Annotated in this window: 53 protein-coding genes and 1 tRNA gene; 28 read left to right on the forward strand and 26 right to left on the reverse strand. The window is 29.6% G+C overall.

Going from position 1 to position 51906, the window contains the following annotated elements:
* Positions 1-114: 114 nt before the first annotated feature.
* From PLW95_00945 to PLW95_00980, 8 genes are read right to left on the reverse strand one after another with little or no spacing between them, the layout of a single operon-like run.
* Entirely contained in the window at positions 115-300 is a 186-nt protein-coding gene (locus tag PLW95_00945) for a hypothetical protein (protein HOV21236.1), read from the reverse strand.
* A 24-nt stretch (positions 301-324) separates the two neighbouring features.
* A complete protein-coding gene (locus tag PLW95_00950; GenBank protein ID HOV21237.1) occupies positions 325-534 on the reverse strand; it encodes a hypothetical protein in 210 nt (69 codons plus the stop codon).
* Positions 515-1420, reverse strand: a complete 906-nt coding sequence (locus PLW95_00955; protein HOV21238.1) for a V-type ATPase subunit — start codon at positions 1418-1420, stop codon at positions 515-517. Before PLW95_00955 ends, PLW95_00950 begins: the two co-directional genes overlap by 20 nt.
* Positions 1404-2021, reverse strand: coding sequence for a uracil-DNA glycosylase (locus PLW95_00960; GenBank protein ID HOV21239.1), 618 nt, complete (start codon positions 2019-2021; stop codon positions 1404-1406). The genes PLW95_00955 and PLW95_00960 overlap by 17 nt, the downstream gene beginning before the upstream one ends.
* Positions 1999-2547, reverse strand: a complete 549-nt coding sequence (locus PLW95_00965; GenBank protein ID HOV21240.1) for a hypothetical protein — start codon at positions 2545-2547, stop codon at positions 1999-2001. Before PLW95_00965 ends, PLW95_00960 begins: the two co-directional genes overlap by 23 nt.
* 1 nt (position 2548) lies before the next feature.
* Positions 2549-3022: a V-type ATP synthase subunit K gene (locus tag PLW95_00970; protein HOV21241.1), complete on the reverse strand. Its 474-nt coding sequence runs from the start codon at positions 3020-3022 to the stop codon at positions 2549-2551.
* Positions 3023-3024: 2 nt separating this feature from the next.
* Positions 3025-4206 (reverse strand): FAD-binding protein, encoded by a 1182-nt coding sequence (locus PLW95_00975; protein HOV21242.1) that lies wholly within the window; start codon positions 4204-4206, stop codon positions 3025-3027.
* Positions 4206-4991 carry an electron transfer flavoprotein subunit beta/FixA family protein gene (locus tag PLW95_00980; GenBank protein ID HOV21243.1) on the reverse strand — a complete coding sequence of 262 codons (786 nt, stop codon included), beginning with the start codon at positions 4989-4991 and terminating at the stop codon, positions 4206-4208. The genes PLW95_00975 and PLW95_00980 overlap by 1 nt, the downstream gene beginning before the upstream one ends.
* Before the next feature lie 124 nt (positions 4992-5115).
* Here PLW95_00980 and PLW95_00985 point away from each other — a divergent pair, with 124 nt between their 5' ends.
* On the forward strand, positions 5116-5667 hold the full coding sequence (locus PLW95_00985; protein ID HOV21244.1) for a hypothetical protein: 552 nt from the start codon (positions 5116-5118) through the stop codon (positions 5665-5667).
* Positions 5668-5736: 69 nt separating this feature from the next.
* Here the strand turns inward: PLW95_00985 and PLW95_00990 are convergent.
* Positions 5737-5809 (reverse strand) — tRNA-Glu (locus PLW95_00990).
* Positions 5810-5854: 45 nt separating this feature from the next.
* Between PLW95_00990 and PLW95_00995 the strand changes: the two genes are divergently transcribed.
* The 7 genes from PLW95_00995 to rlmD all read left to right on the forward strand — a co-directional run bounded on the left by PLW95_00995 (position 5855) and on the right by rlmD (position 13855).
* Positions 5855-6898, forward strand: coding sequence for a hypothetical protein (locus PLW95_00995; protein HOV21245.1), 1044 nt, complete (start codon positions 5855-5857; stop codon positions 6896-6898).
* A gap of 76 nt (positions 6899-6974) precedes the next feature.
* Complete coding sequence (gene gltX / locus PLW95_01000; GenBank protein HOV21246.1) at positions 6975-8411, forward strand: glutamate--tRNA ligase; 1437 nt, start codon at positions 6975-6977, stop codon at positions 8409-8411.
* Positions 8408-8962, forward strand: a complete 555-nt coding sequence (locus PLW95_01005) for a D-lyxose/D-mannose family sugar isomerase (GenBank protein ID HOV21247.1) — start codon at positions 8408-8410, stop codon at positions 8960-8962. Before gltX ends, PLW95_01005 begins: the two co-directional genes overlap by 4 nt.
* Entirely contained in the window at positions 8955-10340 is a 1386-nt protein-coding gene (cysS, locus tag PLW95_01010) for a cysteine--tRNA ligase (protein ID HOV21248.1), read from the forward strand. The genes PLW95_01005 and cysS overlap by 8 nt, the downstream gene beginning before the upstream one ends.
* The gene (locus PLW95_01015; protein ID HOV21249.1) at positions 10337-10774 is read left to right on the forward strand and encodes a type II secretion system protein GspG; all 438 of its coding nucleotides are present in this window, start codon (positions 10337-10339) and stop codon (positions 10772-10774) included. The genes cysS and PLW95_01015 overlap by 4 nt, the downstream gene beginning before the upstream one ends.
* A 31-nt stretch (positions 10775-10805) precedes the next feature.
* Positions 10806-11933, forward strand: a complete 1128-nt coding sequence (locus PLW95_01020; GenBank protein ID HOV21250.1) for a radical SAM protein — start codon at positions 10806-10808, stop codon at positions 11931-11933.
* Positions 11930-13855: a 23S rRNA (uracil(1939)-C(5))-methyltransferase RlmD gene (rlmD, locus tag PLW95_01025; GenBank protein ID HOV21251.1), complete on the forward strand. Its 1926-nt coding sequence runs from the start codon at positions 11930-11932 to the stop codon at positions 13853-13855. Before PLW95_01020 ends, rlmD begins: the two co-directional genes overlap by 4 nt.
* Before the next feature lie 27 nt (positions 13856-13882).
* On the opposite strand, the gene PLW95_01030 is transcribed toward rlmD, so the two are convergent.
* The 3 genes from PLW95_01030 to PLW95_01040 all read right to left on the reverse strand — a co-directional run bounded on the left by PLW95_01030 (position 13883) and on the right by PLW95_01040 (position 16720).
* Positions 13883-14008: a hypothetical protein gene (locus tag PLW95_01030; GenBank protein HOV21252.1), complete on the reverse strand. Its 126-nt coding sequence runs from the start codon at positions 14006-14008 to the stop codon at positions 13883-13885.
* Positions 14001-15677: an N-6 DNA methylase gene (locus tag PLW95_01035; GenBank protein HOV21253.1), complete on the reverse strand. Its 1677-nt coding sequence runs from the start codon at positions 15675-15677 to the stop codon at positions 14001-14003. Before PLW95_01035 ends, PLW95_01030 begins: the two co-directional genes overlap by 8 nt.
* A 95-nt stretch (positions 15678-15772) precedes the next feature.
* Positions 15773-16720, reverse strand: coding sequence for a hypothetical protein (locus PLW95_01040; GenBank protein ID HOV21254.1), 948 nt, complete (start codon positions 16718-16720; stop codon positions 15773-15775).
* Positions 16721-16848: 128 nt separating this feature from the next.
* Here PLW95_01040 and gyrB point away from each other — a divergent pair, with 128 nt between their 5' ends.
* The 7 genes from gyrB to PLW95_01075 all read left to right on the forward strand — a co-directional run bounded on the left by gyrB (position 16849) and on the right by PLW95_01075 (position 24324).
* Positions 16849-19218, forward strand: coding sequence for a DNA topoisomerase (ATP-hydrolyzing) subunit B (gene gyrB, locus PLW95_01045; protein HOV21255.1), 2370 nt, complete (start codon positions 16849-16851; stop codon positions 19216-19218).
* Positions 19219-19227: 9 nt separating this feature from the next.
* The gene (gyrA, locus tag PLW95_01050; protein ID HOV21256.1) at positions 19228-21666 is read left to right on the forward strand and encodes a DNA gyrase subunit A; all 2439 of its coding nucleotides are present in this window, start codon (positions 19228-19230) and stop codon (positions 21664-21666) included.
* Positions 21653-22060: an archease gene (locus tag PLW95_01055; protein ID HOV21257.1), complete on the forward strand. Its 408-nt coding sequence runs from the start codon at positions 21653-21655 to the stop codon at positions 22058-22060. Before gyrA ends, PLW95_01055 begins: the two co-directional genes overlap by 14 nt.
* 355 nt (positions 22061-22415) lie before the next feature.
* Entirely contained in the window at positions 22416-22766 is a 351-nt protein-coding gene (locus PLW95_01060; protein HOV21258.1) for a TraR/DksA C4-type zinc finger protein, read from the forward strand.
* Positions 22759-23226, forward strand: coding sequence for a signal peptidase II (gene lspA, locus PLW95_01065; GenBank protein HOV21259.1), 468 nt, complete (start codon positions 22759-22761; stop codon positions 23224-23226). The genes PLW95_01060 and lspA overlap by 8 nt, the downstream gene beginning before the upstream one ends.
* Complete coding sequence (gene lgt, locus PLW95_01070) at positions 23208-23969, forward strand: prolipoprotein diacylglyceryl transferase (GenBank protein ID HOV21260.1); 762 nt, start codon at positions 23208-23210, stop codon at positions 23967-23969. Before lspA ends, lgt begins: the two co-directional genes overlap by 19 nt.
* Complete coding sequence (locus PLW95_01075) at positions 23950-24324, forward strand: FHA domain-containing protein (protein ID HOV21261.1); 375 nt, start codon at positions 23950-23952, stop codon at positions 24322-24324. Before lgt ends, PLW95_01075 begins: the two co-directional genes overlap by 20 nt.
* A 30-nt stretch (positions 24325-24354) precedes the next feature.
* Here the strand turns inward: PLW95_01075 and PLW95_01080 are convergent, their stop codons facing one another.
* Positions 24355-24642, reverse strand: coding sequence for a hypothetical protein (locus tag PLW95_01080; GenBank protein HOV21262.1), 288 nt, complete (start codon positions 24640-24642; stop codon positions 24355-24357).
* Positions 24643-25070: 428 nt separating this feature from the next.
* Here PLW95_01080 and PLW95_01085 point away from each other — a divergent pair, with 428 nt between their 5' ends.
* The 12 genes from PLW95_01085 to PLW95_01140 all read left to right on the forward strand — a co-directional run bounded on the left by PLW95_01085 (position 25071) and on the right by PLW95_01140 (position 36995).
* On the forward strand, positions 25071-25757 hold the full coding sequence (locus PLW95_01085; protein ID HOV21263.1) for a HEAT repeat domain-containing protein: 687 nt from the start codon (positions 25071-25073) through the stop codon (positions 25755-25757).
* Positions 25754-26428 (forward strand): type II secretion system protein, encoded by a 675-nt coding sequence (locus PLW95_01090; protein HOV21264.1) that lies wholly within the window; start codon positions 25754-25756, stop codon positions 26426-26428. The genes PLW95_01085 and PLW95_01090 overlap by 4 nt, the downstream gene beginning before the upstream one ends.
* Before the next feature lie 33 nt (positions 26429-26461).
* A complete protein-coding gene (locus PLW95_01095) occupies positions 26462-28138 on the forward strand; it encodes a glutamine--tRNA ligase/YqeY domain fusion protein (protein HOV21265.1) in 1677 nt (558 codons plus the stop codon).
* Between the two features lies 1 nt (position 28139).
* On the forward strand, positions 28140-28583 hold the full coding sequence (locus PLW95_01100) for a hypothetical protein (protein HOV21266.1): 444 nt from the start codon (positions 28140-28142) through the stop codon (positions 28581-28583).
* A complete protein-coding gene (locus PLW95_01105) occupies positions 28580-30574 on the forward strand; it encodes an N-6 DNA methylase (protein ID HOV21267.1) in 1995 nt (664 codons plus the stop codon). Before PLW95_01100 ends, PLW95_01105 begins: the two co-directional genes overlap by 4 nt.
* Before the next feature lies 1 nt (position 30575).
* Positions 30576-31925 (forward strand): restriction endonuclease subunit S, encoded by a 1350-nt coding sequence (locus PLW95_01110; GenBank protein ID HOV21268.1) that lies wholly within the window; start codon positions 30576-30578, stop codon positions 31923-31925.
* Positions 31926-32043: 118 nt separating this feature from the next.
* Positions 32044-32205, forward strand: a complete 162-nt coding sequence (locus PLW95_01115) for a YHS domain-containing protein (GenBank protein ID HOV21269.1) — start codon at positions 32044-32046, stop codon at positions 32203-32205.
* Positions 32206-32766 (forward strand): 3'-5' exonuclease, encoded by a 561-nt coding sequence (locus PLW95_01120; protein HOV21270.1) that lies wholly within the window; start codon positions 32206-32208, stop codon positions 32764-32766. It begins immediately after the preceding gene.
* 260 nt (positions 32767-33026) lie between these two features.
* Positions 33027-33233, forward strand: a complete 207-nt coding sequence (locus tag PLW95_01125) for a cold-shock protein (protein HOV21271.1) — start codon at positions 33027-33029, stop codon at positions 33231-33233.
* Between the two features lie 80 nt (positions 33234-33313).
* A complete protein-coding gene (locus PLW95_01130; protein HOV21272.1) occupies positions 33314-34930 on the forward strand; it encodes a tetratricopeptide repeat protein in 1617 nt (538 codons plus the stop codon).
* Positions 34927-36351, forward strand: a complete 1425-nt coding sequence (locus PLW95_01135) for a hypothetical protein (protein ID HOV21273.1) — start codon at positions 34927-34929, stop codon at positions 36349-36351. The genes PLW95_01130 and PLW95_01135 overlap by 4 nt, the downstream gene beginning before the upstream one ends.
* An 8-nt stretch (positions 36352-36359) precedes the next feature.
* Positions 36360-36995 (forward strand): MotA/TolQ/ExbB proton channel family protein, encoded by a 636-nt coding sequence (locus PLW95_01140; protein ID HOV21274.1) that lies wholly within the window; start codon positions 36360-36362, stop codon positions 36993-36995.
* 160 nt (positions 36996-37155) lie between these two features.
* Here PLW95_01140 and PLW95_01145 read toward each other — a convergent pair whose 3' ends face one another.
* The 13 genes from PLW95_01145 to PLW95_01205 all read right to left on the reverse strand — a co-directional run bounded on the left by PLW95_01145 (position 37156) and on the right by PLW95_01205 (position 50983).
* Positions 37156-39093, reverse strand: a complete 1938-nt coding sequence (locus PLW95_01145; protein ID HOV21275.1) for a DUF5107 domain-containing protein — start codon at positions 39091-39093, stop codon at positions 37156-37158.
* Positions 39094-39115: 22 nt separating this feature from the next.
* Complete coding sequence (gene radA / locus PLW95_01150) at positions 39116-40465, reverse strand: DNA repair protein RadA (GenBank protein HOV21276.1); 1350 nt, start codon at positions 40463-40465, stop codon at positions 39116-39118.
* A gap of 242 nt (positions 40466-40707) precedes the next feature.
* Complete coding sequence (locus tag PLW95_01155; GenBank protein ID HOV21277.1) at positions 40708-41805, reverse strand: MlaD family protein; 1098 nt, start codon at positions 41803-41805, stop codon at positions 40708-40710.
* Positions 41798-42541, reverse strand: a complete 744-nt coding sequence (locus PLW95_01160; protein HOV21278.1) for an ATP-binding cassette domain-containing protein — start codon at positions 42539-42541, stop codon at positions 41798-41800. The genes PLW95_01155 and PLW95_01160 overlap by 8 nt, the downstream gene beginning before the upstream one ends.
* Positions 42541-43314: an ABC transporter permease gene (locus tag PLW95_01165; GenBank protein HOV21279.1), complete on the reverse strand. Its 774-nt coding sequence runs from the start codon at positions 43312-43314 to the stop codon at positions 42541-42543. The genes PLW95_01160 and PLW95_01165 overlap by 1 nt, the downstream gene beginning before the upstream one ends.
* Positions 43315-44667 (reverse strand): replicative DNA helicase, encoded by a 1353-nt coding sequence (gene dnaB / locus PLW95_01170; protein HOV21280.1) that lies wholly within the window; start codon positions 44665-44667, stop codon positions 43315-43317.
* Position 44668: 1 nt separating this feature from the next.
* The gene (gene rplI, locus PLW95_01175) at positions 44669-45115 is read right to left on the reverse strand and encodes a 50S ribosomal protein L9 (GenBank protein HOV21281.1); all 447 of its coding nucleotides are present in this window, start codon (positions 45113-45115) and stop codon (positions 44669-44671) included.
* An 11-nt stretch (positions 45116-45126) separates the two neighbouring features.
* Positions 45127-45342, reverse strand: coding sequence for a 30S ribosomal protein S18 (gene rpsR / locus PLW95_01180; protein HOV21282.1), 216 nt, complete (start codon positions 45340-45342; stop codon positions 45127-45129).
* Positions 45323-45715 (reverse strand): single-stranded DNA-binding protein, encoded by a 393-nt coding sequence (gene ssb, locus PLW95_01185; GenBank protein HOV21283.1) that lies wholly within the window; start codon positions 45713-45715, stop codon positions 45323-45325. Before ssb ends, rpsR begins: the two co-directional genes overlap by 20 nt.
* Positions 45696-46022, reverse strand: a complete 327-nt coding sequence (rpsF, locus tag PLW95_01190) for a 30S ribosomal protein S6 (GenBank protein ID HOV21284.1) — start codon at positions 46020-46022, stop codon at positions 45696-45698. Before rpsF ends, ssb begins: the two co-directional genes overlap by 20 nt.
* A gap of 134 nt (positions 46023-46156) precedes the next feature.
* Entirely contained in the window at positions 46157-49129 is a 2973-nt protein-coding gene (locus PLW95_01195) for a beta-galactosidase (protein HOV21285.1), read from the reverse strand.
* Between the two features lie 505 nt (positions 49130-49634).
* On the reverse strand, positions 49635-50603 hold the full coding sequence (locus PLW95_01200) for a 50S ribosome-binding GTPase (protein HOV21286.1): 969 nt from the start codon (positions 50601-50603) through the stop codon (positions 49635-49637).
* Between the two features lie 2 nt (positions 50604-50605).
* Positions 50606-50983 carry a response regulator gene (locus tag PLW95_01205; GenBank protein HOV21287.1) on the reverse strand — a complete coding sequence of 126 codons (378 nt, stop codon included), beginning with the start codon at positions 50981-50983 and terminating at the stop codon, positions 50606-50608.
* Positions 50984-51142: 159 nt separating this feature from the next.
* Here PLW95_01205 and PLW95_01210 point away from each other — a divergent pair, with 159 nt between their 5' ends.
* Positions 51143-51787, forward strand: a complete 645-nt coding sequence (locus PLW95_01210) for a hypothetical protein (GenBank protein HOV21288.1) — start codon at positions 51143-51145, stop codon at positions 51785-51787.
* Positions 51788-51906 lie beyond the last annotated feature (119 nt).

Consider the following 51906-nt stretch of genomic DNA (forward strand, 5'->3'; position numbering starts at 1 on the left):
CCCCCTATTTCCCTCCTTCCTTCCTTTCTTCCCTCTCCCCTGCGGGGAGAGGCTCGCCCGTAGGGCTACGCCTGAGGGGTATAGGTGAGGGACGATTTCATCTTTTTTTTGACACTACCTATAAAATGAACTTCCATATTTAATAAATGTTTTTACCATAACTTTTATTTTTTCCCAACTATGGCCAATTGCTTGTGGAGATGGATACCATTTTGCAATAAATCCACCATTAAATTTTCCAAAATAATAAATTAGTTTTTTTGCATAATTTCTAACATCATCCAATGTTCCATTTATCATAACACTTTGAATATCAACAGGACATCAGAAACATATATGCCCTCCAAACCTATTACTTAAATTTTCCACATCCATATTTTCCTGTTGGTCCATCTGTATAACATTCAATTTACTTTCAATTAAACCATCAAGTATGTCAACAATATAGCCACAACTATGAAGATTTGGGGATTGAAATAATATTGCTTTTTTACTATCTCTTTTGAAATTATTTTTATTTCCACTGATAGACAATAACTGGCTGTTTTTTTAATATATTCTCATCTATGTTATAAAATTTACTGATAAGTAATTTTTGTATTATGTCTGCCTCAATTTCTCTTGCGATAAAATAAGAGAAAATTACTTCAATTCCATAGGGAATAATTTTGCCTTCTTTTATATAGTTCATTATTGCTTTGTATCTTATAATTTCAAAATTTTCTTCATTTATAAAAGTATCTGTAATTTTATATTCTTTTGTAAGGGATTTTAAAATTGCCTCTTCATTTAAAAATTTTTCTGCCCTTGTATTTCCGTTTCTAATAAAAAAGGATGATACTATTTTTTCTCCTTTTTTCTTTTTTAAAATAAAAGTAGAAAGGTTAGCAAAGTCAATTTCAATTTTCCCATATTTTTCAATAAAGGAAGAATTAAATGCAGTTAATAAATTATATAGTTGAATATAATACTCATTTTTCAGGTCAAGTAATTTTTCTTCTATATTTTTTTCTGATTTTACTATTTTAACCCCTTTCTTTAAAAAATCAGGTATATTCCCTTTATTTCCTTCAATATATCCTTTCAAAATCTGACCGGGTAAATTACATGGTAAAACATAATTACTTTTATTTTCTAAAATAATCCTCAAATTAAAAAAATCATTTTTTAGGAGAAAAATTCTCAAAATATCAGGAGAAATTTTTTCTATTTCTTCATAAATAAAATTTCTCTCTTTATCAAGTAATTCAATAATTTCTTCTGTATTTAAAATTGGTGAAGGAAATTTATAAAATGACTTTTCTAATATTGAAATAACCTCTCCTATATTTTTTGCCTCTATTATACTTTGTACCTGTTTGGATGTTAGAAATTTTTTTTCAAGTGCCTTAATTCTTCCACTTTCAGAATAAATATCCATTTTCTTCACCTTCTTTATTATAGTACTTTTTTCTTTCTATCAACTCTCTTATTTTTTCAAAGTCCTTTTTAAGAAGTAAATATCTGTCTGGATTATAAACAGCAACAGCAGGATGATAAAGTGGCAATATAAAGACACCTTTTTTTTCATAAATATTTCCATGCACCTTACTTATTGCTCCTGTCTCATCTATTGAAAATCTGTTAAAAATTTCTCTCATTGAATGTCTTCCAAGAGGGACAATAATTTCTGGTTTTATTAGTTCAATTTGTTTTGATAAGAAATAAGAACAACTTTTTATTTCTTCATCCTCTGGGTCTCTATTGTTAGGGGGCCTACATTTAACTATATTTGTTATATAAACATCATCTCTTTTTAAGTTAATTGACGAAAGAAGTAAGTCAAGAATTTCTCCTGCTTTTCCACAAAAAGGAATGCCTTTTTTATCTTCATTAAAACCAGGACCTTCCCCTATAAATAAAATTCTGGTATCAATACTTCCTTTTCCAAAAACAACATTTGTCCTACCTTTATATAATTTACATCTTTGACAATTTCTACTTTCTTCTTCTAATTCCTCAAATTCCTTTTTCTTTTCCATTAAATAATTTTTCTGCAACTTCTTTTCTTAGTTCCTGACCAATTGTCTTTTTAATATTTTCCCAGGAAAACTCAATATCACTATTCTCTCCTTCAATTAAAAATTTATCTTCTAAATGTTTTTCTTTTATAACTTCATATCCATCAATTTTTAAATTTACATTTTCAGGAACTAAAATTTTTACTTTTTTATCATTTATTGTTTGTAATATTTGAAATATAATTTCTCCAATATTTTTGTTAAGATATTCATTAAATTTATTTTTTATTTTTTCTTCACATTTATCTATCAATTGATTTTTAAAGGAAAGAATTTCTTTATTTTTTTCAATTTTAAAGTTAATAATTTCATTTTCTATCTCTTTATCAATTGTTTCTTTCATTTTTTTTAATTTTTCTTCATATTCTTTTTCAATAAGAAATTTTTTCTTTTCCCATTCAGAATTCAAAACACTTTGTGCCTCGTCAATTATTTTTTTCCTTTTTTCTTCTGCTTCTTCCATCAATTTTTTAATAAGGTTTTCCATTTTATATTTTTACTACAAAAAGTAAAAAAATTGAAGCAACAAGTCCTAAAACAGCATATGTTTCAACCATTGCTGCATAAACCATTGCCCTCATACTTGCTTCTGGATGTTTTGAAGCAACAGATATTCCAGCAGCACATACCCTTCCCTGATATATTGCAGAAGTAAGTCCTGAAATTGCTATTGGCAAACATGAAAGAAGAATTTGTAGACCAGCAGATGGAGAAACTGTTACTATTTGCCCTCCAAGGATTCCGACTTTCATCATTATAAGAAATCCAGTCAAAAACCCATAAATTCCCTGTGTCCCTGGAAGAGCAACAAGCAATAACATTGTTCCAAATTTTTCCGGCTCTTCTGAAAGAACACCATTTGCTGCACTACCTGAATAACCAATTCCAATACTTGAACCAGTACCACACAAAAATATAGCAAGTCCTGCTCCAATTAAAGCATACAAAAGTCCGAGGTTCATTTTTATCCTCCTTTTATTTGTTTTAATTTTTTAATAAGTAAAGGTAAAATTTCAAAAACATCTCCAACAATTCCTAAATTTGCAACTTTAAATATAGGTGCATCAGGGTCTTTATTTATTGCAATAATATAGTCAGATGTTTGCATACCTGCAAGATGTTGAATTGCTCCTGAAATTCCACATGCAATATAAATTTTGGGTTTTACAGTTTTTCCAGTTTGCCCAACCTGGTGAGGATAGGGTATCCAACCAGAATCAACAGCAGCACGAGAAGAACCAACTGCTGCCCCTAAAAGTCCTGCAAGTTCCCTTATAAGGGAAAAATTTTCTGCTGCTTTTATTCCTCTTCCACCAGAAATAATTATTTCTGCTTCCTGTAAGTCAACAACATTTTCAACTCTTTCTCTACCAATAACTTCAACATTTTCTTCTATATCAATCTCAATATTTTCTTTAATTATTTTCCCTTCTTTCCCATCAATTACTTCTGCAGGAGAGAAAATTTTTGGTCTTATTGTTGCCATTTGAGGACGATGATTTTTACATATAATTCTTGCCATTAAATTTCCACCAAAAGTTGGTCTTGTCTGAACTAATAGCCCTGTTTCTTCATCAATATCAATATCTGTACAGTCAGCAGTAAGTCCTGTTTTTATTCTTGCAGCAGTAAAAGGTATAAATGACCTTCCAATCATTGTAGCAGCAGCAATGACAATACTTGGCTTGTATTTTTTAATAAGTTTAGAAAATGCATCAGCAAAAGTTTGTTCTTTGAATGTCTGTAGTTTTTCATTTTCCACAATATAAACATTATCACATCCCCTTTCTATTAGTTGAGAAGCAAAAGAGGACACATCTCCGCCTAAAAGAACTCCTGATATTTCTTCATTTAATTTTTCTTTTAGTTTCAAACAGGCAGAAAGCATTTCATAAGAAACAGAAGAAATTCCTTTTTCTCTTGTTTCAGCAAAAAACCATATTCCTTTATAATCAGATGTATCAATTTTTATTTCTTTTTCTTCTTTATAAAGTGCCTGTTCAGGACAGTTCTTTATACATAATCCACAAAGGGTACATTTTTCATTTATATTGATTTTATTTTCTTTTATTTCAAGTGCACCAAATGGGCAACTTTCAATACAATTTTTACATAAATTACATTTTTCATAAATTATTTTTATCATTATACTACTCCCAATGTTTTAAGTTGTTTTATTATTTCATCAGTTAAATATTCTGGCTCACCCTCAATTTTTTTACCTTCTTTTTTTATTTCAGGTGTCCATACATCAATAACTCTTGTTGGAGAACCATCCTGTCCAAAAAATCTCTCATCTTCGCCTAACTGGTCAGCAGTTATTCTTTTAATTTCTGCCTTTTTTGCTTTTAATAGTCCTTTTAATGAGGGAATTCTTGGTTCATTTATTTCCTTTACAACTGTTATTAAAACAGGGAGTTTTGCCATTACCTTTTCATAGTGGTCTTCCATTAATCTTGTGCAATAAATAATATTATCAGAAATATTCTCAATTTTACTTACAAAAGTTATATAAGGGATTTTAAGAAATTCAGCAATTTCAGGTCCAACCTGTCCGGTACTTCCATCAAGGGTTTCTCTTCCGCATATTATTATATCAAAATTACCAGTTTTTTTTATTCCACAACTTAAAGTAAAAGATGTCGCTAATGTATCACTTCCACCAAATTTTTTATCAGTAAGCAAAAAACCATCATCAACTCCCATCGCAATTGCTTCTTTTAATGCTTCTTCTGCCTGAAAAGGGCCCATAGAAATTGCCAATACTTCTCCCCCAAACCTCTCTTTCAATCGTATTCCTTCTTCAATAGCATAGGTGTCATAAGGGTTTATAATACTTTTTACTCCTTCTCTAACAATTCTTTTTGTTTCGGGATCTATTTTTACATCAAGTGACTCTGGAACCTGTTTTATGCATACGACTATTCTCATCCTCTCTCCTTTTCCTGTTTAATGTGAAGAATAAAATATGGTATAATTATACCACTGATTTTGCTTTTGTAAATTTTTTTGTGGGAATTCTACCGACTTTAATAATAAAATTTTAGGAGATTAAATGGAGAAAAAGAGAAAATCGTTTTACAATAAGTTTGAAATTAAAAAAAAGGGGTCAATTGATGAAAATATCAATAAACTTCAAAACGAATTAGATATTTATCTAAAAGGAGCAGAAGAGATAGTAGAGGAAGATGAAATTTTAGAAAAAAAAGATATTAAAAAACCTGAAAAAAAGGCATCTTTTAAAAAAGAAGAATCTAATGAAAAATATAAAGAAAGTACTTATAAACATAAAGATATTACTGCAAATGTAAATGCTAAATTTAATAAAAAAATATTGTTTATTCCACTTTTTCTTTTTATACTTTTTATTGGATTTATAAAATTTCCTCTTTTTAAATATACAACAACTCCAAAGAAAGACAGGGACATACCAGGTATTGAAATAAAGACAATTTTTTATTACAATGTTTTAGGAACAAAATTAAAAGAAAAGACAATTCTTAATGTAGGAAATAAAGAAATAATAGTCCCGATTTCTATTGAAAAATGGTTTGGCCTATCAAAAGAGGAGAAAATAAAATATATTAAGGTTTTTCAGAGTGAATGAATTTTAATCCTCTTTTATATTTCCCTTCTAATTTCTGCTAACTTTTTTATACCCAGTTTATTATAAAAATAGCCCCAACGGGATTTGAACCCGTGTCTGATGGCTGAGAACCACCTGTCCTTGGCCTCTAGACGATGGGGCCTGTACTTATCAATTTGTGTTAAAATAATACTTAAAGGATAAAATAATGTCAAGATATTATAAAATTGCAGGATGTATTCATATACATTTTCCTATTAAATTTTTTGAGAAAGGAATAAAGTTAGTCGCAGAGAATGCAAACCGTGCAGGTCTTGATTTTGCCATTCTAACAAGTCATGTGCCAGAAAAAGAAAATAAGTATAAAGAAATTCTAAATTTTAATTCTTATTATGGGAAAACACTTATTATTTCTGGACAGGAGACAAATGATATAAGAAAAAAGAATCATCTAATAATTGTCGGGGAAAAAGAGTGGTATAGGAAGAAAGAGAATATCCAGGAGATAATATATAAGGTAAAAAATAAAAATGCTTTTACAATAGTTGCCCATCCTTTTGGTGAGCATAGATTATCTTTAAAAAAGAAAAATTATGAATGGGAAAATTGGGAAAACGAATTTGATTGTGTTGAGGTATGGTCATTGCTTTTTGATTGGGCAACTTTTACAAATCCATTTAATTTACCTTTCAGGTATTTTACCTTTCCTGATAACTTAAATGGTCCTGATAAGAGGGCAGTTTTAATGTGGGATAGCATTTCAAACAAAAGAAAAATTCCTGCTATTGCTGGTCTTGATATCCATTTACTTCCACCAATTTTAAGATTTTTTGATATAAAAAAGAATTTTCTTTATGAAACAACATTTAAAATTTTAAGAAATCATCTTTTTTTAAAAGAAAACTTGTCAGGAAATTCATTGGATGATGTTAAGAGGATATTTGAGTGTTTAAAAAGAGGAAATTTATATTTTTCCAATGATTACTTAAAAAATAGTGATGGATTTTATTTTGGTGAAGAAAATGGGGACTTTTTAATGGGGGATGAAGGGCAATTTGGGAAGAAAATAATTATAGAAACGCCTTTTAAAGGTGAAATAAAACTTATAAAAAATGGGAAAGTAATAGTTAGAAAAAATGATAAATTTCTTGAATATTTTGTTGAGGAAAAGGGAAATTATAGGGTTGAAGTTTATTTCAATAATAAACCATGGATTTTTTCAAATTTTCTCTATTTTGGTAGTTTTTGTTAAATAAAATCTACTAAAACGCATACACATACTTTACTTATCTTATTTATTCTGTTAAAATCACTATGAAAGGAGAAAAATGGTAAGAGTAAGATTTGCCCCAAGTCCAACAGGTTATCTCCATATTGGAAATGCAAGAACTGCCCTTTTTAATTATCTTTTTGCAAGAAAAAATAAAGGGAAATTTGTATTGAGAATTGAAGATACTGATAAAGAGAGGTCAAAAAGAGAATATGAAGAAGGAATAATTGAAGACCTTAAATGGGTTGGAATTGATTGGGATGAAGGTCCTGATATTGGTGGTCCATTTGGACCATACAGGCAATCAGAAAGATTATCTATTTACAGAGATATTGCAGAAAAACTATTGAAAGAGGGAAAAGCATATAAGTGTTTTTGCACAAAAGAAGAAGTTGAAGGAAGAACAAAAGAAACTGGATATGATGGAAAATGCAGAAATTTAACAAAAGAAGAAATTGAAAAATTAGAGAAAGAAAGAAAAGAATATGTTTTAAGATTTAAAGTACCTGAAAAGAAAAAGGTTAAGGTAAATGACCTTATAAGAGGAGAAGTTGAATTTGAAACGGATTTTATAACTGATTTTATTATAATGAAACCAGATAATACTCCTACTTTTCATTTTGCAGTTGTCGTTGATGATGTTCTGATGGAAATAACTCATGTAATTAGAGGAGAAGACCATCTTTCAAATACTCCAAAACATATAATGTTATTTGAAGCAGTAGGCGGAAAAATTCCTCAATTTGCTCATATGTCAATGACACTTGGAAGTGATAGAACCCGTTTAAGTAAAAGACATGGTGCAACTTCTGTAAGGTTTTATAAACAGGAGGGCTATTTACCAGAGGCATTTTTTAACTATATCACTTTACTCGGATTTGGAATAACAGAGGGAAAAGAAATTTTTACAAAAGAAGAATTAATATCAGAATTTTCTATTGAAAGATGTAATAAATCTAATGCTGTATTTGACCCTGAAAAATTATTATGGATGAATGGTTATTATATCAGGAATTCAACACCAGAAAGATTATTCCAACTTTCTTTACCATTTTTAAAAAAAGCATGCCTTGTAAAAGAACCATTATCAGAGGAAAAGAAAGAAGAAATTAAAAAACTTATATATCTGCATAGAGAAAAGGTAAAAACATTAAAAGAAATTCCTTTATGGATTGATTATTTTTTGACTGATGAGATAAATTACGAAGAACAATGTATAAAAGAATACCTTGGCGAAAATAGTAAAAAAATTCTTTCTGAACTTTTACCTTATTTAGAAGAATGTTCTGACTTTAACAAGGACTTATTAGAAAGTCAATTAAAAAAATTCTTTGATGAAAAAAAATATAAAACAAAAGATGTTTTTCATCCATTAAGAGTTGCATTAAGTGGCAGAATGAGAGGTCCTGGAATTTTTGAACTTCTTGAATTTCTTGGGAAAGAAAAAGTAATAAAGAGGTTAAAAAGAATAACTAATAAGGAGACAAGAAAATGATTACAAGAAAAAAGGCAGAAGAATTAAAAGAGAGAGCATATAAAATGCTTCAAAAAGCAGGAATTGTTATAACGGAAGAAGAATATAAAAATATGGAAGTTGTTGACCATGGATTAAATGAACCAGAGAAATACGGAGTGCAAATTATTGTTTATGTAAACAATGAGAGGTATTGTGCAAAAGAAATGGTTTTAATTCCTGGACAGACAGTTTGTGAACATAAACATCCTCCAATATCCAGAACAAATCCCGGTAAACAGGAAACATTTAGATGTAGATATGGAGAAGTTTATCTTTATGTACCTGGTATTCCTGCTAAAAATCCAAAAGCAAAATTACCAGAAGATAGAGAAAAATATTTTACAGTATGGAATGAGATTATTTTGAAACCAGGTCAACAATATACAATTGTCCCGAATACATTACATTGGTTTCAGGCAGGAAAAGAAGGAGCAATTGTTTCTGAATTTTCTTCCCAAAGTTTAGATGAGACAGATATTTTTACAGACCCGGATGTTAAAAGAATAACAGAGATAGCGGAAAATGATTAAATTTTTTAATACCCTGACAAAGAAAAAAGAGGAATTTGTACCTATTGAACAAAATATAGTAAAAATGTACACCTGTGGTCCAACTGTTTATGATTTTGCTCATATTGGTAATTTTCGTGCTTATATTTTTGAGGACTTACTCCATAGATATTTAGAATACAGAAATTATAAGGTAATAAGAGTAATGAATATAACAGATGTAGATGATAAGACAATAAAAGGAGCAAAAAAAGAAGGAATATCTTTGAAAGAATATACTGATAGGTATTTGAATTATTTTTTAGAAGATATGGAGACATTGAGAATTAAAAAGCCAGATTTCTTACCGAGAGCAACTGAACATATTGAAGAGATGGTATCTCTTATAAAAAAGTTATTGGAAAAAGGATATGCATATAGGAAAAATGGGTCTATTTATTATGATATTTCAAAATTTCATAACTATGGAAAACTTTCAGGGATTGAATTAGAAAGTGTAAAACCAGGGGCAAGAGTAGAAACAGATGAATATAGCAAAGAAGATGTAAGGGACTTTGCATTATGGAAAGGTGTAAAAGAGGATGAAGATGTATGGTGGGAAACAGAACTAGGGAAAGGTAGACCTGGATGGCATATTGAGTGTTCAGCAATGAGTATGAAATATTTAGGAGAGACATTTGATATTCATACAGGGGGTGTTGATAATATTTTCCCTCACCATGAAAATGAAATTGCACAGAGCGAAGGAGCAACAGGTAAAAAATTTGTGAATTACTGGTTACATTGCGCTCATTTACTTGTAAATAATGAAAAAATGTCAAAATCAAAAGGGAATTTTTGGACATTAAGGGACTTGTTGAATAAAAATTATGAGCCAGTTGCCATTAGATACTTGCTTTTAACAACTCATTATAGAGACCCTTTAAACTTTACTGAAAAATCATTAGAAGGTGCAGAAAACACAATTAAAAATTATAATGATTTTTATAATTCCTTAAATTTCTGTCAGGGTAAAGAAGACGAAGATATTGAAAAGGAAATAGAAAAAGCAAGAAACGGATTTATTGAAAATTTAGATGATGACCTGAATATTTCTCCTGCAATTGCATCAATTTTTAATTTTATAAAATATGTGAATAAAAAAGTAGCAGAATATAAGGTATCTAATCAACAAGCAGAAAAAATTAAAAAATTTCTTGAAGAAATTGATTATATTCTATGTATTCTTAATTATAAAGAAAAGCAACTTCCAGAAGAATATACTGAATTGATAAAAGAAAGAGAAAAGGCAAGAAAAGAGAAAAATTATAAAAGGGCTGATGAAATAAGAGATTATCTAAAAAGTAAAGGAATAATAATTGAAGATACCCCTTATGGAACAAGGTGGAAAAAAGAATGAAAAAAGGAATATCTTTGATTGAAATTCTTGTTGTTCTTGTAATTATCTCAATTATTGCATCTCTTTCGTTGCCAGCAATACATAAAGCGAGATTAAAAGGACTGATTACAAAAACAAAGACAACGATTGATTCTCTTGAAGCAGCACTTTCAATGTATGAAACCGATTTTGGAGATTATCCTGAATCAGATGGGACTGGAAGCAAAGTTCTTTACCAATTTCTTGTTGGACCTATTGATGATGAAAATTGGAAAGGACCATACATAAGATTAAGAAAACAGGATATAGATGAAGAAGGCAATATTGTTGATGCATGGAATAATCCAATTATCTATAAATATCCACAGGAAGAATATGAAAATACTCCATATATAATTTTTTCATTTGGACCTGATGGTAAAAAAAATACAAAAGATGATATTGGCAACTGGTAATTGTAATAAGGACGCATCCTGAATATCAATAATGGAATATATAGAAGTTGTCTCTGATAAAAAAATACATGGCTGGTGGAAAGGTAAAAGAGAATGTTCCTCTGAAAGAGTCCTTTTAAACCCTTATGTTGGATGTGAGATTGGTTGTTTTTTCTGTTATACCTGTGGATACCCTGGAAAGTTTCAGTTATCAAAAAAAGAAAGCAAGGTATTTGTTTATATAAATTTTGTTGATAATTTAAAGAAGCAGATAGAAAAATTAAATTATATTTCTACCTGTTATTTATCTCCTGTTTCAGACCCATTTCAACCAGCAGAAAAAATATTTAAAATAACTGAAAAAACAATTGAATTTCTAATTTCAAAAAATATACCTGTCAATATAACAACAAAAGAAACAATACCTGAAAATATAATTGAAATGATAAAAGGACATCCTCATTGCTATGGGCAGGTATCAATTTTAACAATAGATGAGAATTTAAGAAAGAAATTGATGGAAAAAGGGGCAGAAACAGACAAACTTTTTGAGAATATAAGGAATTTATCAAAAAATAATATTTTTTCGATTTGTAGAATTGACCCTATTATCCCTTTTATAAATGATAGCCAGGATACCCTTGAAGAAATAATTAAAAGAAGTAAAGATTGTGGAGCAAAACATATAATTGCCAGTATTATAGATATAAACATTTCTAAAAAAGAAGAAATTTTTACAGAAATTGAGAAGAAATTTGGCAGGTCAATAAAAAGAAAATTAGAGGAATTATATATTGAAAAAATTGGTTCGTCCTTACACTCAAAAATTGATTATAGAAAAAATGTCTTTTCATTATTAAGAAATTTATGTGATAAATACAATCTTACTTTTGCTTTATGTATGGAATTTGAGAAAAAAGATGGTAAAATTTATGGACTTAATAAGGAATTTGGTAGTTCAGTTAATTGTGAAGGCATAAATATCCCTATTTACAAAAGAGATGGAGAGAAATTTTCCCCTGCCTGTGATTGTAATGGGAATTGTATTAGTTGTAATTTTCCTTCATGTGGTATTGAAGAAATTGCCCAGGGAAAGGTAAAAAATAACAATTATAAAGGTTTTGATTTCTATGACTATTTGAGATGGAGTAAAAAACAAAAAGGACTTTTTGAAAAATGAAATATATACTATCTTCAAGTTCGCCAAGAAGGAAAGAACTATTAAAAAGAGTGATTGATGATTTTGAAATTGTTGAACCAGATGTTGATGAAGAAAAAATAAAGGAAAACGACCCAATAAAATATGCAGTAACAGCAGCAACCTTAAAGGCAAAAAGCGTTGGAGAAAAAAGAAGTGGTTGTATTGTCCTTGCTGCTGATACAATTGTCTCATATAAAGGGAAAATTATTGGCAAACCCCAAAATTATCAAGAAGCGATGAATATACTGAAAGAACTTTCAGGGACAGAACATAAAGTTATAACAGGAATTGCAATTTATAATAAAGATAAAAATAAACTTTTAACGGGTTATGATATAAGTTATGTTAAGTTTAAAAATATTTCTGAAGAAGATATAAAAGAATATTTAGAAAAAAATGAGTTCAAAGATAAAGCAGGAGGATATGCAATTCAGGAAATAGGAGATAAGTTTGTAGAGAAAATAAAAGGAAGTTATGAAAATGTTGTGGGACTGCCTATTCAAAAACTAAAAAAAATGATTGAGGAATTTGAAATGCCAGAGATAGAAATTGAAATTTCAGATATTGCTTTTCCTAACAATTGGGGTGTCGGGAAAAAAGAAAATTTTGTTGTTTTTGTTCCTGGTGCTACTTATAAAGATGTTGTAAAAGTAAGAATAAAAAAAGGAGAGAAAAGTTTTTCTTATGGAGAGGTGGTAGAAATTTTAAGTCCCTCTCCATATAGAAAACAAGCAGAATGTCCTCATTTTGGTATTTGTGGTGGATGTTCTTTTCAAAATTTACAATATCAAATACAACTTTCTTTAAAATTTAATTATATAAAGAAAACACTTGAAAAAATAGGAGGTATAGATATAGGAAAAGGAGAAATTTCAGAAATAGTCCCTTCTCCTTGTCTTTATTTTTACAGGAATAAAATGGAATTTTCTTTTGGTGGGGATAAGGAAATTTATTTAGGTTTGAGAGAAAGAAATTCTCCTTTTGAAAAATATACATGGAAAGTTGTATCAATTGAGAAATGTTTAATTTTCAGCCCTCTTTATGAAAAAATATCACCAATAATTATTGAATTTGCAAAAAAAACAGGACTCCCACCTTATAATCCATACAAAAAAGAGGGATTTTTCAGACATTTAGTTTTAAGAGAGGGGAAAAATACAGGTGAAGCAATGGCAATTATTGTTACAAAGAGTGGGAAAGACATTGATTTCACCGGACTTGTTGAAAAAATAAATGATGTTGCCCCTGAAATTAAATGTCTTTACTGGGTTGAAAATGACCAGTTATCAGATGTTGTCTCTTTTGAGAAAAAACACCATATCTGGGGAGAAACAAAAATAGAAGAAAAAATAGGCGATTTTAAATTTAAAATTGCCCCTAATTCATTTTTCCAGCCAAATTCAAAAGGGGCAGAACTTCTTTATTCAGAAATTTATAATAATATTGGAGAAGGGGAGAGAGTGTTAGGACTTTATTGTGGAACAGGAACAATTGAAGTTTTTATTTCAAATAAGGCAGGTGAAATTATAGGAATTGATTCAGAAGAGATAAATATATTAGTTGCAGAAGAGAACTGTCAGAATAATAAAATTAAAAATTGTAAATTTTATTGTGGAAGGGTTGAAAAAATTATTGGTAATAAGAATTTAGGGAATTTTGATACTTTAATTGTTGACCCTCCAAGAAGTGGTTTAACAAATAAAGCACTAATGAAATTGGTAAAAATGGAAATACCAAAACTTATATATGTTTCCTGCAATGTTTCAACTTTCTCAAGGGATATAAATTTATTGTCAAAGGAAGGATATAAACTTGAAAAATTAATTCCTTTTGACCTTTTTCCTCATACGCCACACATAGAAATTCTAGGAATAATCAAGAAACGGAGTCCCCTTTGTTAACTTACGAAGTTAACAAGTATATGAGAATCAACAACTTACAAATATTACTGCAACTTTTTTAAGAAAGAACCTTATTTTTTCCCCAATATAATAAATTTGGCGTCCATCCCACTCAATAGGCATTTTTGATAGTGCTTCAATAATTTTATCCAATAAATTTCCTGATATTATCATTTAGTATTGAATTATTATGTAGACAGTTAAGTACTGATGCAAACTCTGGAAAAAGTTTTTGATTTATTTCTTCTATCAAAGCAATATTATGTTTTACATTCTCACTACTTTTCCCGGCATTTTTTTTGACAACCCTGTTAGTTAATTCGGAATTCTCAATTTTTGATATAAGAATTGGGTCTGCTGAAATATTATCTGGAATTGGTAGCGAAAGCAGAGTTTTTTTTGAAATAGTCATACCCCCATCATTAATTCGCCACCACCAATAAAAGAAACTGCTATTTAGAAGTATATATGCAAGATTATAATCTTTTTTGTTATAAAAATATAAAGTTCTAAATGAGGAACGATTAACTTCTGTTTTAAGTGCTGAAATAAAATATCTTGGAGTTGTTGGAACAATAAGTTTATATTTTGTTGGATAAGTTGAAATAATATCTACCAAACATTTTTTTGTCTTTTTTACTTTATAGTATAAAGGTAAGAGTTCTTTTTGAATTTTGGGAAAAACATCTGCATTAACTCCTACATCGGTTAGGTAATTATCTAAACTTTCCAGCATTTTTGTGCGTTCCGTTGTCCGCCAACGTAATAGAGGCGTAATTTTAAAAGAATTTAATGTACTTTCGGATTTAGCAACAGTGATTGCAGCTCTTATACTATTTGATTTATTGGTATTAGTTGAACCAAATTTAATTCCTCTAAATATTGTATCAGGAACATTATCAAAACAATAAATTGAAATGTTTCGCATTTTTGTTATAAGTAATTCACGCAAAGTTCGGAATTGTTGTCCATTTGTAAATGTCTGTGGCGTAATAGAAATAAATCCATTTGATAGAGTAATTATCTTTTCTAAAAAGTAAGCATATAAATTGCGTGCTTCTGCTGTTTTAAAGCGGTTATCACTTTTTACTTCTACATAGGGTGGATTTAAAAAAGCGAAATCAAATGCTGGTAGATTTGAAGAGAAAAGAAAATCAGTAACAATAAAATGAGAAGCAATATCATGAAATAGATTTTTTGACTTATTTTGAAATGCCAGGGTGAATAAAGTACGAGCAATAAATAATGCTAAAGCATCTTTATCAATCAAATAAAGTTGATTGGTTAAAAAATCCTCACCCGTTTCCTGCAATTTAACCAGCCAAAAAGAAAGATTGCCAACCCCAGAACAAGGGTCTATCCAAACTCTATTTTTTGGGAAAAAAAGTGATTTTTCTGCCATTACCTGAGCAACATCCTCAGGAGTAAAATATTGTCCATGTTTTTTTCTACTATCATTATTTAAAAGAGACAAAGAGTATTCATAAAGTGTCGCAATTTCTCCAATAGAAATAGAATTAAGTATATCTATATCTAAAATTGGTGCATTAGAAAACTCTTTTTGCACTAAAAGATAATCAAAACGAGGTTGATGAAGATTATAAATATGTGTGGCTAAAATTGAATACCATGTCTTTTCAAGACCAAATTTATTTATAAGGATATTTAATTTTTCATATCTAAACTTTGAATATATTTTATCTTTTGTTTTATATAAATTCTCTTGTTTTGTAATTACTAGTGATAAATTTGGGAATAAATAAGGGCAATCTACATTTGCTCCAAATTCTATCTTTCTCTGATTTATTTGAACTTTTGCCATTATATTCTTACTTCCTATTATTTTAAACAAATTTTAGAAATTTCTATATATATAATTCAAATTATTTACTTGTTTCTATCAAATTCACTTCACATTTAAGGGATGATTTTTATTTCACTTTCTATTGATGCCTTTTTATATTCTGAAATAATTTCAAGAAATTTCTCAATTGGTAAATTTTGTAATTTGTTTTTATAAATATTGACAAAATTAAGCAGTCCTTCAGCAGAAAGAAATCCCTGATTTAACTCAAAATACAATGTTTCAAAATCCGTCTTAGAAATTGATGAAAGTTTATTTATTTCACAATACATTTTTTCTTTTTTCTTTTCCTCTATTATCATTTCAAACTCTTCTTTAAGTGCTCGTTCTGCTTTTACTCCAAATTCATATTCTTTGATTTCATCGGGTAAATTTTTAATTTTAATTTCTCTTAATTTTTTTTCTTTTTTTACATATATATTCCCTAATAAAATTGGTATAAATATTAAAAGAAATCCAAAATAAAGTCCTGTCCCTAAAACCCCTATTCCCATAGCAAGTGCAGGCTCTCCATAATATACATTTTTAATAAAATCAATAAAACCGGTAAAAATACCATATCTCAATTTAAAAATCCAGGAATATAAAGTATCAACAAAAAAAAGAGCAATTCCTAAAAGGACACCCCTTATATACCCATAGTCCTGTGCATTTTCTTCTACAAGTGTTAAAGGAATAAAAAATAATTTCTTTTTTACAGGGAAAAATGTTTTTGTGACTATTTCAAGGTTTTCTTTTAATTTTTGAATGTTTTCAAAAGAACCATAAACAATTATTGAATTTTCTTTGTTTAAATAAATTGCAACAAATTTATTTACTGGTGAGGAATAATTTGTAACGAAATATGGGAAAATAAAATTTCTCTTTGTATATATTTCCCATTTTCCATTCTCTAATTCAAATGCATCTTCTCTTTTATATCCGAGCCAACCAAGTAATTGATATGTTTGACAACCTACTCTTTTAAAATATTTTATCTCTTCGTATATTCCACTTTCCACAATATAATTTTACAACTTAATTTCTATAAGTAAAATTTTCTGACCAATGATTAAAAGAAAATGCCTAACATTTAATTTGACAAATATGCTTTAAAAAAGGTATAATGTAGAGTTATAGGAGGATAATTATGGATGATATAAAAAACAAATATGATGCGACAACAATACAGGTTTTAAGTGGAATTGAAGCAGTCAGAAAAAGACCTGCTATGTATATTGGAGACACTTCAATTGGCGGACTTCATCATCTTGTATATGAAGTAGTTGATAATAGCATAGATGAGGCAATGGCAGGTTATTGTACTAAAATAAAAATAACTATCCATTCTGATAATAGTGTTACAGTGGAAGATAATGGAAGAGGGATACCCATTGATATGCATAAAACAGAAAAAAAACCAGCAGTTGAAGTTGTTATGACAGTTCTTCATGCTGGTGGAAAGTTTGATAGAAAAGTTTATAGTGTTTCCGGGGGACTGCATGGAGTAGGTGTTTCAGTTGTAAATGCGTTATCTGAATATTTAGAAGTTGAAATTAAAAGAGATGGTAATATTTATCATCAAAGATATGAAAAAGGTATTCCTGTAACACAATTAAAGGTAATTGGAAAAACAAAAACAACAGGAACAAAGGTTACATTTAAACCCGACTCTAAAATCTTTGAAGTAGTTGAATTTGATGAGAATATACTTACTGGAAGGTTTAAAGAACTTGCTTTCTTAAATGCAGGGCTTGAGATTATTTTTGAAGATGAAAGGAAGGCACTAAAAGAAAGGTATAAATTTGAAGGTGGTATTGTTTCTTTTGTTCAGTTTTTAAATAAAAACAAAAAAGTTCTTTTTGAAAAACCATTTTATTGTAAAAAAGTTGAAGAAGATGTTGAATGTGAATTTTCTTTCCAGTATAATGATGGATATAGTGATACAGTCCTTTCTTTTGCAAATAATGTTAATACAAAAGAGGGTGGCACTCATCTTACAGGGTTTAAAAGTGGTTTAACAAAAGCAATAAACGAATATGGAAAAAATAATGGATTTCTTGATAAAATAAGTTTGAGTGGTGAAGATGTAAGAGAAGGATTGACTGCTGTAATAAGTGTTAAACTTCCTGAACCACAATTTGAAGGGCAAACAAAAACAAAACTTGGAAATTCAAAAATAAGGTTTATTGTAGATAGTATTGCTTTCAATCAAATTTTTACATTTTTAGAAGAAAACCCTGAACCAGCAAGGGCAATACTGAATAAATGTATCACAACAGCAAAAGCAAGAGAAGCAGCAAGAAAAGCCAGAGATATTACAAGAAAAAAACTTGCAGAAACAGGGGCATTACCAGGAAAACTTGCTGATTGTTCTTCAAAAGACCCTGAAGTCAGAGAACTTTTTATTGTTGAGGGAGATTCAGCAGGTGGAAGTGCAAAACAGGGTAGAGACAGAAACTTTCAAGCAATACTTCCTCTAAAAGGGAAAATTATAAATACTGAGAAAGCAGCAATTGACAAGGTCTTAAATAACGAAGAAATAAAAATGATGATAAGTGCAATTGGAGGTGGAGTTGGAGATGAATTTGATGTAACAAGAGCAAGATATAAAAAAATAATTATTATGACTGATGCAGATGTTGATGGTTCTCATATAAGAACATTACTTTTGACTTTTTTTTATAGACAAATGACTGACCTAATAAAACATGGATATATTTATATTGCTCAACCACCTCTTTACAAAGTAAAGAAAGGTAAAAAAGAAATTTATGTTGAAACAGAGAAAGAAATGGATAATATTCTTATTGATTTTGCAACAGAAAATGCAAAAATGAAAATTTCTTATGATTCAAAATATATTGAAATTGTTGAGGAGAAAGTTAGAGAAATTCTATCTCTTAGCAAAAATTTAAATGAGTTAATAAGAACAATTGAAAATAAAGGAATAAAATTTAAAAATTTAATTGATTATTACCAGAAAAACAAAAAAATCCCACAATATTATTTAGTAGATAATGTAGATAAAAAAGAGTACTATTTTGATAACTATAAACAACTATCTGAATTTCTTGGTAAAAAAGATGAAGAAATTGACCTATTTTCTGACGAAAAGTCAAACTATAAAATTGTAGAAATATATGAAAAAGGACAACTTGAAAAAATTCTTGAGAAAATTAAGGAATTTAAAATAGCACCATCTGAAATTTTTAACAAATGTTTTATCCTAATAAATGAGGAAGAAGAAAGGTATTCTTTAATAGAGATATTTGAAGCATTAAAAGAGAAAGGGAAAAAGAATTTATTTATTCAAAGGTATAAAGGACTTGGAGAAATGAATCCCTTACAACTATGGGAAACAACGATGTCTCCTGAAATAAGGACTTTAAAAAAAGTTACAATTGAAGATGCAATTAAAGCAGAAGAGATATTTACAACATTAATGGGAGATGCTGTTGAACCAAGAAAGGAATTTATAGAAAAATTTGCAAAAGAAGTTAAAAATCTTGATATATAAGGAAAAGAAATGGAAGAGAAAAAAATTATAAATATTGGTGTTGAAGAAGAAATGAGGCAGTCCTATCTGGACTATGCTATGAGTGTTATTGTTGGTAGAGCATTACCTGATGTAAGAGATGGATTAAAACCAGTTCATAGAAGGATTCTTTATGGAATGCTTGAATTAGGGCTTGAACCAGGAAAACCATTTAAAAAATCAGCAAGAGTAGTTGGAGAAGTAATGGGTAAATTTCATCCACATGGTGATGCAGCAATTTATGAAGCAATCGCAAGAATGACACAACCATTTACTTTAAGATATCCAATTATAGAGGGACAGGGTAATTTTGGTTCAATTGATGGAGACCCACCAGCCGCCATGCGATATACCGAAGTTCGACTTGCACCAATTGCGATGGAAATACTTACTGACATTGATAAAGACACAGTGGATTTTGTCCCAAACTTTGATGAATCATTAGTAGAGCCAGTTGTTTTACCAAGTAAAGTTCCACATCTTCTAATAAATGGTTCTTCTGGAATTGCTGTTGGTATGGCTACAAATATACCACCACACAATATTGGAGAAGTACTTAATGCTTTGATATTTTTGTTAAAGAAAGAAAATGCCACAATTGAAGAAATAATGGAAATATTACCTGGACCTGATTTCCCAACTGGAGGAATAATTTGTGGCAAAGAAGGGATAATTAAAGCGTATAAAACAGGAAAAGGAATAATAACAATAAGAGGAGAAATTGAAATTGAAGAAGACGACAAAGGCAAAAAGAGCATCATAATAAAAACTATACCCTATGAAGTTAATAAGGCATCTCTTGTTGAACAAATAGCACATCTTGCAGAAATAGAAAGAATAGAAGGAGTTTCTGAAATAAGAGATGAATCGGATAAAGAAGGAATGAGAATTGTAATTGAACTTAAAAAAGGAGAAAATGAAGAAATTGTTATTAATCAACTTTATAAAAATACTCAACTTCAGACAACATATGGAATTATAAATCTTGCTTTATCAAATCAAGTTCCGCGTCTTTTAAATATAAAACAGATGCTTTCTCTTTTTCTTGACCATAGAAAAGAAGTTATTATTAGAAGGTCAAATTTTCTATTAAAAAAAGCAGAAAGTAGATATCACATCTTACTCGGACTTATAATTGCCCTTGATAACTTAGATGCTGTTATTCAGTTAATAAGAAAGGCAAAAGATGTTGAAAGCGCGAGAGATGGGCTGATAAGGAGTTTCAAAATTGATGAAAAACAGGCAAATGCAATCCTTGCAATGTCTCTTTCCCGTTTAACAGGTATGGAGAGAGAAAAAATTATAACAGAAAGTAAAGAAACAGAAAAAGAAATAGAAAAATTAAAAGGAATTCTTGCTGACCCTGAAAAAGTAAAGAATATAATAAAAGAAGAGTTTGAAGAAATAAAGAAAAAATATGCAGATAAAAGAAGGACAGAAATAGGTGGGCCAGTTGAAGAATTTGAAGATATAGACCTTGTAAGAGATGAAGATATAATTGTAACTGTTTCAAATGATGGATATATAAAGAGGAGTTCACTTGAATATTACAAAAGACAGAGAAGAGGAGGAAAGGGTTTTATAGGAGCAAAAACAAAAGAAGATGACTATGTAAAACACCTTTTTGTAACTTCAACATTAGATACAATACTTTTCTTTTCTGAAAAAGGGAAGGTGTACTGGTTGAGGGGCTATTTAATCCCAGAAGGAAGTAGAACTTCAAAGGGAAAACCAATTGTTAATCTCCTTAAAATAGACCCAGGAGAAAAAATTACTGCAACTATTCCTGTTAAGGAATTTTCAAGTGATAAATATCTTGTAATGATAACAAAGAAAGGACTTGTTAAAAAAACACCATTGATTGCTTATAGTAGACCAAGAAAAGGAGGAATAATAGGGATAAATTTAAGAGAAGGAGATAGATTAATAGATGTTAAAGTAACCGATGGGAATCAAAATATACTTCTTGCAACAAAATATGGTTTTTGTATCAGATTTAGTGAAAAAGAAGTAAGAAATGTAGGAAGAAGTTCAATAGGAGTAACAGGAATAAGATTTAAAAAAGAAAATGATGAGGTTGTTGCAGGAGAGATTTTTTCTGAAAATGAATTGGACCTTTCTCTTCTTACAGTAACAAGTAAGGGATATGGTAAAAGAACAATACTTTCTCGCTATAGAAAACAAAAAAGAGGAGGTAAAGGAATTATTGATATAAAAGTTAATGAAAAAATAGGGACTATTGTTGGGGTGAAATGTGTTAAACTCTCTGATGAAGTGATTTTAACCACCAAAAATGGTGTTGTAATAAGAATGGATTGCAAGGAAATAAGAGCAGTTGGAAGAAATACAATGGGAGTAAAACTAATAAACTTAGGCAGTAATGATGAAATAGCAGATATTGCTCTTGTTGAAAAAAATGAGCAGGTATAAGATAATTGACCATACAGCAGATATTGGAATTGAAGTTGAAGGTGACTCATTAGAAGAAATTTTTTTTCAAAGTTATAAAGGGCTATATGAAATTGCAGGAATTAAAAAAGAAACAACAGGTGAAAAAGGAAAATTTGAAATTAAGGCAGATACCTTAGAAGAATTATTGATAAAATTTTTAAATGAGTTAATATATTATATCTATGTAAAAAACAAATTCTGGGAGATAAAAAAATTGGAAATAAAAATGAATAAGGAACTTAAAATAAAAATAGAAGGGAATTCAGGTAAAATAAATAAGTTTGAAAGAGAAATAAAAGCAGCAACATATCATAATATATCTATAAAAAAAGAAAATGGTATTTTTAAAACAACAATTATATTTGATTTATAAATAAAAGACACAATGTTTTTTGGCGAATTTTTTGGCGGAGAGACAGAGGGGGGATTTTATCCTTCTCCCCAGCGGGGAGAAGGTGGGATGAGGGGGTTGATATTTCCCCCTTTGATAAACCGACGAAAGTTGCTTACCTTGTTTCTCAGAGTTGGTGCGTTATCGTTTCCCAGATAGCACAACTGCTACCGACTAAGGAAGCAAAGGTTAGCAGAGCAGAGTTGGTGCGTCATTTCCCCCTTTAAAAAAGGGGGGGGAGGGGGATTTCCAGATAGCACAACAGGAAAATGGGGAGGATTTTAGTTCTCTCTATTTGCTACTAAAATATTTATAAATATGTGAGGTGAATTACAAAATGGATAAAAAAGAAAAAGAATATTATTTAAAAATTTTATTAAAAGAGAAAAACACAATACTTAAAAATTTAGGATATTTGAAGGAAGGTATTGAAAGTGTTGAAAAAGGCGTCCCTACTCATATTGGTGACCTTGGGACAGATGAGTTTGTGAGAGGACTTGGTATTGATATTTCTCACTCAGAAGAGCAAATTTTAAGGCAGATAGATGAAGCAATAGAAAAATTAGAAAAAGGGAAATATGGAATATGTGAAAATTGTGGGAAGAAAATTCCAAAAAACAGATTAAAAGTAATACCATATGCAAAATACTGTGTAAAATGCAAAAAAGAGATGGAAAAAAGTGAATAAAAAATCCATTATTATTTTCTTTTTGGTCTTTTTCATTTCACTCATTCTTGACCAGTTCTCAAAAACACTTGTTCTGGAAATTATTAAAGATGGAGAAGTAAAAATCACAAAATATTTTTCTCTTATTTTTGTTGGAAATAAAGGTGTTTTATTTGGATTATTCAGTAATTTGCCCATGAATATTCCAATAATTATCATTTCCTTTTTTGTTATTCTAATTTTATGTATTTATGCTATAAATTCAAGTAAAGAAAGCAAAATTCTTCATCTTTTTCTTGGATTAGTTGCAGGTGGAATTGGCGGAAATCTTCTTGATAGGATTAAATATGGGTATGTAATTGATTTCCTGGACTTTAAAATTTGGCCTGTCTTTAATTTAAGCGATGTATTTATTGTAAGTGGAACAATTTTGACAATTCTTTATTACATTAAAAGAAAAAAATGCATCCCGAATTCATAAAAATAGGGAACTTTGTAATTTATTGGTATGGGGTAATGGTCGCAATTGGTATATTTGTAAGTTGTTTTATTTTCCAAAAAATTAGTTTGAAGAATGGATATTCTGAAAATATAACTTCTAAATTATTATTATGGTTAATTTTCTGGTCAATAATAGGAGCAAGAGTACTACATATTTTAGTTCATTTTCCATATTACTACGGGCATCCACTTGACATAATAAAAATAAGAAATGGTGGACTTGCAATTGAAGGTGGAATTATAGCAGGCCTTTTGTTTATTGTTATTTTCGGTAAAATAAACCACCTGAAAACAATTGAAATTCTTGATTTAGTTGCACTTGTTGTTCCATTAGGACAGGCAATAGGAAGAATTGGTTGTTTCTTAAATGGGTGTTGTTATGGGAAAAAAACAGATTTTATTTTTGGAGTTAAATTTCCACATCTATCCTATAAAGTTCACCCAACACAACTTTATTATTCTTTCTCCTATTTCATCTTTTTCCTGTTTCTTTGGTTACTTTATAAGAAAAAAGTAAAGGATGGTATTATATTTTCTTCATATCTTCTATTCTTTTCTCTTTTAAGATATCTTATGGACTTTTTAAGAGGAGATTTAAAAGGAACATTTCTTTTTCTATATCCAACACAACTAATTGCAATTCCAATATTTTTCTTAGGTGGAATTTTATTTATGCTTTTCTTACAGAGAAAGGAGAATATGGATGGCGAAATTGGTGTTTAATTATTTATTTATGAGAAAAGAGTATGACCTTGAAAATTTTGGGAAAAATGAAATTTATATTGGAAGAATGGATAGTAATGATATTACCATACCTGACTATGTTTTATTTAAAAAATTACCATTAGAGACACAAAAATTATATATAAAGGACTTAGTAAAAATTTCAAGAATCCATTCAAAATTAATAAAAATTGGGAATAACTGGTTTATAGAAGACATCGGTACAAAAGGACTTGGAAGTAATTTTGGCACATATGTAAATGATGCCCGCCTTGAAGTTCAAAAACCATATAAATTAGAAAATAATGACAAAATAAGGTTTGGTCCTTTTATTTGTACTTTTGTAGAAGAATAAAGTAAATAGTATTTTTATTGTTATAAAATTTTAATTTTGACTTATAACTTCTTTTTCTATGCTTATGTTGTTGAATTTCTGGTTGAGAATACAGCCGGGGTCAGGTGCCAATATATCACCAAAATATGCATATGTTCTTGCTGCACAACCACCACAAACTGACTTATATTTTCCTTTACATCCATAATTTTCTGAATAACTTCTTCTCATTCTTAACTTATTTATAATTTCTGCTTTATCCCACACATCAATTAAATTATCTATTTTTATCTCACCATCTTTCTTCATATTATCCCAAATTCCGCCATAATTAGGCACTAAGTAAGTTTATTATATTATATATTCATCACAGCAACAGGGTTTTTTAACAAAGGTAGATGCTATACTTAATGCCTATATGAACATTATAAGAAGAAAATATGTCTTTATCCCCATTTGAGTTTATACATACAGTAAAAACATTTCCACTCACCTTAAATCCCTCGGGCGTAGTCCACAGGCTCGCCCGTTGGGGTATGCCCTGAGGGGATCCGTAAGCCAAAAGCGAGGACCCTACGGGCGAGCCTCTCCCCAGTGGGGAGAGAGCAGGGGTGAGGGGGTATTAATTTTTAGTATACATTTGATGTAAAAACAATATGAATATCTTAGTGTCCAAAAATATGGGGGAATTTAGGATTATACTCCTATTTTATGAAATTCTTTTTGAAGAAGTTGCAATAAATTAAAAATTGTGATACAATAAAAATATGAAAATAAATGAGTTTTATAATGGTCTTGATAAAAGGAAAAAAATAATATTGTGGATTGCTATTGCTTTTGTCTTTTTTTCAATTTTAAGGGTTTCTATATGGAAAGCAAAAAGTACCAATATTCCAACCGAAAAGAAAATTTGCAAGCAAATTTATCTTCCTGATAAAAAGAAAAAAATAGAAGGAATATATGCTATTGGTCAATTTAAAAAAGAAGAGTATTTACCAGAAGTAGAAAAAATTTTTAATAGTACAGATGATGTTGAAATTAAAAGAGTTGCTGCTTGGACAATAGGCAAAATTGATATAGATAAACTAAAAGGTTATTTGGATAGTCAAAATAAAAAAGAAGATAAAATACTGGTTATTGATACACTTTTAAAAATTGATAAAAACAATATTAATTTTCTTATCGAGAGATTTCCAAAAGAAGACAAGGAAACAAAATTATACATAATGGACATTATAGAGAAAGAGGAATATTCTGATAAACTTATGGAAATTGCAGAAAATAAAGATGAAGAAAAAGAAATAAGGATGAAGGCATTAAGTATGTTAGAAAAATTAGGAAATAATGAGCATTTTTCTAAATTATGGAATTTATACTATAATGATACTGACACTGAAATACAGATGGCATCTTATAGGACAATAAAAGAAATTGAAAAAAGAGGTACAAAATGAAAAACCAGAAAGGCGGGTTTACTTTAATTGAATTGCTTGTTGTAATTGCAATTATATCCCTGCTTGCTGGACAACTTCTTCCTTCACTATCTTCTGCAAGAGAGAAAGGAAGGCAAGCAAATTGTATAAATAACTTACATCAAATAGGACTTGCAATTGAAATGTATTATCAGGATTATAATGATTATCCAACATGGTTATCAATTCTGTATAAAAATTATTTAGGAACACCAAAAATTTTCTTATGTCTCACTGATTTATACAAAGGGGAAAAGGGCTGTGGAAATTCCCTTCACCCATCTATAAATGATATTCCTCTTTCACAAATTCCTAACTATACACCTGATGATTTTGATTCAACTGCTTATAGTTATAGGAATCCTAATATAACATTCTGTAGTTATTCATATGAATTTGCACCAACTAAAAGTGAATGGTTTATGGCAGCACATACCTCAGGGGAACAACAAGAGGCAGATATAAATAGTGATGGCGTTGTTACATGGAAAGAAGCAAGAATATGGCAATCAAATCATGGATATGGAGGGCAGGTACCAATTGTAAGATGTTACTGGCATTTTTATAATTATGGTCAAAAGGTAATAAATCTTGCTTTCCGCGATTACAATGTATATTCAAGTGGGGAGGAGTGGGAAACATCTTCTTATTAGTCCTTTTGCAAAATAATACAGGAAAAATATAAAGTGGAAAAAAAAGGTGTTGATTTTATAAGAGAGATAATTTTAAAAGATATAGAAGAAGGAAGATATAGTAAAAAAGTTCATACGCGATTTCCTCCAGAACCAAATGGATACCTTCATATAGGACATGCAAAAGCACTTCATATAAACTATACAATTGCAAAGGAATTTGGAGGAAAATTTAATTTAAGGATGGATGATACTGACCCAGAAAAAGAAACAAAAGAATATGTTGATGCAATTATAGACAATGTAAAGTACTTAGGGTATGACTGGGGAGAGAAAGTATATTATGCTTCTGATTATTTTGATAAATTCTATGAATACGCAATCCAACTAATAGAAAAAGGGAAAGCATATGTTTGTGACCTACCACCTGAAAAATTCAAAGAATATCGGGGAACTTTAACTCAACCAGGTAAAGAAAGTCCTTATAGAGATAGAACCATTGAAGAAAATAAAGTTTTATTTGAGAAAATGAGAAATGGAGAATTCCATGAAGGAAAGCGTATATTGAGAGCAAAAATTGATATGAAAAACCCAAATATACTTATGAGAGACCCTGTTATATACAGAATTAAAAAAACACCTCATTACAGGCAGGGAAATAAATGGTGTATATATCCAACATATGATTTTGCTCATTGTTTGGAGGACTCAATAGAAGGTATAACTCATTCATTATGCACAATAGAATTTGAAATTCATCGTCCCTTATATGATTGGTTTTTGGAACAACTTTCAATACATCATCCTAAACAGATTGAATTCGCCCCTTTAAATTTAACATATACTATTTTAAGTAAAAGGAAATTAACTGAACTTGTTGAAAAAAAATATGTAAATGGATGGGATGACCCAAGAATGCCAACTATTTCCGGAATGAGAAGAAGAGGATATACTCCTTTAAGTATAAAAAATTTTTGTAATGAAATAGGAATATCAAAAACAGAATCATTAGTTAATATTGAACTTCTTCATTATTTTGTGAGACAACACTTAAATAAAATATGCCCAAGGGTTATGGTTGTTTTAAATCCAATAAAAATTGTAATTACTAATTTTCCAGAAGGGAAAGTTGAATATCTTGATGCAATAAATAATCCAGAGGACGAAAATTCCGGGATAAGGAAAGTCCCTTTTACAAGAGAAATTTTCATAGAAAAAGATGATTTTATGGAAGTACCTGCACAAAAATTCTATCGTCTTTCCCCTGGTAGAGAGGTTAGATTAAGATATGCATATTTTATAAAATGTGAAAAAATTATAAAAAACGAAAGAGGGGAAATAAAGGAAATACATTGTACTTACGACCCAGATACAAAAGGGGGAAATGCTCCTGATGGAAGAAAAGTTAAAGCAACTTTACATTGGGTTTCATCTTCAATAAATACCTCTGTTGAAGTTCGCCTTTATGACCATTTATTTACAAAAGAAAATATGAATGAAATAGAAGAAGGGAAAACATTTCTTGATTATTTTAACAATAATTCATTAAAAATTTTGAGAAATTGCCCTGCTGAAATAAATTTAAAAGATGTAAAAGAAGGAGAGAAATACCAATTTGAAAGAGTTGGTTATTTTTGTGTTGACCCTGATACTGAAAAAGGTAATAATGTGTTTAATCTTACAGTAAAACTTAAAGACGAATGGGAGAAAATTAAAAAAGGGGGTAATTAATATGGAAATTAAATTTACAAAAGAACAGTATGAAAATTTAGTAAAATTAGTATATTTAGGTAATTGGATGATTAATGCAATTCGTCAGGGTTCTAACATCATTGAGAAGTTTGAGGACCTAGAGCAGTATATCTTTTCATTTTATAATGAATTTGGCCTTGAAGGTTGTATTGAATATGATGAAGAAGATAAAAGGTTTTACCCAACAGGAAAATTTGAAATGGAATCCGAAATAGAAGAATATAGACAGGAATATGATAATGAGAATTTCTGGGATGAATTAATAAGCAGATTGGCAAGAAGAGATTTTATTAGAAAGTATGGGGAAGATGCTATAAATAAAATGACTTTAGAAGAAATAATGGAAAAAGAAAGTCATTTTATTGAAAAATATGAAGAAGAATTTGAAAAATATGGAATTGAAAGATTAGAGATAAAAAAATGAGTGAAGATATTTATAAACAGCAGGAAGAACAATTAAAGACAAAAGATATTTTTGATTCTGTTTTTAAAAATACTGATACAAAATACAGTTTACAGGAATTTTCTCAAAAAATTTTAGGTAGAATTACTACTTTTGAAAAAGAACCTGGCAGGTATTATATTCGCTGCTTAAAAAGAGATAAAGACATTTTCATTTATGATAAAAATAAAAATTTTGGCAAGCCAGAAGAAATTATTCGTCAACTCTGGTTAATAAAATTAACACAGGATTATGGATACCCATTAGATAGAATAGAAGTAGAAAAATCAGTACAATTTGGGCGGGAAGTTAAAACAAAAGCAGCAGATATTGTTATTTACAAAGAGGATAAAATTACACCATATATAATTTTTGAAATAAAAGAACCAAATGTTAAAAAGGCAGAAGAACAGTTAAAATCTTACTTAAGTGCAGAAGGGGCAGAAGCAGGAGTATGGTCTAATGGTATCCAGAAATTTATTCTTTATCGTCCCTATCCGAAGGAATACATAACAACCTTTAGAGATATACCAAATGTTAATCAAACATGGGATGACCTTTTTGAAGAAAAAAGGACTTATGAGAAATTGCAGGAAAAATTTGATTTAACATTTATAATTTCACGACTTGAAGAAATGGTTTTAGCCCAAGCAGGTGTAAATGTTTTTGAAGAAGTTTTTAAACTAATATATGCAAAACTTTATGATGAGGACCAGGCAAAGAATTTCAGGAAAGAAAAAGAAATCCATTTCAAACAATATAAAGAGCCAAAAAAAACATATGCCATAATTAATGATGAACTTTTTAAAGGAGCAATTAAAGAATGGCCCGATATTTTTAATCCAATAGAAAAAATCAATCTTACTCCTGAACAATTACAAATCTGTGTTCCGTTTTTAGAAGAAATTAAACTTTTTGGTTCAGGCAGAGAAGAATTGGAAATAATTGACCGTGCTTTTGAACACTTAATTGCTGATGTCTCCAAAGGACAAAAAGGACAATATTTTACTCCAAGAAATGTAATTAAAATGTGTGTAAAAATGCTTAATCCAAAAGAAAATGAGTATATTATTGACCCTGCCTGTGGTTCTGGTGGTTTTTTACTTCATACAATGTATTGGGTGTGGGATAACTATTTAAGAGATACATCTTTAGAAGTAAAAAGAAGATATGCCAATCGTTATTTATTTGGTATTGACTTTGATGATAATATGCGTCGTATTTCCCAGGCGTTGATGCTAATTGCGGGGGATGGGAGACATAATATTTTCAAACGAAATTCATTAGATAGTAGAGATTGGATTGGTGAACAAGCAGAAGAAGCAAGAGCAAGTTTAAAACCATTATTATCTAAACAGAATGAAGAAAATTTAAAAACATATCGTTATCTCAACTTTGATTTATTAATGACTAATCCACCTTTTGCTGGTGAGATTACTGATTCTGGATTATTACGACAATATGAATTTGCTAAAAAAAATGGGAAACTAAAACAGAAAGTAGAAAGGCATCTTCTTTTTATTGAGCGTTCTTTAGACGCTCTTCGTCCAGGTGGGAGAATGGCTATTGTATTACCTCAGGGTATCTTTAACAATACCAATATGGAATGGGTACGAGAATGGTTTTTTGAAAAAGCAAGAATTTTAGCAATAGTAGGGCTTGAAGGCAATACATTTAAACTTCCATCTCCTGCAAAAGGCACAGGCACTAAAACATCAGTATTGTTTTTGCAGAAATGGGAAAAAGAGCAAAGACCATTAGAGGATTATCATATTTTTATGGCTGTTTCTAAAAAGTCAGGAAAGGATAATTCAGGAGAATATATTTTTGTAAATGAAAAAGGACAAAGAGTATCCTCTAAAAATGGTTTTTTTAAGTCACAGGAGAATTTAAAATTGGATGATGATTTAGATGAAATTGCTGAAGAATTCATAAAATTTGCAAAAAAAGAAAAATTTGAATGGTGGATATAAAATGGCTGTCTACTCAATAATTAAAAAATCTCAACTTGAAGGAACGCATAGATTAGATGCTGAGTATTATCAACCAGAGTATTTAGAGATAAATCGAAAAATTAGCCATTTTAATAATTTCTTCTTAGGTGATCTAATCCATTCTTTTGCTTCTGGGAAAAATTTGCCTCAAGCTGATAATGGTAAAATATTTTTTTTAAGAACTCAAAATATAGGCCGAGTTTTAATTAATAAAGAAGGTATGAATTTTCTCGCTCCAAACATTGAAAAATATCCCGTTCTTAATGAAGGAGACATCTTAGCAGTGAGGGTTGGGGAGGGTGTAGGTAATACTTCAATAGTTACTCCTAAATTTGCAAAGCATAGTTATAGTGATAACGTAATTAGATTTCGCATTGAGAAATTAGATCCCTATTTCATTATAATTTTTCTTAATTCCAGAATCGGTTTTAATTATTTAGAACGAGTAAGCAAAGGTAGTGCGCGTTCCCTAATAAGCTCTGAAAACATTTATAGTATTAGAGTTCCTGACTTAGGGCAAAAAGTGTCTAATTTTTGCAAGAAAGCGATATTAGAAGGGGCGAAAGAAGTTGAACAATCCGAATCCCTTTACTTACAGGCAGAAGATTTACTTTTAGAAGAATTGGACCTAAAAAATTTTCAACCAGAAGATGATTTATCTTATATCGTCAATCTTTCTGATGTAAAAAAAGTCCATCGTGCTGATGCTGAGTATTTTCAACCAAAGTATGAAAAGTTAGTTCAGAAAATTAAAGAGAATAAAATAGAACATTTAGGTAATTTGGTAGTTATGAAAAAAGGAATTGAACCGGGAAGTAATGAATATCAAAATGAAGGCAAACTTTTCATTCGTGTAAGTAATATGTCAAAGTATGAAATTACTGATAAAGGACAAAAATATTTAAGTAATGAATTATACCAAAAACTTAAAGATAATTTTGAGCCAAAAATTGGAGAGATTTTGTTGACTAAAGATGCAACACCTGGAATAGCATATGTTATGAAAGAACCAATTGAAGGAATTATATCAAGTGGAATTTTACGACTGGAATTAAAAGAAAAAGATATTGAAGAAGAATATCTTGCATTATGTCTTAATTCTATTATTGGGCAGATGCAGGCAGAACGAGATGGAGGTGGTTCTATTATTACTCATTGGAAACCAGAGCAAATAAAAAATTTACAAATTCCGATATTACCTAAAAGCACTCAGCAAAAAATAACCGATTTAGTTAGAAAATCACACCAGGCAAGAAAACAGGCAAAACAATTATTAGAACAGGCAAAACAAAAGGTAGAAGAATTAATTGAGAATTCACAAAATTTTTGACTTATTCAGAGATTCTTGTTTTGATATAGAAAGGAAAATTGCTTTTTGAAGGAATATATTATAATATTTGCTATAAATAAAATTTGAGGTATAATTAAAAAAGTTAGGAGCAAAAAAAATGACAAAGAAAAAATATAAAGACCCTGTTTGTAGAAAATATCTTGCGAAAGAAACGAAGAATATTGTTGAGAAAGATGGAAAAGTTTATTATTTTTGTTCACCTCATTGTAAAGAAAAATTTGAAAAGGACTCTGAAAAGTACTTAAAATTGGTTGGTTAAATGGAAAAAGTAATTCCGCCTTTAATAGCACTTGATGTTGAAACAACTGGACTAAAACCAGATGAAGGTGATAGAATAGTTGAAATTGCCTTGATTAAGTTTGATGAAAAAGGTAAAATTATTGATAAATTCATTTCTCTTATAAATCCTGAAAGAGAAATACCATTAGAAGTTACAAAGTTTATCAATAGAATAGATAAAAATATGGTTGAAAAAGCACCAAAATTTAAAGAAGTTGCAAAAGAGATTAAAAATTTTATAGATGGTGGAATAGTTGTTATTCACAATGCTGATTTTGATATTTCATTTCTAAAAAAAGAATTTCAATTATGCGAAGAAGAATTACCTGAATTCGGAGTTATTGATACTCTTTATATCGCAAGAAAATATTTTAATTTTCCAAGTAATTCTCTTTCTTCACTTGCCAAAAATTTAAAAATTGAAAAAGAACCTCATAGAGCAGAAAGTGATGCAATAACTGCTTATGAAATTTTTAATCACTTTGTTAAAAAAATTGATGTTGAAATAGATGACCTTATTTGTTCTTTTGGGGAAATATAAAAATAAATTAAATTTGTCTTGACATAACTGAAAATTTATGAATAATTATAAGATAGAGGAGAAAGGATGAGGAAGTTGATTTTTGTTTTAGTATTTGTGGGAATAGTTGGGTTATTTTCTGGTTGTACTCTCAGCTTGGATTTCCATCCTGAAGGTAAAAATTCAGAAACAACAAAGTAAATTAAATAAACTTAATTATTACCCCCAAAATCCATTTCAAAGAAATTGGAATTATTGGGGAAAGAAAGGAGGGAAGTAAAGTGGCAAGAGAAAAAGGAAAAGTGAAGTGGTTCAATAATTCCAAAGGTTATGGTTTTATTGAACGAGAAAATGGCGAAGATGTTTTTGTCCATTATTCCGCCATTGAAGGAGACGGTTATCGCACTCTCAATGAAGGTGATAGTGTTGAGTTTGATATCGTCAAGACAGACAAAGGTTTTCAAGCAGCACATGTGAAAAAAGCATAAAAAAGAAAAAGATATGGTTGCCGGGTAAAACACCCGGCAACTATCTAATTCTCATAAACATTAGATGAAAGTTGCTGTGAATGAAAAAGTGGATTATTTTATTTTTGTCTGCTGGTATTTTATATGGAGAAGTTGATTATTTGAATATGGGGCTTGTTGCTCACCAAAAAGGACTTTATAATCTTTCCAATACACAACTTGAAAAATATATTCAACAAAATCCAGATGGTCAATATCTTGATTATGCATACCTTCTTTATGCAAAAAATTTAATAAACCTCGGAAAATTTGAAGAAAGCAAGGAAAAATTAACCTTTTTAATTGAAAATTTTCCCCAATCACAATATCTAAAAGATGCTTATACATACACAATTCTTGTTTGTCTTGAACTTTCTGAATTAAACACATCATTAGAATTTTATAATGTATATATTAAAAAATGGGGAGAAAATAAAGAAATTGAAAATCAAGTGTGTGGTAAACTTATACAAAGAGGAATAGATTCTTTCCAAAAAGGAAACTATAAAAAAGCCATAAAGTGTTTTAATGAAGTTCTGACAATTTCTAATGATACATCTTTTTTAGATATTGCTAACTATTATACTGCTTTAATATATTATCAGAAAAATGATTTTTCAAAAGCTAAAGAATTATTTTTGAAAATTAAAGGAGAAAATAGCAAGATATTGCCTGATGTTTATCTTAAAATTGGTGACTGTTATCTTAATTTGAAGGACTATAATGAGGCAAAAAGATATTACGAAAAAGTAGTAAGCACCTATCCTGAAACAGAAACAGCAAATTGGGCGATGTATCAAATTGCAGTAATTAAAAAGAAAGAAGGAAAATTAAATGAAGGTGAATTAATATTAAATAGAATAAAAACAAATGATAATGACTTAAAATTACAGATATTACAAACACTTTCTGAAATTTATATATTAGAAGAAAAATGGACTGATGCTGAAAAAACAATTCTTGAAATTTTTCAGCAATTCCCTTCTGAAAAAAATCCTGCCAATTATATAAAACTTGCCTTTATAAATTTCAATATGAAAAATATGGAAAATTCTATTTCATACTTCAATTCAGCACTTAATTTGAACCCTTCTGATGAATTAAAAGAAAAGATATATTTTGGACTTGGCTATACATACTATTTAAACGGAGATATAGAAAAGTCCTTTTCTTTCTGGGAAAAGATAGAAAAACAATTTCCTGAAAGTAGTTTTTTACCAGAGATATATTATATAAAAGGGAAAAAATATTTTGATATGAAAGAATTTACAAAAAGTGAAAAATATCTTAAAAATTTAGTTGAAAATTACAAAGAAAGTTCTTTTATAACTCAGGCAATTCCCCTTCTTATTCAAATATACATAGAAGAAGGGAATTATAAAAAAGCAGAAGAAATATGTCAGGAAGTTAAAAATAAAAATGAAGAGATTAACTTTCTTTATGGGAAAACTCTATATCTAACAAAAGAATACGAAAAAGCAAAGTATATATTTGAAACAACAGATATAAAAAATCCTCAATTTAAAGTTGAATCCCTGTACTATCTTGCTCAAATTTATCTTTATGAAGGGAAAGAAGAAAAAGGTAAAGAAAAATTGCTTGAAATAGTTACTTATTATCCTCAATTTAAAGAATTTTATGAAAAAGCAGAGAAACAATTAAAAAAATATGAAAAATGAAAAAATTTTTTCTATTTATATTTTTATCATCTTTTCTTTTTGCAGAAGAAATAAAATTACCAGAAGAAAAAATAGTTGGTGAAAGTAAGGAAATAATAAAAACAAAAATTTTTATCTTTTCACCACAAACCGAGGAAATAACTTTCCCAGAAATAGAAATGCCAGAAATAAAAATACCAGAAAAAGAAGTTAAAAAAGAAAAAAAAGAAGAAAAAAAAGAAGAAATAATAAATAAAAATAAAGAAAATAGTATTTTTATATCAGGTGGGAGTTTTTATACAACTGACTTTAATTTTTCTCATAAGGGAAACAACATTTCTTTTGAAATATATAACAACTATACTGAGGGATTTAGAGAAAATGATGAGGAATACTCTTCTGGAATAAACTTTTATAAAAAGGAGGAGAAATATTTAGTTGATATTAATTTGAAAGGTGGAAAGAAAGAATTAACAGGACCTTTATTTTTCCCTTTCAATATAGATAGAAACTGGTTAAATCTTCAAAGTGGTTTAACTTTCTATCCTGGTGAAAAAACATCCATATCAATTTTTCAAAATTATTATAAAATTGATGATTTAAAGACATGTTTTTCATTTTTAGAAATTAAAAATGATTTTGATTATTTTTCTTCAATTTTTTCTTTTAATAGACAGGACTTTTTTCATAATTTTTCTCAAAATTCTTTTTCAGAAGGTGTATATTCTGACATAGGAAATACAAAAATAGGAGGGAAAATAAAAGTTATTGAAAATTCAGGGGTAAGATTTGTTCCATATTTTAAATCCCCTTTAATTGGTGGTCTGAATTTTGAAATTAATGGAATATATAGAATACCAGATTTATGGGAAGATGTAATTAACCATACCTGGGCAGAGATAAAACAAGAGGAATTAGAACCAGAAGAAGGATATTGGGTTGATTTAGGTTATGAAAATGAAAACGATAGATGGCAATTAAAGACAGGTGGAAAATATACAGTTTGGAGAAATTTTTATACATGGTCTGATGTTGATAATAATTTCCTATTTCAACCTTTTCCAGAAAAGTTTAATCAATTTACTTTATATTTGAACCATTCATTTAGTTTAACAGATAATATAAAGTATTTTTTAGAATGTGAAAAAGCAATTCGTTCAAAAGATATAAATTATTTTCCAGAAAATTCAGTTAATTCAGGAGTTATTTTAACCTATTTACCATTTATTCTGAAATTATGGACTCAATACAATGGAAAAAGAGTTTCAGATGGTGAACAATTAGACAATTTTGTTGTTTTAAATTGTGATATAAAATATAAAAAAGGAAATTACCAATTTGGAGTGAAGGTTGAAAACATTACAGATAAAAAATTTTTTGATGTAAGAGGATATCCAGGTGAGAGAAGAAAAACATTATTCTATTTTGAATATTATTTTTAGGAGGAAAAATGAGTTTGTGGGAACTATTACTTAAAGGTGGAGTTATAATAATTCCGATTGTTTTTTGTGGTGTTTTAACAATAGGTATAATTATTGAGCGACTGATATCTCTTAAAAATGCAGAAATTGATAATGAAAAATTTATAAGTGAAATTGAAAACACTTTAAGAAGAAGAAAAATAAAAGAAGCAATAGACCTATGTGAAAAAAATGATAACCCAGTTCCAAGAATTATTAAAGCAGGACTTTTAAAAATTGATAGAAGTAGAGAAGAAGTTAAAGAAAGTATAGAAGATGCAGCAAATCATGAAATACCAAATCTTGAAAAATATTTAGGAATACTTGCAACAATTGCAACTGTTTCACCTCTTTTAGGACTGCTTGGGACTGTTACAGGTATGGTAAAGGCATTTATGGTAATTGAAGCAAAAGGAGGGCTTGTTCATCCAGGTGAACTTGCAGGAGGAATATGGGAAGCACTTCTTACAACAGTTGTAGGGCTTGTTGTAGCAATACCTGCATATCTTGCTTATAATTATTTTGTTTCAAGAGTGAACAATATCGTCCTTGATATGGAAAAAAGCGCAACACGCCTTATTGATATAATTTTTCTTATAAAAGAAGAAGATATTGCAAACAGGTAAAAATATAGGTAAATAATACCTCAGTGAAACCCTTTATGCATAGACACAAAGAAAACAATAAAAGCCCATCTTTTTTCTTGTAATACTAAAGAAGAAAATGATTATTTTTTGAAGGTAATATATTAAATACTTTAAATGCAACTTAAGAGAAACCCTTTATTTATGTGAATTGACGAAAATCTAACCATGCTGGTGGTGAAAATTTTTCTCGTACCATCTTTTTAAGATTCTCATCAATAGGGATATTTTCTGTTTTTGCAATACGCCTTTCGTGCATTTCAAACCATATATCAGTAAGAATTTGTTCTCCTTCCCGTATATCCGGAATTGAAGGTCTGCTTTTGAGAATTTCCTCAACTCGTTCCAAATTATTTTGTTTCAGAGCAACCTGTGCTTCTATAATTTTTATTCTTCCATAATTGCGTATCTCAGAAGATAAATTATTTATAATTTTCAGTATCCCTTCGTATTTCTCCAGTTTAATTAAAACATTACAACACTCTACAATTAAATCAACTACATCCGGTGCCATTTCAACTGCTTTTATTAACAAATCACCTGCTTCCTCAATATGGTTATTTTTTCTCGCTAATATTCCTAAATTACGATATACCAAGGCAGATGGTTCTCGTTCCAATGATTTTTCCCACGAGTTTTTTGCTTTTTCAAAATTCCCCTGGCTATAATACATAATTCCAAGATGTAACCATGACAACCAGTGGTCATTTTGGGGATGTTTAACTGCTTTTTCAAGAATATCTTGCCATTGTTTTTGAATCATCCATCCGTAAATTTTCTCTTTTGGAGAGACATAAGGGACTAAACCGCTTATCAACAATTCAAGATACATTTCCTGTTCTTTTTTCAAACTAACATCATCAAATATCAATGCTTTTGAACAAAAAGATGGTTCATTATATTTTTCTCTTCTTATTCGCTCTAAAGTACCCCAACCAGAACCTCTCTGTATAATCTCATCAGGAGTTTTGTTTGCCATTTTTGTTGTCTCTTTAAGTATTAAGTCCAATTTATTTTCTGGCATTAAACTTTTAATTTTTTTATCTACTGAATTATATGCCTCTTTCCAATTTTTGCCATGGACTACTTCTGGAGTACATTCCATAAGACCGTATGCTTCTAACCATGCCCATTCAGCACCAGCAGGCATCTGTATATATTCCGATTGAGTTTGAGTCAAACCTGCCTGAATTTCAATATAAGCTGACCCAGGAACAGATAAAAATTCCTGCCAGGACCTTCCACCTTTATGCATCCCCCATACAAAAAGTTTTCTTCCATAAAGTCTTTTAGTAGATGTTTGTATAAGTCCTTTTCCCTCTTTGTCAAGAGAAGTTATCCATGGTTGTGACTCTGGTTTGATATAGTAAAAGCTATCTGCTGAGTGGTTGAAATTAACTGGGTAAGATAAATCAATACCATCAATAGCCCCATCAGGAGACATAGAAACAATACTTTTATTTCCTTTATAATCCCTTTTAAGAATTGACTCAGCAGGAACAATTACGCGTGTATCAGGGGTTTCAGGAACTGCTATATTAGACCACCAATACATAGGAACTTCATTTTCATTTGGATTAACTATTTTCACCCGCACAAATAGGAAATCCGAACCATCTGGTAGAAAAGCATCTATTTGAAAAGGAACCATTCTTACTCGTTCCCATTCATACATCCTTAAAACAGGAGTTCCATCATCCATTTTTAATTTACTTACATAAAGAGGTGAACAGGTAAAAACAGAATGTCCATGGAGACCTATGTTCCACTCCACACCACCACTGAACCACGCATTTCTTATGGCTAAATTACATGGCTGAAAAACAGGATTTGTATAAAGTAGTTCTCTCTTTGCTTTTTTATGAAATAGAGACCAGAGTCTACCACCAAACTCTATTAAAAAGGTCGCTTTAAGTATATCGTTTTCAAGAACTACTGTTTTAAACTCAGTTATTTTCTTTTCTCTATTATAATTGTTTTGAAGAGTATAGGGTAGACATATATCTAATGGCGGTAATGGACTATCTGGACCAAGTTTTGCAGCAGGCATAATGTAATTTTCTAATCTTAACTCACTCATTTTTTAACTCCATAATAGATTTTTAAATTGAAAAAGAAAAATCTAAACATTCTTTCAGCCATTTTACACCTATCAAATTCATATTTTTTATTTCTTTTACTTCTTTAATGTTGCTTTCAGGAATAATTGCCCTTTCAAATCTAAGACGGGAGCATTCTTTTATTCTTGATATTATCTGCCCAACAGGTCTTATTTCACCAGTCAAAGCAATTTCACCTATAAAAATAGTATTTTCAGCAGGAGATACATCTTTGAAAGAAGAAATAGCCGAAATTGCAACTGCAAGGTCTGAACCTGTTTCTGTAATTTTGAAACCACCACCTACATTCATAAAAACATCATAAGTTGAAAAATTAAAGTTAAGTTTTTTTTCAAGAACTGCAAGAACAAGAGAAATTCTATTATAATCAAGTCCTGTTACTGCTCTTTTGGGAATTCCATAATAAGTTGGAGTGATAAGTGATTGAATCTCTACAATAATTGTTCTTTTCCCTTCCTGAGATGGGAAAAAAACAGCACCTGGAAGTGTTTTTCTGTCCTGGGATAAAAAAATTGTTGATGCATCAGGTATTTCCTCCAATCCATCTTCTTCCATTGAAAATACACCAATTTCATCAGTTGGACCAAATCTATTTTTTATTGCTCTTAAAATTCTTAAATTTGTTTTTGTCTCGCCCTCAAAATACAAAACAGTATCAACCATATGTTCAAGTAATTTTGGTCCTGCAATTATCCCTTCTTTTGTAATATGTCCTATTATAAATGTTGATATATTTTTTCTTTTTGTGTAATTGAAAAGAAAATTTGCATTTTCTTTAACCTGAGTTACAGAACCAGGAGTTGTTGGAATATCAGGGTTGTAAAGTGTCTGAATAGAATCAATTACTAAAAAATCTGGTTTCATTTTTTCAAGAGCATTTTTAACAGAATTTATATCATTTGAAGAAAGAATATATAAATTGTCAAAATTTATTTTTATTCTCTCACATCTTAATTTTATTTGATTTTCTGATTCTTCTCCACTTACATAAAGAACCTTCATATTTGAATTTGAGATTATTCCTGAAATTGTAAGAAGTAAAGTTGATTTTCCAACTCCTGGATTACCTGCAATTAAAATAAAACTTCCTGGAACAACACCTCCGCCTAATACCCTATCAAATTCCTCTATTTTTGTTTTTATTCTTGGTTGTTGCTCAATTTTAATTTCTGTTATCTTTTTTGGTTGTATTATTCCTTCCTGTTGTATTTTTGTTTTTATATTGACTTCCTGAATAAAAGTATTCCAATTGCCACAGTCAGGACATCTTCCAAGCCATCTAATTGATTGGTACCCACATTCAGAACAAACATACATTGTCTTTTCTTTCATTTATCACCTATTAGTATTTAAGACACAAAGAGTATATTGCTGTGTCCACTAAACTTTTTGGTGGATATAAAATAAAATTCCCCATACCTCGTTGTGCTATCTGGGAGACGATGACGTACCAATTCTAAGGCACAAGGTAAGCAACTTTAGTCGGTTTTACAAAGAAGCATAGGGGAATGTATTTGGAACTTAATACTTTTAGTTCCTTTGGAACTGAGTATTTGTATTGCTTCTATGTAAAATTATCTACCCCTAAAGAATAATTTCCAGGGATGTGCTTTTATATCTTTAATTAAACCAAGAACTTCATTATATAACTCATCACTTTTAACAAATTTTCCGATACTTCCCTGTCCTTCATTCACATAGTTAAAGAGAGAATTTATGTTTTCTGTAATATCTGTAAAACTTTCTGCCGATTCTTTCAGTTTTAGAGTCGTATCCTGTAAATATTCCATTTCTACTTTTATCTGATTTAATAGGTTCTCTTCGTTCATAATTTGAGCAATAAGTCCTTTATTTTGTAAATTTTCAAAAAATGTATTTATTTCATCTGCTGTACTTCCTATTTTGACAACTGTTTCTTCTATATCCTGAGATGTTTTTGCAAATTTTCTTATTTCTTTGCTTGTTTTTTCAATTTCATCTTTACTTGTAAGAATAAGAAAATTCGTATTATTAATTAGTTCTTCTATTTTTGGAGAATTTTTTGTTATAATATCCCTTATTTCTAAGTTTGTTTTATCCACTGATGTGGAAAGGTCATCAACTTTGCTTAAAACTGAATTCATTTGTTTAACCGCTAAAGAGGTATCACCTATTATTTCTTTAACATTTTTTTGAATTTCTATATCAGATGTTAACTTTCTTAAATCAACTAAAACATTATTTAAATTCAAAATTATATCCTGCCCAATTGTTGCAAATTGCTCTAATGATATAGGATTTACTCCTTCAATAATTTCTCCAGCAGCTAAATATTGTTGTTCTGACGAAGGGATAATTTCAACATACTTTTCTCCTATTATTCCTAATGTTCTGATTGTTATAACACTTCCTTTCCCCACTTTTACATTTCTCCTTAATGTTAAAGTAACCAAAACTTTTGGTCTTTCCTTTGCAAGAATTTGAATATTTTTAACTTCTCCAACCATTACTCCACTTAATCTAACAGGAGAACTAATATCAAGTCCACCAATATAGTCAAACATAACTCCAATTTCATAAGTTCTCCATTGTCCTTTTTTTGTTTGACTGAAAATAAATATAAAAATTAACAAAATTGTAATTATCGCAAACAACCCAACTTTAAATTCAAGTGATAGGTTTCTTTTATTCATTTTTACCCTCCATTTCAACAAAACTTCTAATTAACGGGTGATTACTTTTTTCTCTAAGAAAATCAAAAGTTCCAATTTCAACAATTTTCCCATTTTCAACAAGTCCAATTCTATCAGATATTTCTCTTGCTAATTTAATATCATGTGTAACTATTACATCAGTAGTATTGAATTTTAAATGAATTTTTTTCATAAGAGAAGTTATATTTGAACTTGTTATTGGGTCAAGTCCTGTTGTTGGTTCATCATAAAATAAAATTTCTGGTCTTGAAATTAATGCTCTTGCAATTGAGACCCTTTTTTTCATTCCTCCTGAAAGTTGTTCAGGCATAAGGTCCTCAACTCCTTCAAGTCCAACATTTTCAAGAACTTCAATAGCCATTTTTTTAATTTCCTCTTTGCTTTTATCTGTATGGTAAAGGTAATAAAAACCAACATTTTCCCATGTAGTAAGAGAATCAAAAAGTGCTGAATTTTGAAAAACCATACCAATTCTACTTCTTATTTCTCTTATTTTTTCTTCTGGCAAATTTAAAATGTTCTGCCCATTAATAAAAATTTCCCCTTCCACCGGTTCTATAAGTCCAATTATTGTTTTTATAAGTACTGTTTTCCCACATCCAGAACTTCCAACAAGAACAATTGATTCTCCCTTTTCAACAGAAAGGTTTAACATATCAAGAACAACTTTCGCTTCAAATACAACTTTTAAGTTCACTACTTTTATTATTTCCATTAGACAAAATAGAAGATGCCCGTTAAAATTAAATTAGTAAGAATTATTAGGAAAAACGATTTTACAACTGCAGATGTTGAAGCATCTCCAACTCCTTCTGCTCCTCCTTTTGCTTTAAGTCCTTCATAAGAAGAAACATTTATTACAACAATTGCAAATACAATAACTTTTATAAAACCAACAAGAAAATCCTTATATGAAATAAACCTGAAACTTTGATAAAGAAATTGTCCTGATGGAATTTTTATAAGAAAAACGCCAATTAAAAATGCCCCACCAATTGCAAGAAAAAAACTTATTACAAAAAGTGCAGGAAGAGAAAAAATCCCTGCTATAACTCTTGGACTTATTAAATAGGAAACAGGGTCAATAGCAAGAACTTTTAATGCATCTATTTGTTCTGTTATTTTCATAACCCCTATTTCAGCAGCAATTGAAGCACCTACTCTCCCAGCAAGAGTGAGAGCAACTAATACAGGTCCCAATTCTCTTGCCATTGATAACCCTACAAGTGCCCCTGAATACGTTTCTGCCCCAAATGCTTTTAATGTATGCCCAATTTCCATAACAAGAATCATTCCTGTAAATATAGCAATAACACCTACAAGTGGTAATGAATTAATACCAATTTCCTCAATATGTTTTAATATATTTTCTCTTTTTCTCTCTGTAAATGCCTTTTTAAGTGAATTCCCTATAAGAAGGATAAGAGAACCAAAATAATAAACAGGAGCAACAATTTTTTTACCAAAATTTTCTATAAAATTTTTCATTTATTCTCTTTTGGTATAATTTTCAAATCTTGTGTATTCTTTTATGAAAGTAAGGTTGACAGTTTCGGTAGGTCCATTTCTCTGTTTTGCTATGATAAGGTCAACAATTCCAGGTTTTTCAGAGTCCTCTTTTTTATAATAATCATCTCTGTAAAGTAATAAAACAACATCAGCATCCTGTTCTATTGAGCCACTTTCTCTCAGGTCTGAAAGATGTGGTTTTTTATCTTCTCTTTGTTCTGTTGCCCTGCTTAATTGAGAAATAGCAATAACAGGTATATTTAATTCTCTTGCAAGTGATTTTAAAGATGCAGAAATTTCAGTAATTTCCTGCTGTCTGTTTTCTGTTCTTCTTACCCCTTTCATAAGTTGAAGATAGTCAATAATAATAAGTTGTATATTTTCTTTTGCTTTTAATCTTCTGGCTCTTGCTCTTAACTCAAAAACATTTAGAGAAGGAGCATCATCAATAAAAATTGGTGCTTTTTCAAGTCGCCCTGCTGAAAGAAGTAATTTTGTAATTTCTTTGTCAGAGAGAATTCCATCTCTTAATTTTTTATAATCAATCCTTGCTTCACAGCATAACATTCTCCCAACAAGTTGTTCTTTGCTCATTTCAAGAGAGAAAAATAAAATAGGAAAATTATCACCACTTGCAGCAAGATTTAGTGCTATATTTGTTGCAAGGGCTGTTTTTCCCATTGATGGTCTTGAAGCAATTATAATAAGTTCTGATGGATGTAGTCCACCTATATACTTATCTAAATCAAAATATCCAGTTGAAATACCTGTAACAAAACCCTTTTTATTCTGGATATTTTCAATAATATCAAGGTTTTCTTTTATAAGGTCTTTTAAAGGATATGCATATCTATCAATTTTATTTTGGCTGATTTCAAAAATAAGGGATTCTGCTTTATCTAATAACCTTTCAACATCCTCTACTCCATTTGATGCTTCTGTTATAATCTGAGTAGCATTTGAAATTAAACTTCTTAATATATATTGGTCTTTTACTATTTTGATATATTCTTCTATATGAGCAGAAGTAGGAACAAATTCTGCAATTTCTGTAATATATTCAACTCCTCCAATTTCATCTAAGGTTCCATCCTGTTTTAATTGATTTGTAAGAGTAATAATGTCACACTTCTCATTTCTCTCATAGAGTTTAATTATAGAAGAAAAAATTTGTTGATGAGATGAACTATAAAAAAAATCCTTTTTTAATGTCTCAAAAACCCTTATTCTTGCTTCTTCATCAATAAGCATACAACCTAAAAGTGCTTTTTCTGCATCAATATTTTGTGGAGGGATTTTTTCAATATTTAAATCTTTTTTTTTAGCACTCATATTAACCTCTCACTATCCAGACCTTAATTTCTCCTTCAACTTCATCTCCTAATTTCACAGGGATTTTATATCTTCCTAACTTTTTTATTGGTTCATCAAGAACTATCTGGTGTTTATCTATATCAATTTTAACTTGATTTTTTAATTCTTCTGAAATAATTTCAGAAGTAATTGCTCCAAAAAGTTTATCATCCTGTCCTGCTTTTGCTGTTATTGTTAAAGAAACATTACTTAACGCCTTTTTTGTATCAAGAGCCATCTTTTTTCTATTTTCTTTTTTTCTATTTTCTATTATTTCTTTTTCTTTAATCATTTTTATATTTTGGTCTGTTGCAGGAATAGCATATCCAGAAGGAATTAGAAAATTCCTTGCATATCCATCCTTTACATTTTTTATTTCTCTTGTCCTTCCTTTACCTGATAATTCTTTTATAAAAATTACTTTCATTTTTCATCCTTTTAAATTTTTACATATGGCAAAAGTCCAATAAATCTTGCCCTTTTTATCGCTTTTGTTAACATCCTTTGATGTTTTGCACATGTCCCTGTTAATTTTGATGATAAAATTTTCCCTCTTCCACTTATAAATCTTCTGAGTTTCCCTATATCCTTATAATCAATTTCTTTTACTTTTCCTTTACAAAATGCACATTGTCTATTCCTGGTTTTTACCATTTATTTCATCCTCCTTTTCTTCAATAATATCTACATTTGGTTTTTCAAGAAATTGAAAATTCTCAACAACTACTTCAAGAACTGACCTTTTTTCACTATCATTATTTTCCCATGTTCTATAATTTAACCTGCCTTCTGCAAAAATTAAATTTCCCTTTTTTAAAAATTCAGCAGCAACTTCTGCTCTTTTACCCCATACAACTAAATTCACATAACATGTTTCTTCTTTCTTTTCTCCTGTTTTTGCAGAATATTCTCTATTAACAGCAAGTCTACAAGTTGTTACTGCCTGTCCAGAAGAAGTGTATCTCAATTCAGGGTCTCTTGTAAGGCGTCCTATTAAAAATACTTTGTTAAGATTGGGATTCGGCATTTATAATTTCCTCATGTGGTAATATTTTCCTTCTTATAAGTAAATATCTTAAAATATTTTCTCTTAATTTTAGACTATCAATTGTCTCTTTTATTGTTCCAGGGGCAGTAAAATAAAAAACAAAATAAATACCTTCAGTTCTTTTTTTAATTGGATATGCAAGTATTTTTCTTCCTAAATTTTCTTTTTTGAAAATCTTTGCTCCTCCATTTACAAGTACTTTTTCAATATATTCAATTTCTTTTTCAACTTCATCATCTGGCAAATCACTTCTTAAAACAAAACATACCTCATATTTCCCTTCCATTTTCTCTCCTTTTATTATATTTTTATATATTATAAATTATTATGCCTAAAAGTCAACAGGAAAAAAATTAAATTTATTTCAAAACTAACTTTTTTACCATTACATTAAAAAAACATTTGCAAACTTATCTTATTTCATAATTTTATATCTACAGAAATTCTTTTTGAAATATAGTAAGGAGTAATAGATATTTCCCCTAATTTTGCTTCTTTCTCCCTTCCATCAACCATAACAGAAATTACATTTTCCTCTTTTATCAGGTCCTCATAAATATAGAAATCTTCCTGCCCTCCTTTTTCTGAATATCTCCCAATAAGAACACCGTTAAAGTAAATCAATGCTTTTTCACTTGTGTTTTTCAATGTTATCCTTAATGGTGAAATATAGTCAGGAATATTTTCTATTTTTACTTTTTTACGGAACCATATAAGAGAACCAGAAGCCCATTTTTCCTTATTTATTTCCACATCATCCCAATCTGAATCATCAAACTCTGGGCTAAAATAACCTCTTGTCTGTCCTTCAATACCCTCCCTTACCTGCCAGTTTTTATTTAAACAAACATCATAAGAAGTTATTTTTACTGTCCCATTAAGTCCATAATGAGTTCCCCATCGGTCTACTTTTATTCCAATAGTTATATAGTTTTTCCCTTTTTTAACTTTATTTGTCAGGTCAAAACTAAAAGGGAGAGAAAGAAAAGCATTTTCTTTAATACCGGAAAATTTACCATTAACAAATAAATAAATTTTTGCATTCATCCCACTTTCAAAATCAATAGAAATTCCTCTTTTTTCAAAGTCATCTGGTATTTCTACTTCTGTTCTGTACCAGGCAAAGCACTCTTCATAAGAATTTTTAAATAGACGGCTATCAAATTTTTTATCTACCCTTACTTTTTCCCAGGAACTATCATCAAATTCATCATTTATTTCTTCCATTTCTTCTCTTATAATTGCCCTTTCTGGATATGTATCTGGAATAAATTTCCTTCTCCACCACTTTAATTCTATACTTTTTTCTTCTGAAGAGAGATAAACAGGAGAATGAATTCCATTAAATGATTTTTCTCCAGAACAAACATGTCCTTCTGATTCAACAAGAACAATTAAAGAATTGTCTCCTTTTGATAGGTAAGATGATACTTCACATCTTAAATTATCTCTTCCGCTATTTACATACTTCCCATTTATATAAATACTTGCCTCATCTTGAAAACCAGTTAAAGTCAAATATAGGGGTTTTTTGACTTTTGATAAATTAAAATTACTTTTATAAATACTATACCCATTTTTCAAAAAACCATAATTTTCCAAGCATTCCAATGGTCTCCACTTCAACCATTTATCACTATTATTTTCTATATTTTCTTCCTTAACTTTCCATTTTCCAGAAAGTTCATAATGAATTTCTGGAAATTTATCTTCTGGAAGATTAATTTCAGTAATATTATTTTCTTCATAATAACTATACTCTATATTTTCATTATCAAGTTTAACTTCTAATGGTTTGAAAGGAATTTTCATCCAGTTTTTACCTTCTTTTACCTGAAAAACAAGATGAATATTATTTTCTCTTTCTTTTTCCTCTTCTAAAAAATAGATATTAGAAAAAATTGGATATTTTTTATTCTTATAGTTAAAAAACCATGTTTTTGAAGATATCTCTTTATCAATAATAATCAATTTAATGTCTCTTTCAACTACTATAAATTGGGGATTATTTTTATGAGTATAATTAACATTTTTAATATTTTCCCCTATTTTTAGAGATATTTCTCCGTCAATACCATCTTCTCTATAAAGAATAAGAATTTTTTCTTTACCATTATCTATGAAATAGAAAATTTCAGAAGTTGTATAAAGAAGAGTTAAATCATCAGAAAGTTTCAAATTCACAGGAATAATTGTTGCACTATAACCAGGTAGTTGATATTTATTTTTTGCTGGGAAAATGATATTTTTACCTGTCTCTGGGTCTTTAAAATTTATCTTGAATTCTTTATTCTTTCCATAGGTATTGGATAAAAACATAAAAACACTTTTATTGTTTTTACGCATAAAAATTTCTACTCCTTTTTCATTTACTGAACATTCTCCTTCTACTGGAATGGTTTCCAACAATGCCTCTTGAAAACACTCTAAGAAACCACCTATTCTTCTAACTATATAATATCGTTTATCAAGTTCTCCCCACTCTCTAATTGGCGCTTCATAATCATAACTTGTAGATATATCCCTTCCTGTCCAATATCCAATATTTGTTCCACCATGAAACATATATCTATTAAACCCTGATATACCAGCAGCAATCAGACATTTTAAATATACTTCATCTAATTCTGGTGGTTTATATCCATCAGAAAATGGCATCTGTCCATAAAATCTGCTATAAAAATGTGTTCCTACTTCTATTCCTAATGGCGGTTTGTCTGGTTGAGTTTTAAGTAAATTTCTAATTTTATTCATTACTTCAGAAATTACCCAGGAAAAATGATATGGGTCAGGTCCTTCAATTATATCCGTTCCTCTTATCCAGAAATTTTCATTTGTACAAATAGGAATATTTATTCCATCTTTTTCTACTATCTCTTTTAACTTTCTATGATAAGGAATATCTCCTACTTCAAATTCATTTTCTATTTGATAAAGAAATATCTTTCCTCCATTAGTAATTAGATGTGGTTTTATTATTTTATTCACTGTATTTAGATATTTTTTACAATATCCAATGTAATTTTGCTCTAATGACCTTAATTCACAATCTTTTGGAATGAGATAATTAGGCAACCCTCCAAAATCCCATTCTGAACAAATATATGGACCGGGACGGACAAAAATATAAAGCCCCACTTCTTCTGCTAAGGATAACCATCTATTAATGTCTCTATCTTTCTCAAATGAAAATTCTCCTTCTTTTCCCTCATGCCAGTTCCATGCAATATAAGTTCCTATAGTATTTAAAAAAGCCCTTTTACATTTCAAAAGTCGGTCTTTCCATTGACTTTCTGGAATTCTAAAATAATGTATCTCCCCACTATTTATAAAAACTCGTTTCCCATTAAATATAAAACTTTTTCCATCATAACTTATATTTTCATTTTTCATTTTTTCTCCAAAAGTTTTTTATAATTGTTTTTAAAAATAAAAAATTTTTACTTTATATTTATAACATCTTATTTAGGAAAAGAAATTTGTAAATATTTACTCAAGTCCGTTTATATTCTTAGGCACAAAGGCAAAGAGTAATCAGGAACTGGTCTTGCAATCAAATAGTTCCACAGGTTCGCCCGTTGGGTCCTCGCTTTTTGCTATGGATCTTGCGGACCAGATCATGTCCTGATATGAAAATCACCCCCCTCATCTATCTTCTCCCCTCCGCCACATTCGCCTATCATTGCGAATCCGACGAGCTTTTTGGCGGACCGCACGGCGGACAAAGACTGGGGAGAAGAACTTTTTCCTCTTATTACCCTCTACCTCCGCCACAATACTCGGCAGACAGGCACAGGGGAGAGGCTCGCCGTAGGGCTACGCCCGAGGAGCTGGAGTGAGGGGGCTTTTGTGCTTTTAAATTAATGTGGTTGAGTAAGTATTTACAGAAATTTATTCATCAAAAATGTATTTCAACAATATCTTTGTCTTCCAATATATAATCTCTTCCAATAACTATTGGAGTTTCTGTTTTTCCTCTCCACAGACGGGCATATTTGAAACTTTTAACCATGTCTTTATGTATTATTTCTGCAAGGTGTATAAGTTGACTTCCTTTTTTAATTGTATATGGATTTTCAATATCAGGTGATTTACCAGGTATTTTTGTATAAACCCTTATAATTTCTAAATGATTAAACATAATTTCAGGTAATTTTTCTATATTTATCTTTTCTTTTGCTGATATTTCAAAAAAATAAGGAATTTTATCTTTATATAATTCAACAAAAACATCCTTTATTTCTTTATGAGAAGAAACATCAATTTTGTTGCCAACCCATAAAATTTTATAAAAAAACTGGAATTCCCCCTCTTTTTTTACTTTGAATTTTTCTAAAACACCAATTGCATCTTCAATTTCTTCTATTAAATCATCAGATGAAAGGTCAAATAGAAAAAGTATTAAATTTGATTTTCTTATAAAATCCCCTACCCAATTATCGGTAAAATCCAAAGAAAGAGAAGGGAGTTCTATCATCTGTATTTTTATATCCTGATATTGAAGCATTCCAGGAATAGGGACAGTTGTTGTGAAAGGATAATCTGCTATTTCTGGTTTTGCCTTTGTAAGGGTTGTTAAAAGAGTTGATTTTCCTGAATTTGTAGGACCACATATTACTACCTGAGCATCCCCTTCTTTTGGTATTTGAGGAACTATTGATTTTTTAGCAGTTGATGGGCTTTTTTCCATCATCTTTTTATATTTTGAGATTTTACTTTTGATAAGTGCTTGAAGTTTTTCAGATGATTTATGTTTTGGCATTATAGATAGCATTTCTTCAAGAACTGCAATTTTTTCTTCTGGAGTTTTAACTTCTTTTAATTCCTTTTCTTTTTCGTGATATTGGGGTGGTAGATTAACGACCATTTTTATTTTTCAGAAACAATATTTCTTATGATAGGTAATAATTTTGATATATTATATGGTTTTGTTACATAAAAATCAGCACCAATTTCATACCCTGTTATTCTATCTGTATTTTCTGACTTTGCAGTTATCATTATAACAGGAACTTTTCTACTTAAAGGTCCTGATTTAATCTTTTTTAATACATCCCATCCATCAATTCCAGGTAATACCACATCAAGTAAAACAACATCTGGTTTAACTTTTTTGAATAAAGTTAACCCTTCTTCACCTGTTTGTGCTCCATAGGAAACATAACCAGAGTTTTTTAATGCTTGAAGTAATACCTGCCTTTCAACGGAATCATCTTCAATAACAAGGACTTTTTTTATTTCTCCCATAGTAAAATAATAACACAATTAGAAAAATTTTTAAATACCTCAAATTGAGACATAATAAATCTACACGAAAGGGTATGTTAGACAAGACAAAAAAATCTACTTGAAAAATAGGATTTAAATAGCATCTCCGGATAAAATAGAAAGAAAACGGAGGTGCAAATGAAAAAGGAATTAGAAATGGGGATAAGGAAGAAAATAAGCAAAAAAATAGCAGAGAGGTATCAGAGAGGGCAGAAGAAAGAAAAAGGGAAGATATTAGATGAATTTGTAAGTTTAATGGGATATAACAGGAATTATGCGAGTTGGTTATTGAGGAATATAGGTAGGAAGGTGGTAATAAAAGGGAAAAGAGGTAGAGTAATTTTAATAGGAGAACAACAGAAGATAAAAAGGGAAGGCAGAAAGAAAGTATATGGGAAAGAAGTGGAAAAAGCATTAAAAGAAGTATGGTACATATTAGATTGTCCATGTGGCAGGAGGTTAGGAGATTATATAGGAGAGATAGTACCGATATTAGAGGAGAAAGGAGAGATAAAGATAACAGAGGAAGTAAGGGATAAACTTTTAAAAATAAGTGGAAGAACAATAGATAGGTTATTAAAAGAGGAGAAGAAGAAATGGGAGATAAGGGGAAAGAAGAGGACAAAGCCAGGTAGTTTATTAAAGAGTCAAATACCGATAAGGACATTTGCGGAATGGGATGAAAAAGTACCTGGTTTTATAGAGATAGATTTAGTGAGTCATGATGGAGGGAAAGAAGAAGGGATAGTTGTCAAGTCAAGTTCGCCATTTAACAATTTCTGATATCTAATAAATCCTTATTACGACTTATTTCCTCCGATTTTTTTGATGTTATTGTAGCGAACAAAAAAATTTATAGAAGAAAGAAAACAAAGAGAAGAAAAAATATCTTCAATTGAGAG

The sequence above is a fragment of the bacterium genome, assembly GCA_035370465.1.
Taxonomy (GTDB): domain Bacteria; phylum Ratteibacteria; class UBA8468; order B48-G9; family JAFGKM01; genus JAGGVW01.

Bases quoted from the DNA above. Each gene is read 5' to 3' on its own strand.
- PLW95_01210 (HOV21288.1), top strand. From the start codon at position 51,143: ATGAAAAAGGAATTAGAAATGGGGATAAGGAAGAAAATAAGCAAAAAA.
- gyrA (HOV21256.1), top strand. From the start codon at position 19,228: ATGGAAGAGAAAAAAATTATAAATATTGGTGTTGAAGAAGAAATGAGG.
- PLW95_01020 (HOV21250.1), top strand. From the start codon at position 10,806: ATGGAATATATAGAAGTTGTCTCTGATAAAAAAATACATGGCTGGTGG.
- PLW95_01140 (HOV21274.1), top strand. From the start codon at position 36,360: ATGAGTTTGTGGGAACTATTACTTAAAGGTGGAGTTATAATAATTCCG.
- PLW95_01130 (HOV21272.1), top strand. From the start codon at position 33,314: ATGAAAAAGTGGATTATTTTATTTTTGTCTGCTGGTATTTTATATGGA.
- PLW95_01105 (HOV21267.1), top strand. From the start codon at position 28,580: ATGAGTGAAGATATTTATAAACAGCAGGAAGAACAATTAAAGACAAAA.
- PLW95_01060 (HOV21258.1), top strand. From the start codon at position 22,416: ATGGATAAAAAAGAAAAAGAATATTATTTAAAAATTTTATTAAAAGAG.
- PLW95_01110 (HOV21268.1), top strand. From the start codon at position 30,576: ATGGCTGTCTACTCAATAATTAAAAAATCTCAACTTGAAGGAACGCAT.
- PLW95_00970 (HOV21241.1), bottom strand. From the start codon at position 3,022: ATGAACCTCGGACTTTTGTATGCTTTAATTGGAGCAGGACTTGCTATA.
- PLW95_01135 (HOV21273.1), top strand. From the start codon at position 34,927: ATGAAAAAATTTTTTCTATTTATATTTTTATCATCTTTTCTTTTTGCA.
- PLW95_00945 (HOV21236.1), bottom strand. From the start codon at position 300: ATGATAAATGGAACATTGGATGATGTTAGAAATTATGCAAAAAAACTA.
- PLW95_00985 (HOV21244.1), top strand. From the start codon at position 5,116: ATGGAGAAAAAGAGAAAATCGTTTTACAATAAGTTTGAAATTAAAAAA.
- gyrB (HOV21255.1), top strand. From the start codon at position 16,849: ATGGATGATATAAAAAACAAATATGATGCGACAACAATACAGGTTTTA.
- PLW95_01085 (HOV21263.1), top strand. From the start codon at position 25,071: ATGAAAATAAATGAGTTTTATAATGGTCTTGATAAAAGGAAAAAAATA.
- PLW95_01145 (HOV21275.1), bottom strand. From the start codon at position 39,093: ATGAGTGAGTTAAGATTAGAAAATTACATTATGCCTGCTGCAAAACTT.
- radA (HOV21276.1), bottom strand. From the start codon at position 40,465: ATGAAAGAAAAGACAATGTATGTTTGTTCTGAATGTGGGTACCAATCA.
- lgt (HOV21260.1), top strand. From the start codon at position 23,208: ATGCATCCCGAATTCATAAAAATAGGGAACTTTGTAATTTATTGGTAT.
- rplI (HOV21281.1), bottom strand. From the start codon at position 45,115: ATGAAAGTAATTTTTATAAAAGAATTATCAGGTAAAGGAAGGACAAGA.
- PLW95_01115 (HOV21269.1), top strand. From the start codon at position 32,044: ATGACAAAGAAAAAATATAAAGACCCTGTTTGTAGAAAATATCTTGCG.
- rpsF (HOV21284.1), bottom strand. From the start codon at position 46,022: ATGGAAGGGAAATATGAGGTATGTTTTGTTTTAAGAAGTGATTTGCCA.
- PLW95_01155 (HOV21277.1), bottom strand. From the start codon at position 41,805: ATGAATAAAAGAAACCTATCACTTGAATTTAAAGTTGGGTTGTTTGCG.
- PLW95_00965 (HOV21240.1), bottom strand. From the start codon at position 2,547: ATGGAAAACCTTATTAAAAAATTGATGGAAGAAGCAGAAGAAAAAAGG.
- PLW95_01090 (HOV21264.1), top strand. From the start codon at position 25,754: ATGAAAAACCAGAAAGGCGGGTTTACTTTAATTGAATTGCTTGTTGTA.
- gltX (HOV21246.1), top strand. From the start codon at position 6,975: ATGGTAAGAGTAAGATTTGCCCCAAGTCCAACAGGTTATCTCCATATT.
- PLW95_01075 (HOV21261.1), top strand. From the start codon at position 23,950: ATGGCGAAATTGGTGTTTAATTATTTATTTATGAGAAAAGAGTATGAC.
- cysS (HOV21248.1), top strand. From the start codon at position 8,955: ATGATTAAATTTTTTAATACCCTGACAAAGAAAAAAGAGGAATTTGTA.
- PLW95_01035 (HOV21253.1), bottom strand. From the start codon at position 15,677: ATGGCAAAAGTTCAAATAAATCAGAGAAAGATAGAATTTGGAGCAAAT.
- dnaB (HOV21280.1), bottom strand. From the start codon at position 44,667: ATGAGTGCTAAAAAAAAAGATTTAAATATTGAAAAAATCCCTCCACAA.
- PLW95_00980 (HOV21243.1), bottom strand. From the start codon at position 4,991: ATGAGAATAGTCGTATGCATAAAACAGGTTCCAGAGTCACTTGATGTA.
- PLW95_00960 (HOV21239.1), bottom strand. From the start codon at position 2,021: ATGGAAAAGAAAAAGGAATTTGAGGAATTAGAAGAAGAAAGTAGAAAT.
- PLW95_01205 (HOV21287.1), bottom strand. From the start codon at position 50,983: ATGGGAGAAATAAAAAAAGTCCTTGTTATTGAAGATGATTCCGTTGAA.
- PLW95_01200 (HOV21286.1), bottom strand. From the start codon at position 50,603: ATGGTCGTTAATCTACCACCCCAATATCACGAAAAAGAAAAGGAATTA.
- ssb (HOV21283.1), bottom strand. From the start codon at position 45,715: ATGCCGAATCCCAATCTTAACAAAGTATTTTTAATAGGACGCCTTACA.
- PLW95_01160 (HOV21278.1), bottom strand. From the start codon at position 42,541: ATGGAAATAATAAAAGTAGTGAACTTAAAAGTTGTATTTGAAGCGAAA.
- PLW95_01120 (HOV21270.1), top strand. From the start codon at position 32,206: ATGGAAAAAGTAATTCCGCCTTTAATAGCACTTGATGTTGAAACAACT.
- rlmD (HOV21251.1), top strand. From the start codon at position 11,930: ATGAAATATATACTATCTTCAAGTTCGCCAAGAAGGAAAGAACTATTA.
- PLW95_00955 (HOV21238.1), bottom strand. From the start codon at position 1,420: ATGGATATTTATTCTGAAAGTGGAAGAATTAAGGCACTTGAAAAAAAA.
- PLW95_01005 (HOV21247.1), top strand. From the start codon at position 8,408: ATGATTACAAGAAAAAAGGCAGAAGAATTAAAAGAGAGAGCATATAAA.
- PLW95_00995 (HOV21245.1), top strand. From the start codon at position 5,855: ATGTCAAGATATTATAAAATTGCAGGATGTATTCATATACATTTTCCT.
- PLW95_01055 (HOV21257.1), top strand. From the start codon at position 21,653: ATGAGCAGGTATAAGATAATTGACCATACAGCAGATATTGGAATTGAA.
- PLW95_01165 (HOV21279.1), bottom strand. From the start codon at position 43,314: ATGAAAAATTTTATAGAAAATTTTGGTAAAAAAATTGTTGCTCCTGTT.
- PLW95_00975 (HOV21242.1), bottom strand. From the start codon at position 4,206: ATGATAAAAATAATTTATGAAAAATGTAATTTATGTAAAAATTGTATT.
- PLW95_01015 (HOV21249.1), top strand. From the start codon at position 10,337: ATGAAAAAAGGAATATCTTTGATTGAAATTCTTGTTGTTCTTGTAATT.
- rpsR (HOV21282.1), bottom strand. From the start codon at position 45,342: ATGGTAAAAACCAGGAATAGACAATGTGCATTTTGTAAAGGAAAAGTA.
- PLW95_01195 (HOV21285.1), bottom strand. From the start codon at position 49,129: ATGAAAAATGAAAATATAAGTTATGATGGAAAAAGTTTTATATTTAAT.
- PLW95_01100 (HOV21266.1), top strand. From the start codon at position 28,140: ATGGAAATTAAATTTACAAAAGAACAGTATGAAAATTTAGTAAAATTA.